Annotated in this window: 47 protein-coding genes, 1 tRNA gene and 1 pseudogene; all 49 read right to left on the reverse strand. The window is 33.2% G+C overall.

Translation table 11 applies throughout. The features are described 5' to 3' along the window. Positions 1 to 1,977 (reverse strand): annotated as a pseudogene (locus LJE08_RS00005) (hypothetical protein); the annotation flags it as partial. A 14-nt stretch (positions 1,978 to 1,991) separates the two neighbouring features. Further along, positions 1,992 to 4,610 carry a hypothetical protein gene (locus LJE08_RS00010; RefSeq protein WP_227401990.1) on the reverse strand — a complete coding sequence of 873 codons (2,619 nt, stop codon included), beginning with the start codon at positions 4,608 to 4,610 and terminating at the stop codon, positions 1,992 to 1,994. Positions 4,611 to 4,612: 2 nt separating this feature from the next. After that, a complete protein-coding gene (locus LJE08_RS00015) occupies positions 4,613 to 5,665 on the reverse strand; it encodes a hypothetical protein (protein WP_227401991.1) in 1,053 nt (350 codons plus the stop codon). Positions 5,666 to 5,678: 13 nt separating this feature from the next. After that, positions 5,679 to 6,770 carry an alanine-zipper protein gene (locus LJE08_RS00020; protein ID WP_227401992.1) on the reverse strand — a complete coding sequence of 364 codons (1,092 nt, stop codon included), beginning with the start codon at positions 6,768 to 6,770 and terminating at the stop codon, positions 5,679 to 5,681. A gap of 4 nt (positions 6,771 to 6,774) precedes the next feature. Further along, positions 6,775 to 9,162, reverse strand: a complete 2,388-nt coding sequence (locus tag LJE08_RS00025) for a hypothetical protein (RefSeq protein WP_227401993.1) — start codon at positions 9,160 to 9,162, stop codon at positions 6,775 to 6,777. Further along, the gene (locus LJE08_RS00030) at positions 9,159 to 10,127 is read right to left on the reverse strand and encodes a DUF559 domain-containing protein (RefSeq protein WP_227401994.1); all 969 of its coding nucleotides are present in this window, start codon (positions 10,125 to 10,127) and stop codon (positions 9,159 to 9,161) included. The genes LJE08_RS00025 and LJE08_RS00030 overlap by 4 nt, the downstream gene beginning before the upstream one ends. Next, positions 10,124 to 12,664, reverse strand: a complete 2,541-nt coding sequence (locus tag LJE08_RS00035; protein ID WP_227401995.1) for an anaerobic ribonucleoside-triphosphate reductase — start codon at positions 12,662 to 12,664, stop codon at positions 10,124 to 10,126. The genes LJE08_RS00030 and LJE08_RS00035 overlap by 4 nt, the downstream gene beginning before the upstream one ends. Next, positions 12,661 to 13,473 (reverse strand): phage tail domain-containing protein, encoded by an 813-nt coding sequence (locus tag LJE08_RS00040; RefSeq protein ID WP_227401996.1) that lies wholly within the window; start codon positions 13,471 to 13,473, stop codon positions 12,661 to 12,663. Before LJE08_RS00040 ends, LJE08_RS00035 begins: the two co-directional genes overlap by 4 nt. A 63-nt stretch (positions 13,474 to 13,536) precedes the next feature. Beyond that, positions 13,537 to 14,772, reverse strand: a complete 1,236-nt coding sequence (gene iscB, locus LJE08_RS00045) for an RNA-guided endonuclease IscB (protein WP_227401997.1) — start codon at positions 14,770 to 14,772, stop codon at positions 13,537 to 13,539. A gap of 320 nt (positions 14,773 to 15,092) precedes the next feature. Further along, positions 15,093 to 15,371, reverse strand: a complete 279-nt coding sequence (locus LJE08_RS00050; protein WP_227401998.1) for a hypothetical protein — start codon at positions 15,369 to 15,371, stop codon at positions 15,093 to 15,095. Positions 15,372 to 15,416: 45 nt separating this feature from the next. After that, positions 15,417 to 22,790 carry a hypothetical protein gene (locus LJE08_RS00055; RefSeq protein WP_227401999.1) on the reverse strand — a complete coding sequence of 2,458 codons (7,374 nt, stop codon included), beginning with the start codon at positions 22,788 to 22,790 and terminating at the stop codon, positions 15,417 to 15,419. A gap of 252 nt (positions 22,791 to 23,042) precedes the next feature. Beyond that, positions 23,043 to 24,422 (reverse strand): hypothetical protein, encoded by a 1,380-nt coding sequence (locus tag LJE08_RS00060; RefSeq protein ID WP_227402000.1) that lies wholly within the window; start codon positions 24,420 to 24,422, stop codon positions 23,043 to 23,045. Positions 24,423 to 24,898: 476 nt separating this feature from the next. Next, entirely contained in the window at positions 24,899 to 25,120 is a 222-nt protein-coding gene (locus LJE08_RS00065; RefSeq protein WP_227402001.1) for a phage tail tape measure protein, read from the reverse strand. 380 nt (positions 25,121 to 25,500) lie between these two features. Next, a complete protein-coding gene (locus tag LJE08_RS00070) occupies positions 25,501 to 25,701 on the reverse strand; it encodes a hypothetical protein (protein ID WP_227402002.1) in 201 nt (66 codons plus the stop codon). Between the two features lie 398 nt (positions 25,702 to 26,099). After that, positions 26,100 to 28,676, reverse strand: a complete 2,577-nt coding sequence (locus LJE08_RS00075; RefSeq protein ID WP_227402003.1) for a hypothetical protein — start codon at positions 28,674 to 28,676, stop codon at positions 26,100 to 26,102. Positions 28,677 to 28,693: 17 nt separating this feature from the next. Then, a complete protein-coding gene (locus LJE08_RS00080; protein WP_227402004.1) occupies positions 28,694 to 29,224 on the reverse strand; it encodes a hypothetical protein in 531 nt (176 codons plus the stop codon). Positions 29,225 to 29,231: 7 nt separating this feature from the next. Further along, the gene (locus LJE08_RS00085) at positions 29,232 to 29,585 is read right to left on the reverse strand and encodes a hypothetical protein (protein ID WP_227402005.1); all 354 of its coding nucleotides are present in this window, start codon (positions 29,583 to 29,585) and stop codon (positions 29,232 to 29,234) included. A 1-nt stretch (position 29,586) separates the two neighbouring features. Next, on the reverse strand, positions 29,587 to 30,147 hold the full coding sequence (locus LJE08_RS00090) for a hypothetical protein (protein WP_227402006.1): 561 nt from the start codon (positions 30,145 to 30,147) through the stop codon (positions 29,587 to 29,589). A 13-nt stretch (positions 30,148 to 30,160) separates the two neighbouring features. After that, positions 30,161 to 30,595, reverse strand: a complete 435-nt coding sequence (locus LJE08_RS00095; RefSeq protein ID WP_227402007.1) for a hypothetical protein — start codon at positions 30,593 to 30,595, stop codon at positions 30,161 to 30,163. Continuing rightward, positions 30,582 to 30,812, reverse strand: a complete 231-nt coding sequence (locus LJE08_RS00100) for a hypothetical protein (protein ID WP_227402008.1) — start codon at positions 30,810 to 30,812, stop codon at positions 30,582 to 30,584. The genes LJE08_RS00095 and LJE08_RS00100 overlap by 14 nt, the downstream gene beginning before the upstream one ends. Positions 30,813 to 30,876: 64 nt before the next feature. Then, positions 30,877 to 31,248 (reverse strand): hypothetical protein, encoded by a 372-nt coding sequence (locus LJE08_RS00105; protein ID WP_227402009.1) that lies wholly within the window; start codon positions 31,246 to 31,248, stop codon positions 30,877 to 30,879. Between the two features lie 94 nt (positions 31,249 to 31,342). Then, positions 31,343 to 32,131 (reverse strand): hypothetical protein, encoded by a 789-nt coding sequence (locus tag LJE08_RS00110; protein WP_227402010.1) that lies wholly within the window; start codon positions 32,129 to 32,131, stop codon positions 31,343 to 31,345. Positions 32,132 to 32,180: 49 nt separating this feature from the next. Continuing rightward, entirely contained in the window at positions 32,181 to 33,002 is an 822-nt protein-coding gene (locus LJE08_RS00115; protein ID WP_227402011.1) for a hypothetical protein, read from the reverse strand. After that, on the reverse strand, positions 33,002 to 33,580 hold the full coding sequence (locus tag LJE08_RS00120; RefSeq protein ID WP_227402012.1) for a hypothetical protein: 579 nt from the start codon (positions 33,578 to 33,580) through the stop codon (positions 33,002 to 33,004). The genes LJE08_RS00115 and LJE08_RS00120 overlap by 1 nt, the downstream gene beginning before the upstream one ends. Then, positions 33,580 to 34,707 (reverse strand): hypothetical protein, encoded by a 1,128-nt coding sequence (locus LJE08_RS00125; RefSeq protein ID WP_227402013.1) that lies wholly within the window; start codon positions 34,705 to 34,707, stop codon positions 33,580 to 33,582. The genes LJE08_RS00120 and LJE08_RS00125 overlap by 1 nt, the downstream gene beginning before the upstream one ends. Positions 34,708 to 34,735: 28 nt before the next feature. After that, a complete protein-coding gene (locus LJE08_RS00130) occupies positions 34,736 to 35,059 on the reverse strand; it encodes a hypothetical protein (protein ID WP_227402014.1) in 324 nt (107 codons plus the stop codon). Next, the gene (locus LJE08_RS00135; protein ID WP_227402015.1) at positions 35,059 to 35,499 is read right to left on the reverse strand and encodes a hypothetical protein; all 441 of its coding nucleotides are present in this window, start codon (positions 35,497 to 35,499) and stop codon (positions 35,059 to 35,061) included. The genes LJE08_RS00130 and LJE08_RS00135 overlap by 1 nt, the downstream gene beginning before the upstream one ends. Before the next feature lie 11 nt (positions 35,500 to 35,510). Further along, positions 35,511 to 36,131 (reverse strand): hypothetical protein, encoded by a 621-nt coding sequence (locus LJE08_RS00140; RefSeq protein WP_227402016.1) that lies wholly within the window; start codon positions 36,129 to 36,131, stop codon positions 35,511 to 35,513. Positions 36,132 to 36,354: 223 nt separating this feature from the next. Further along, the gene (locus LJE08_RS00145; protein ID WP_227402017.1) at positions 36,355 to 36,558 is read right to left on the reverse strand and encodes a hypothetical protein; all 204 of its coding nucleotides are present in this window, start codon (positions 36,556 to 36,558) and stop codon (positions 36,355 to 36,357) included. 58 nt (positions 36,559 to 36,616) lie between these two features. Next, the gene (locus LJE08_RS00150) at positions 36,617 to 37,321 is read right to left on the reverse strand and encodes a GIY-YIG nuclease family protein (RefSeq protein WP_227402018.1); all 705 of its coding nucleotides are present in this window, start codon (positions 37,319 to 37,321) and stop codon (positions 36,617 to 36,619) included. 386 nt (positions 37,322 to 37,707) lie between these two features. Next, the gene (locus LJE08_RS00155) at positions 37,708 to 38,556 is read right to left on the reverse strand and encodes a hypothetical protein (protein ID WP_227402019.1); all 849 of its coding nucleotides are present in this window, start codon (positions 38,554 to 38,556) and stop codon (positions 37,708 to 37,710) included. 19 nt (positions 38,557 to 38,575) lie between these two features. After that, positions 38,576 to 39,040 carry a hypothetical protein gene (locus LJE08_RS00160; RefSeq protein ID WP_227402020.1) on the reverse strand — a complete coding sequence of 155 codons (465 nt, stop codon included), beginning with the start codon at positions 39,038 to 39,040 and terminating at the stop codon, positions 38,576 to 38,578. Positions 39,041 to 39,061: 21 nt separating this feature from the next. Continuing rightward, complete coding sequence (locus tag LJE08_RS00165; RefSeq protein ID WP_227402021.1) at positions 39,062 to 40,747, reverse strand: hypothetical protein; 1,686 nt, start codon at positions 40,745 to 40,747, stop codon at positions 39,062 to 39,064. 55 nt (positions 40,748 to 40,802) lie between these two features. Beyond that, positions 40,803 to 40,988, reverse strand: coding sequence for a hypothetical protein (locus tag LJE08_RS00170; RefSeq protein ID WP_227402022.1), 186 nt, complete (start codon positions 40,986 to 40,988; stop codon positions 40,803 to 40,805). Between the two features lie 6 nt (positions 40,989 to 40,994). Further along, complete coding sequence (locus LJE08_RS00175) at positions 40,995 to 42,566, reverse strand: hypothetical protein (RefSeq protein ID WP_227402023.1); 1,572 nt, start codon at positions 42,564 to 42,566, stop codon at positions 40,995 to 40,997. Between the two features lie 172 nt (positions 42,567 to 42,738). Beyond that, positions 42,739 to 43,917, reverse strand: coding sequence for a transposase (locus LJE08_RS00180; RefSeq protein ID WP_227402024.1), 1,179 nt, complete (start codon positions 43,915 to 43,917; stop codon positions 42,739 to 42,741). Next, the gene (locus LJE08_RS00185; RefSeq protein ID WP_227402025.1) at positions 43,880 to 44,533 is read right to left on the reverse strand and encodes an IS607 family transposase; all 654 of its coding nucleotides are present in this window, start codon (positions 44,531 to 44,533) and stop codon (positions 43,880 to 43,882) included. The genes LJE08_RS00180 and LJE08_RS00185 overlap by 38 nt, the downstream gene beginning before the upstream one ends. 110 nt (positions 44,534 to 44,643) lie before the next feature. Further along, positions 44,644 to 46,407, reverse strand: coding sequence for a terminase large subunit domain-containing protein (locus LJE08_RS00190; protein WP_227402026.1), 1,764 nt, complete (start codon positions 46,405 to 46,407; stop codon positions 44,644 to 44,646). Then, the gene (locus LJE08_RS00195) at positions 46,400 to 47,443 is read right to left on the reverse strand and encodes a hypothetical protein (RefSeq protein ID WP_227402027.1); all 1,044 of its coding nucleotides are present in this window, start codon (positions 47,441 to 47,443) and stop codon (positions 46,400 to 46,402) included. The genes LJE08_RS00190 and LJE08_RS00195 overlap by 8 nt, the downstream gene beginning before the upstream one ends. Positions 47,444 to 47,464: 21 nt before the next feature. Further along, complete coding sequence (locus LJE08_RS00200; RefSeq protein WP_227402028.1) at positions 47,465 to 47,707, reverse strand: hypothetical protein; 243 nt, start codon at positions 47,705 to 47,707, stop codon at positions 47,465 to 47,467. 9 nt (positions 47,708 to 47,716) lie between these two features. Further along, a complete protein-coding gene (locus tag LJE08_RS00205; protein WP_227402029.1) occupies positions 47,717 to 48,919 on the reverse strand; it encodes a hypothetical protein in 1,203 nt (400 codons plus the stop codon). A 7-nt stretch (positions 48,920 to 48,926) separates the two neighbouring features. Continuing rightward, on the reverse strand, positions 48,927 to 49,133 hold the full coding sequence (locus LJE08_RS00210) for a hypothetical protein (protein ID WP_227402030.1): 207 nt from the start codon (positions 49,131 to 49,133) through the stop codon (positions 48,927 to 48,929). A gap of 40 nt (positions 49,134 to 49,173) precedes the next feature. Next, on the reverse strand, positions 49,174 to 50,271 hold the full coding sequence (locus LJE08_RS00215; protein ID WP_227402031.1) for a cysteine desulfurase family protein: 1,098 nt from the start codon (positions 50,269 to 50,271) through the stop codon (positions 49,174 to 49,176). Continuing rightward, positions 50,261 to 51,805, reverse strand: coding sequence for a DUF2828 family protein (locus tag LJE08_RS00220; protein WP_227402032.1), 1,545 nt, complete (start codon positions 51,803 to 51,805; stop codon positions 50,261 to 50,263). The genes LJE08_RS00215 and LJE08_RS00220 overlap by 11 nt, the downstream gene beginning before the upstream one ends. 281 nt (positions 51,806 to 52,086) lie before the next feature. Further along, positions 52,087 to 52,157: transfer RNA gene (locus LJE08_RS00225), tRNA-OTHER, on the reverse strand. A 728-nt stretch (positions 52,158 to 52,885) separates the two neighbouring features. Then, the gene (locus LJE08_RS00230) at positions 52,886 to 53,191 is read right to left on the reverse strand and encodes an HU family DNA-binding protein (RefSeq protein ID WP_227402033.1); all 306 of its coding nucleotides are present in this window, start codon (positions 53,189 to 53,191) and stop codon (positions 52,886 to 52,888) included. 87 nt (positions 53,192 to 53,278) lie between these two features. Next, positions 53,279 to 53,941: a hypothetical protein gene (locus LJE08_RS00235; protein WP_227402034.1), complete on the reverse strand. Its 663-nt coding sequence runs from the start codon at positions 53,939 to 53,941 to the stop codon at positions 53,279 to 53,281. 262 nt (positions 53,942 to 54,203) lie between these two features. Continuing rightward, on the reverse strand, positions 54,204 to 56,180 hold the full coding sequence (locus LJE08_RS00240; RefSeq protein ID WP_227402035.1) for a hypothetical protein: 1,977 nt from the start codon (positions 56,178 to 56,180) through the stop codon (positions 54,204 to 54,206). 121 nt (positions 56,181 to 56,301) lie between these two features. After that, positions 56,302 to 57,183 (reverse strand): hypothetical protein, encoded by an 882-nt coding sequence (locus LJE08_RS00245; RefSeq protein WP_227402036.1) that lies wholly within the window; start codon positions 57,181 to 57,183, stop codon positions 56,302 to 56,304. Positions 57,184 to 57,671: the final 488 nt, after the last annotated feature.

Below are 57,671 nucleotides of genomic sequence, written 5' to 3' on the forward strand. Positions count from 1 at the left end.
TGTAAGTTTATGATAGTAGTTACCGCCAATCAATCCAGCAGTAAAGGACATACTTGTACTACCATCATTGCCAGTGCCTTCACCGACCAAAGTTCTACCTTGTCCAAAACGTTCCCAAGTACCACCTAAGAAATTTCCGGGATTGTTGTTATTGTAAGTAATATAAACAGCACCAATAGGGAATAATTTATCCAAAAGACTTTTCCCCGCAAGTTTAATGATACCGTCAACACTCAAATCTTTTGTGATGTGTCCGTTACCACTAACATCTAATGCATACTCAGCTTGAGGTACACAATTCAATCCAACACCATGTTTACGTATTGCTACGTTTGTTTTTATAGTTGGCACTATATAAGATTCAGTAGTATATGTTCCAGTTTGAAGTTTATCCGCTATTCTTAAATAAATAGTATAAACAGATTCAGTCGATAGACCAGTAACGGTTATTCCATTACTAGAATTATTCCAAGTTGAATTATTTGTACTATACTGCTGTGAATTAATATTGTTTAACTGTGTTCCTTTAGCATCAACACCTTTATCGTATGCATATATTTCTGAATAAGCCAAAGTATATGTTAACTTCGCACTCGTTTGAGGATTATCTAAACGTAATGCACTATAGTTACGAATGGTTGGCACATTGTAAGGCTGTATTCGTATTTGTTTTTCAACGCTAGTACTTAGCCCTCTGGAGTCGGTTGCAGTCACCGTTATAGTCTTAAGTCCTGTACTTAAATTAGAAAAGCTTGCACTACTTGAGTTCTGTGTATTAACTCCAGTGCAAGCTATTTTATAACTAATTGATGTACCACTTGGTGCTCTACGAAGCCCTGCACTTGCACTAGCAACTTTTACAGTGCTAATGCCTGATGCAAAACATGTAGAAGGGTATCCAAACGCACCTCCACTAATGGTAGGCGCTCCTAAAGTAGGAGTTGCACCTCCATCAGTATTTATGTTTACAGTTGATTCTTTTATAACATATCCACTACGTGAACCATTTGAATTTTCTATCCATGCTATAGCATATATTTTTGCGGAATATCTGCCTGTTCCTAAAGCATTGATGACATCAGTCTGAGAAACACCAACGGTAACACTAGTGTTACCATAAGATGGTTTACTGCAATACCATTTGACTTGATTTCCGGCAGTATTATACATATAAATATCAGCCTTACGCATAAAAGACCCACCATTAGCTTGTGAGCCACCCGATAGCCCAACTGTAAACGAAGTACTAGAGTATGGATTAAATGGATTTGGCATAGAGTCAATAGATGGTGGATTTAAATAATTTAATGTTACGATAGCTGAATATACATGGCCAGACCAACCAATATTATTGCCACAACATACTCTAAATTGATATGTCGTTCCTTGACTTCGATTGGGAAGGGAATATGTATAACTTCTTCTATCCCAACCTAAATCACCAGAAACCCATTCCCAACTTCCTCCGTTTATACTAACATCAACACGGTAAGTACCTGAATTGTTATAACTACTTCCTGCGTTCCACGAAACGGATAATGATGTTGTAGTTTCAGAAGCAACATAATTGCTCGTTGGAGAAGTAATACTTCCCATAGATGGTGCAGTTCCTACGTTATCAAGTTGAACGTTTCCACTAATTGTTTGATTACTTAAGTTAATAATTCCATTAAAATTTGCATAACCACTAATATTAATTGTTTTATCACCAGTATATGCAACCCAAACAGAATGAGAAATTAAACCAACAGCACCGTTAACAGATCCACTTAATTGAGCGCCACTGCCAGTCTTTTGATTTCCGTTAATTGTAACTCCGTAACCACCATAAACATAAGCTGAAAAATACCAATTATTTTGGTTTTGTGCAATTAAAGTAGCATTAACGGTAGAACCACTGTTACCTTTAGAACTACTCCAATTTATACCTAGTCTACAGTTTTGACCAGAACCATTACCAAAGCTTCCACTTGCCATAAAATTCCTCCTTTCTAAATAAAGTCAATGTTGATACCATTAGCGTTTTTGGTGAACTTTAAAACATTACCGAAATATAATGTGTTATCAACCGTTATGTTATCCGTTAACGTATTTCCATGAACTATTAAGTTAGCCGATTGATTTGCAGTACCAACATTTAATTCATTGCTAAATAAAAAACCACTTCCATTGGAAGTAGTCGTTAATGTTTTATTGTTTATGATTAAACTTGTTGAGTTTAATGTTGTCTTATCGGCTATGTTTATGCCTTTAGAATAATAAGCAGAGCCATCTTGTTTTAATGAAATCATCGGTGAATACGTATTATTTGTAATAATAACATCCTGGGCAAAAGAGCTTGAAGTATTATCCGTCAACTGAACTCGTTTAACTCCATTTGCACCATTTTGAATCGTTAATAACGCATCATTTCCTGATGACGCACTAGGATCGACAATCGAAATGTTACCAATCTTAATATCACCAGTCCAAAGGCCACTATATTCACCTTGAGTTGCTTTGATTGAACCATCTGAATATACGATAAATGGAGCGGACTCACGTTCTTCAAATGAAGTGCCTGCCCAGAAACGAACTTGCTTTAGTTTATCTTCGGGAGCAGGAGACCAATCTGTTGCAACATCGCCTTCTTCAAGTTTAAAGTTTGACAGCGTAATATTTGGAGCAGTTGAGTACGGATTTGAGTTATCGTCTACAATTATTTCAGCATCAGCCCCAACATCTGAATCCAACACACCAGTACCATAGCAACGTCCATTTTTATTAATAATAAGAACAAATGACGATCCCTGAACTCTTACACCAAAAGCCCAATCAGGTGCATTAGATGGAACGTTAGAAGCATCACAAGATATCGTGTATGTTTTACCCTTTATTAATTTAACCCAAGGTTTTAAATAAAAACATGTATCGCCAATTGAGCCGACACCAACGGTTATTGATGAATCATCTATTTTGGTAGCTAGCCTCCCAGCTCTTATATACCGCTTGAGTAGATTCCTACCACTACCACCACTAGAAACGATTCCTCCATCATTTGTAATAACCGAACCTCTTGCAATAATGTCGTTAAACTCAGCAGTTCCATCATTATTGATAGACCAACCAGTTTTACCAATATTGTAATTAGAAGAAGATACGGAACCTTTGATGGTAACCTCACCATTGTTTGTAATATTGAACGTTTGTTGGTTATTATCTTTATTTAAGACAGATAGGCCATAAGCATTAATACGTTCGGCAGATAATTGACCAGATGTAATACGGTTTGCGTTGATTTCTTGAGCATTGATGACGTTCATAGCTGCCGATCCAGTAGCAAAAATATCATCGACAGCTAACTGGTCAGTCTTAATGGTGTTAGTTTTGATATAACCACCATTGATTGTGGTTTCACCATTAACTGTTGCGTCTTTTGCCCAGTTATCGATAATAGATTGATTTGCTTTATCTTCTGGAGCTGGAGTCCAGTCTGTGGCTTTATTGCCTTTTTCCAATTTAAGCAGAGCAACATCAACTGTTGCATCAGCATCTCTTAAAAGGAAATGCACACGTTCTTTACCATTTGGTAAGTTCCATGTAAAGGTATAAGATAGTCTTTGAAATTTATCAGTGCATAATGTTTCAATTACTCCTGCAGTATTTGATATATGATCCAATTTAATATGAAGACGGAATTTCTTCAACTGAGAGTTTTTATTTACTCTTGCTAAACAGCTCATAGTATATGTTTGACCCTCTTCTAGTTCAACATATTGCCCTAGAAACCATTGAGTGCCTGTCATTGTTGCATAATTAATACCATTTTCAGTTGATATATGATCCTTAAAGTCTTTATACCAATTTCGTGTTTCGTTACATATTTTTAGATCACTATCCAAGAATAAATTACGCCCACCAATCTGTAGATTATCAATCTTATTACTAGTTTCAGTAATTTTATTCTGTGTACTACTATCCAACCCTTTAAAAGTAACCAAACCATTCAAGTTAATGTTGTTAGCAACCAACTGAGCCGTTCTGTCTGTTAAAGTGAAGTCTGTAGCACTACTACCAGACTTGACTATCCATTGGAATTTAGAAGCAGTTTGACTAGCTATAGTTTGAGCGTTATTTGCAGTACTATTTGCATTATTCAAACCAGTAGCTAGAGTAGGAGTTGTATATGTTGTTGAACCATCGTTCCAAGCAATAGCATCTCTAGTCCAATAATATTTGCCATTAGACCAAGTATCTTGTGTTGTTTTCCAAGACCCACCAGATTGAGCGGTATTAGAAGTAGATAAATAATATTGAGGCGTTACTGAGCTAATACCTTTACCAGTAGCTCCTTTACCACCAGTATCACCATAGACACCAATGATAGCAGGTGTAGTATTGGTCGGACTGCCGGTTGTATAATTAATAGTCTGATAGTACCATAAATATTTATTAGTTGTAGTAACACTACTAGGAGATGTTTTCCACCCAGTAGTGTTTGTTGTAACACCAGTAGTTACGTTAGTAACTAGATAATGATGCACAATGCTTGAAATACCTTTTCCATCAGAACCATTAGCTCCATCGCTAACCATCATCAAGGTAACAGAAGAGCTTGCTTTAATTGCCATAATTATCCCTCCAATTGAGCACTAAATGTAGCTTTGTTTGAAACGTCTCCTGCACTAATAGTATATGTCGTACCTGTCGCCACTGAAGTAGTTCCTCCATCTTTATACCATTTGATAGTTCCCAAACTAGATAAAGCAGAACCAGTCACTTCAACTCCGCCTTTATAAACGTGAGCAGTTAAAGTTGTAGCAATTGCGGTATTCTTGAAGATAATACCTCCGCTAGATGTGATTGCCATTGTGATAGCATCCTTACCATTTGTTCCATTGATTCCATTTGTGCCCTTGTAAGATACAGAAAATGATTCAGTAGACTTTCCGTCTGAATATGTTACTACTGTCTTTGTCCATAAATACTGGCCGTTCGCAACATTAGGAACTGTTGTGCTCCATGTTCCTGTTGGAGCAGTAGTACCACTTGTGCCTGCTTGATATGTAACTGATGTTGATTTTACAGTAACGCTTGTACCGTTTGAACCGTTCGTACCATTTGTACCTTTATAAGAAACTGAGTAGGCCTCTGTCGATTTGCCATCAGAGTATCTTACTACAGTTTTTGTCCATAAGAACTGTCCGCTTGGCACATTAGGTACTTCAGCTTTCCATTCTCCAGTTGGCTTAGTAGTACCGCTTGTACCGACCTGATATGTTACAGAAGTTGAACTTACAGTTACACTTGTACCATTCTGCCCTGCCTGACCCTTGAATGCGATTGAGTAACTGAATGTCTTGTTAATAGTGATATCACCATTGACAACGATAGGGATAGTGATAGTACCACTCTTCGTCAATGCAGATGTCGCAGTGATAGTGATTGTTGGCATTGGTGTCTTACCATCAGAAACTGCAGAAATTCCCGTAGGACATGTAATAGATCCTACCGTGCATGGAACCTGTTCGCTACCACATAATGCCATCACCTGTGTAGTAGTTGTCTGTGTACCATTTACGGCACTAGTAGTGCCTAAGAATGTATAGTTGTCATTTGTTAATACGACGGAATAACCATCGGTTAAGTCGATTACATCAATTTGATTTACAGCCTTAATTGTCATATTTTATTTCCTCCTAAATATGTAATTCACAGTTAAATACTGCTTTGAATTTTACATCTTTCGCTGAAAGTGTAAATATAAATCCATTGTCGTTCAATCTAGAATCATCTAATGGAATATTCGTAAATTCTTCTTCGCCATGTCTTTTAATCAGCCATTGCAAATATGCACCATCACCATACATTTGCTTTAGCTTTGTTGAATTGTCTATTATTGTGCCGCCAACATAAATGGTTACTGTAAATATAGTTGCGACACTACTGTTTTTAAAAGTCGTTCCATTGCTGGAATCAATATAGAGCATAATGGCGTCTTGTCCGTCTAACTCACCACTTTCAACTTTATTAATTACATCTTGAGCTTTGTTTAATGCGTTTTCTGCATCTTTTTTAGCTTGTGTTGAGTTGTTCAATGCGTTTGAAGCATCCGAACTTGCTTGATCCCATTTGTCTTTGTTCGCAGTGACCGTTGTAGTAATACCATCTGCGGTTTCTTTGATTTCTGTAATAGAACTTTCCATCTTTGTTACTTTGCCTGTAACATCATCTACAGATGTTTTTATGTTAGCGATTGTTGTTTTATTGCCTTCAACAGTCTGTACAGTTTGATTGTAGGCGTCTTTTAAAGATGTTGTAGTTCCATCTCCATTATCAATAGTTGTTTCTTTGATTAAGGATTCAATTTTACCTTGCTGCACAGTAAAGTTTGTTTGTAATGTAGTAACAACATTCTCTATATCTTTTTCGCTTGGTTTAAAATCTGAAGCAATATTACCAAGTTCTAACATGCCTTCATAAGCATACAATGTATTATTGGCAGGAATTGTAAAGAACACTTTCTTTGATGTTGCAGTATTTGCAGAAGCAGTAAAAGATACTTTCTGCCATTCAGAAGTGACAGGAAAATATCGACTTCTTTCATTAGAAATTTGAATACTAATTTGGATCTCTGAATCTGCTCTAAACCAACATGAGAATGTATATTCTCGATCAAGTTCTAATATATCACCAAAATTATAGACAACTTCAGTGCTTTGTTCATTCGTAATCTTTAGACAGTCGTCTAACTGCCCGTAAGGGGATTGTAATTTTGTTTCATTTACCATGCCATCACTTCCTTTCTATTTTTAATACACTACTAGTTTGAGTAGCTTCATTACCAAAGTTCAATACGCTATTTGCAACAGTAGGTATATTTGAATAAATATGTAAAATACCATCTTTGGTTTGATATAAATCCGCAGTTGTTAATGTTGTCAATCCATAGTCTTGAAAAATCATCGTCTTAGCATTTCTAAGCAGATTGACCGTTCCTAACTTTAAATTATTAACCTTAGATTTAACCTCTTTGAAAGATGCGCCAAGACTTTGATTTTCTTCGTCAATCCAAATCTTATTAGACTTAATAGATTGTGTGCCATCATCATTCAGACGCTCTACAACAGAGTTAATGTCTAACTTAGATCCTGCAATATTTGCATTATCAGAAACCATCTTATCTATAATTAAGCCATCTGGTACACCGGAGGCTTTAATACCATCTTGGTCATAAAGTGTTGTTTTACCGTCGGCGCTTCTAACAATAAAGTTGAAGTTGCCTTTAGCATCTTTACCAATCTGAACTCTTACGTTGCCATCTTGGTCTAAGAATTGTTGGGTAGAGCCTTTAATTACAACCCCACCATCATTAGATTTAATAGTGAATTTATCCGTACTAATATTGCCAGCTTTTAAATCACTGACATTAATCTTGGCAGCGATTAAATCTCTAACAACAGCTTCATCAATCACAACATTTTCGGCAGTTAAATGTACAGTCTGTAAAGTACCAGTTCCAATATTGCCCGCTAAAATACTATTGATATTTGCTAATTGAGCGTCTAACTGTCCAATCGTAGCTTTAGCAGCATTCAATTCTTCGATAGTGGCTTTGTTAGCAATTAGATTATCTAATTCTGCTCTTTGAGCTTTTAATTGTTCAATAGTAGCGTATTTAGTATCCAATTGATCAATAACACCATGAATAGCTTGTAAATCATCTGTAATAACTTTATTGGCCTTAACAATTTCTGCTTTAACATAATCAGCATCGACTTTAGCAGCAACCAATTCTTTAACATTCGCTAAATCAACATTTAACGTTTGAATTGTAGCGTTGACAGCCTCAAGATCTTCAATGCTTGCTTTTTTAGCAATTAGCTTATTAATCTCTGCAGTCGCAGCATTTAATTTTTCAGTAGTAATATACTTTGCATCAAGATCGGTAATCTTAGCATATGTTGCTTCAATATCTTTTGCCTTGATATAATCTGCCTCTAATTGTTTGATAGTTGCATAACTAGCTAGTAATTTTTCAATTGTTGCCTTATATGCTTCTAAATCAGAAACTTCAATTTTAGTTGCCTTAATGTTTTCGATTTCTGCATTCTGAGATTTTAACAAACCTGCAATTGTAACATTGCCTGCTTCTAATTCCTTAATTTGTGCTTCATCAGCAACAAGTTTTTTAAATTCTGCTTTGAATGCTTCTAGATTTTCTATTTTTGCATATTTCGTTAACAACGTTTCTAATGTTGCGTTTTTTACATACAAATTTTCAATATCTGCATAATCAGTAACAACACGATCAAGCTTGTTGCCAATTTGGATAATTTGGTCGGTGGCCAAGACGATATTTCCATCACTATCACAATAAAGTTGAGACTTACCGTCCTTCTGGATATCAAAAATACGCCTATACGTATTATCATCACCTTTTTTAGCGTTGATAACCAGACCGTGATTATCGAAATTTAACTGCATTTTCGAATCTTCTGAGTAAATACCTAATGAATTACCAAGAATCATTTGCCCTACTAAATTTTTCGCTAATACATAATGAACATTTGTTTTAGACACGTACTTTTTATTTACATAATCATCTATTGTAAATCTATCTATCATTTTTGGACTCTTAGTTCCATAAATATCCATATAATATAAAAGCATATCACCACCCACAATCTCGTTATTGATACTTTGATATGCTTTTCTATATAAATTCTTTATGTCAGAATCAAAATTTCTTGAAACACATTCGTTTAATTCATCGTTATTGCTTCCAGACACAAGAACACCGACACCATCCTTAGAACCTTCATATACCATAACATCAAAATCTTCATAAGAAGAAATCTGATAGATACGTACTTTATTCTCAAAAATAGTACCAATCATAACCTCTAAATCATATTGAGCAACATCTAGAAGTTGTTGTTGTAAATAAGAAGATAGAAGGTAAGGGGAATTATGAGCATCCTTATATGTCTCTAAATAATCAAATACTAAACGACATAATTCTAGATTACCTGCTGTAAAAACAATAGTATTGCCAATCACTTTAATTTTTTCTGCATTATTAGCAATTCGACTATATCCGTTTTCGTCTTTTAAACACGCAGCAGTATCTGCTGACATATATAATTTGTCGTTTTGATATAATATTAAACAACTACTCATGCCTTTTCTACCTCCTTCCAATCATCCAATACAATTTGGGTATAAGAATAGCCACCGACTAATTTGTCGATGGCTTCAATTAATTGTTCTTCTGTCGGCAGTTTGTGACCGCCTTTGATTCTTAAAATTTTCCAACCATAAGACTTAGAAACTTCATCTCTGCGTCTATCCTTTTGAGCATCTTGATGCCAATGGCATCCATCATATTCAACATCTATTTTAATATCATCTCCTATAAAAACAGCCGTATCAAATACAAAGTTTTTAAAAGGATAATTTAATTGCACACTACTTTCATCTATATACTCTTTGAGCATTTCATAAATTGCCAATTGTTGCGAAGATGTTTTAATTGTATCGTTAAACGCCCTAGATTGTCTAATTTTTTCTTGTACTTCAGGAGATGCGATTGGATATAAACAACCATATTTTTCCATACTTGTTTGTTGTCTTTTTTGCTTTGCTTCATCGCTCTGTGTAAAAGAAAAATCCCCGTAACGTTCAATTACTGTATTAATGCGCTTATCATTGAATTCCTTAACAGAACATGCGTTCTCTGTTCCGTATCTTTCAAGCATAACCTTTCTCATAGTTTGCACCCCTTGGATTTGATAGTCTTCGCCATAACGCTCAATCTTTGTTCGTGCAATTTTTTCTTGAATATTCGGCAATGCTAAAACCGATTCTACACCAAATTTTGCTAACATTGTTGCTTTTGGATTACATTGCTTACAATAGTTTTTATTTTCCAACTGATTGCACTTAACTACATGAGCATAAGATGTAGTATATTCTTTACCGCACATATCACATACAACTTTTACCCGACCTATAGAGCTTTCTTTTAAATGTTCCATAGGTACATGGATTATATCGTTTTTCTTTATATCGTATCCTAGCGCTTTGAAGTGCTTATAATTACCCGGAGATACTCGAATTTCTATTAATTGATTGCGATCTATCATAAAACCACCTCTTTAATACATGATGATTGAACTTTAGAACTTAATGCACCATATCCAATTTCTTGTTTTCCAGTCTCTGGATTAATATGAATATATTCACCGATGCACGCCTCAGTTGATCTCCAATTGTCTTTAGTTAGATACAATCCGTTGTTAATCGCTTTTAATTGGTATCCAGAATATTGAGTAGAAAAGTCTTCTTGTCTTCTCATTAATAATCCTGAATCACTCATAACCATGTTTTGATTAGAAGCCGAATTAATAATTTTCATTGTTGTAGCATCTAAACCATGATTAACAAAGTTACGAATCAACGAATCAGATTCACTTGTCTTTTTCATTGTAGTCTTAACAGAATCATAAGTACTTCCAATAGACTGCGCTTGTTTAATAATAGAAGACAAATCACTTGTTCCAGTTCGAATCTTCGTTACATCAGAGAATTCTACTTCTAAAGATTTAATATCTTCTCCAAAACTAATCTGATAAGACAATAGTCTAAGCTTATAAACTTGATTGTCATATTTAACACGAATAAAATTACCAAGTTTGAAATTATTCCTCAAAGGCTCAAACTCTGGAATGGCAAGAAGATTTGCCATTGAAGTTGCAATTCTATGTTGCTTTTCACCAGACTTATACAACTCATCTTTAGCAGTATCAATAAAGTCCTGAGCACGCTTGAAGATTTCATTGTTTTCTAAACCATCAGAAATATAATTGTCATTTGAATATTCATCTTCACGTCTGAATAGAACAAATTCATTGTATAAATCAGAGCCTAAATACTTTTCAAAATTCAATGTCTTTTGAATTTCTCTTTGGCGCTTTTCTGCAACGTCTAATTTTGCTTCATATTCTTTAATCGTCTTTGTGCGCAAATCAATTTCATTATTTGTTGCTACTAATTTTTCATAGTAGGGAACATATAGCTCTTCATATAACTCTGCATTCTTATTGGCTTGGTCTGATTCAATCATGATGTCAATTGCACCTTGGAATGCGTCTGCAAATGATTTCAATCTATTTAAGCAATACAATTTAATAGCTTCTTTATAATCTGCTAATTCTTTAATAGAAAGCACATCATAAATACTGCCATCTTTTTTTGTATCTTCGTCTTTTAATTTCTTGTCGATCTTTTGTTGTAAAAAGTCATAATATCTGTTTGTTACTTTAACTGTCACCATAGGTGTCGTATAAGTATCTTCTTCATCTGAGTAATTCGTTACAACGAATTGTCCAGTCCAAGTTCCATAAAGGCTGTTAGCGTCTCCGTCATTACCATTCATATAGAATGTTGCATTCTTAATATCTGCTTTGAAATATCCTGCTTTAATAAATACCTTTGCATATTGTTTCATTGCAGTATTAATTGTTTCAACAGACGTGCTTGCTTTTAGTTCAGGCATGCCTAATGGAGAAAGATTTTCTGCATTTAACTTAGCTCCTTCTTTTTTAGCATCTGTTGGATCGTTTTCTCTTTTTGGCATCATACTAGATGTGTAATAAATAGCCTTATCAATGTACTCATACATATTCTGCATTAACTCAGAATATTCTTGTGTATATGATTGAACTAAATTGTCATAAGACTCAATCTTAGCAACAAGCTCTTCACTCATGTCTTTTTTGCATTCATCAGAAAAATAATATAAATAGTCAGTTCCGTTAGGGTTACAGTTGATAACTGCGGCCGTCATGTTGTCATCGCCAGCTCGCAACTTAAAACAGTTCTTATATTGGTCTGTATCTACAGAATGCGTAATGTTGTCGGCAAGATTCTCACTGTCGACGTAAACGGTCGTATCTTCGCCATAAAATTTTAAATTTGTAGAACCACACTTAGGACACGTATCTGTATATTCACCACGATAGCCACAGTCCAAGCATACGTTCTTCAAATCATATGCATTGATTTTTCTATTAACAGAATCAAAAGTAAAAAGACAGCCAACTTCTTCAGCGACTGTCTGTGTTAAAAACTCATATACATCGGTGTTATCAACGCTAAAAGTACGCTGAATCTTCATTAACGACTTATCAACGTCGCCAATAGAATATTGAGGTAATTTGTACAGAATACGATTTAATAAGGAATTTTGTGGTTCTAGTTCTGAATAAAAAATAGTAGGGGACTTGTAGTCCTCTCTCTTTATATCAGCTTCTGAATTGATTTCTACATCGAACAATTTACAGTTTGCCAATTCGGCTTCACACGCAGAAGTACCAGTAACTGATTTATACTCAGATTCTTCTTCTGTGCCTTCTACAGTTATTTCATAAAATTCATCTAATTCTTGAACATATACATATTTAAAATCGGTAATATCATCCCAATGAGGCGTAATTTCGCCTTCATTTTTATCCTTGCCATATTTATATACCTTAAAACTTAATTCGTTAGCTGCATTCATAGACACCTTAGAAACAACGCTTTCTTTGTCTACTACAAGATCGCCAATCATATCGTGATTACGTTTTGCAAGTATAATATGATAATCTTCTACATAGCCATTTGCGTCAATTTTTATCATATAACAAGTCCTACTTTTCTAATCGGGTTGTATTCCATTTTAATTTCACAAGGCAAGTTTGCCGTAAATATGTTTGTTCTAGAAGAGAAAGTATTTACCAATCTAATATAATTAAAATTAAAATCATTTGGTAATTTCTTGTGTGAGTCCATAGATGTTGTGATAATTTTGGTATCTCCGCTCATTGTGATAATTTCATTTGCTTTGCAATTTTTGATGATTACTGCGTTATATTTATCTGCGCTGTTTTGAATGGTTAGATTACCTGCCGACTTAACAGTGATTGTAGTTTTGCAATATAAGTGTCCAATTTCATCTGAAACATCCTCAATGGTTAATGGAGAACTGCCTAACGTACCGTTAAACACTTTGGTTTCTTGATATCCAAATGGAGCATTGCAATTTAGTGTTAATCTTAAACCTACAATATCTCCTCCAGCCTTTAATAAACTCATATTGAAATAAGCCATATAATATACGTCTGCAAAACTGCCATCGTTATAAATTGGCTTGAATTTACAATAACTTTTACGGTTTAACCAACGTATTAATGTGTTTAATTCCGCATCCGAAATTACAAAATCATCATAATTATCACAATTATATTTTGTTGTATAGAACTCTAACTGATATGGTTCTGTATAAGAATATCCTGCACTAAAATAACTGTCTGCAAACTGTCCTTTAACATTTACAAGCTCTAAGTTGTTACCAAGTTCTTGTTCATCATCAGGATCAGAAAACGATGAAATACTCATCTTTAAACTAGATAATTTAATACCATCATATTCAAAATCAATCATATTCATACAGAATTCCTCCTTTCTAAAATATGTTTATTTATAAATAAATGTGTAATATTATACACATTGTTATAACCAATAAATTTTATTAAATTTCCAAAGTAATCTACATTTTCGTGCATTTACTTTTTTACAATGTTTAGTTTTTGACTGAAAGTTTAAAGCCAATTGTTCTGGATATAAAGCAGTAACATATCCTGTATGAGTTTCTCCGTTTTTATATGTATAAGAAACTAAATCTCTATGCTTAATTCCTAACACATTATCGGTTTTTGCCCTTGATTTTCTTCTCATTGGTTTAATAATCCACTCTTTAATATCACAAGTATCTGGAATACCATCTGCAATACATATTGCATCATTACTATGAGTCTTTGCTATGTTCCACTCAATACGTTTATTAGCAGTTTCTCCACCATTTGTAAGATGTAATATTCCTAATCCAGAAATCTTTTCCCTCAAATAAGCTTTCCCCTGCATTACATGCATTGCATAATCAAATCTTTTTGGCTTAGATTTAATCATATTGAAATATCTTTCTTCAAAATCCTTTTCTCTACCTTTTGTCTTATCATGACACTTTTCGCATAAAGTGATTAAATTTCCAATGGTATCAGCGCCACCATATCTTCTTGCTCTTATGTGATGCACTTCCAACATACAGTTAGATTTTCCACATTCTTGACATCTACATCCATCTCTCAGGATAGTTGCTTTTCTAAGGTTTTCATCCAAACGATTAGATTTCTGATACTGCCTTCTATAAGGTTTATAATCATCTGTCATTGCACGAATATCTATACAAACATCTTCAAGGTAATATTCTTGAATGTCTATCCATCTGTTTAGTTGATATAACACTCTTAAAACAGCGTCTTTCTTTTGTTTGATGCTTGGTGCTAATCTACCAGTTCTTTTAGAAGATGAACGGTTATTAAATTTTGCTTGTCTGTATCTTTTATGGTAACGATGATAACGTCTATATCCACGTCTGACATCCATTAAATGCTTTACATCTTGACGTTGCTCAATCGTTCCTTTGAAAACTACTTTGTTTTTTGTAAGACATTTCTGAACGATAGCTAAACCAACATGTACAGAACCATCATCTATACCACAAACCATATGACTTTCATCATCTTCATCGGATTCAACTTCTTTTTCTAATTGTATTACCATAGGATATTTGCTTTTTAATTTAGCTCTACCTTTTCTAATCAAATACCAACCTTTGTTAACTTTTGTCGGTGCTAATGGCCTGTTGTTTTTATCAACAACAAAACAATATTCAATTCTATTTTCCATCTCTGGATACCTTCCTTTCAGAGTAATTTTCGTCTTGCCAATGTCGGAGAGGGTATATGTGTTTCTCTGTTATCTATGCAGGACATTAGCATAGTTTCTTGATTGGCACTCACAGAGCTTCAGACTGACAAACACATCTGAAGGTGCGTCTTTAACCTTTTCTCTAACGTAGTTCATCATGCAGAATCACTTTCGTAAAACAGCACTCACTTAGGCTCGAAACCTCTCGTTAAGCAAATGCAAATAAGAAATATAATATACATTTGTCCACTTATTTGCATTTTTGTCTATAAAATAGACTGCTTAACAATTAGTCCTTTCTATTTTGTACATTGTTTTACTAATTGTTCGATTTTTGCTTTGTATTCTGCTTTCAATAAGGTAATATCATGTACCTCTTTCTTATATTGTTCTTTAAGTTCTTTCAGTTCGTTCATTGCTTGTTTAAACTGAATGGATTGTATAGTCACATCATCTACATCTTTAAAGTCTTTTACGACTTCAGACAGTGATGTATTTTGCTTCTTTAAATTTTCGTTTTCTATTTTTAATTGCTCGATGTATCTGAGCAGATTTTCTGTTTTTTGTTTATCTTCCATTTACTCCTCCATAAAAAAAAGAGGAGGGAAGTTAATCCCTCCTAGCTAGTATTTAAATTTGTTTAATGTATTTTTACCCATAGCTTCATCTATGGTAATTGCTTTAATAACTTGTTGTAATGTTCTATTCGTTTGAATAGCCTTAACAAAGTCATTTGCATTTGATACATTTGGCAAGCTTAAGTTTAGATTAATATCATTACTGATATTGTTATTCATTGACTTGTTCGTCACACCATCTAAGCTAAATGCTCTTAATTTTTCAAGCTCTTTGCTAACGTCAGGTAAGAAATCATTTACTAATGTTTCAAACGCTTTGGTTTGCGTTGCATTTAATACACGTTCTTTAGCGTGAAGCATAGCAAAACCTTCATTATTGCCAGTATATCCACCAGTCTTGAAAGCAGAGTAGTGGAATCGACTTGCGTTGCCACCAAGATTATTAATCCAATATCTATACAAATCACCATTATATCCATGTGCATTAATATAATCTTGGACTTTACGTGCGTTTTCTGCACCAATCTTTTGAGTTAACTTACCACTACGGAATGGATCATTACCCCAACCAGAGTTGCCCTCACACCAAATAGCAGCCGCAATGCCTGCAATCGTATCTTGGCTGATATTATTTTTCTGACTTTGTTGTTGAGCTTGTTGTTGCTTTTTAGCTTCTTCCTGTTGTCTACGCAATTCTTCTTGACGTTTCTTTTCGGCTTCCGCTTTAAGTCTATCTTGTTCTGCCTCTTCCTTAGTTCTACCACCCATCTTATGGAAGATGTATAGTAAGTATTCAGTAATAGTAGACATAGATGATAAGAAGTTCGTAGAGTACTCAGAAAGAATGCGTCCAACACCATTATCAGTAGAATTCCAAATTCTATTAAAGCCTTCGCTTACATCATAGCCGACTTTTTCAGAAGCTTCTGTAATTGTTTGTCTGACATTTTCTGAATTTTCATTTCCATGATTAATGACATCTGTTAATAAGCCATCGATGTTGTCAAGGCGATTATTTAGGACTTCTTCGTATTGTGTATACAAATTGTCTAACAATTTTTCTTGGTCGGTAATATACTGATCGTATTCTGACCCTTCTAAGTCTGATTCAGCTTTCTTCAACTGGTCTTTTAAACTTTGAACCTTAGATTGAGTTTCTTCAGAATCATCACCACCAAGAGCATTCAATTGTTTCTTCAAATCAGTAATTGATTTAACTTGTTCTTCAATATCTTTAGAATATTGATATAAATCCTTTTCATTTTGCAAGAAATCTTTGCGCTTATCAATAAGTTTTTGAAGGATATCGAGCATTTTGTTATAGGATTCTTCTGTCAAATCACGGATAGATTTCTTTTCACTATTAGCATTCTGAATCATTTCACGTTGTTGTTTGATATACTCATTGCGTTTATCAATCAACTTAGTGTTAGAAGGGTCTTTTTCAATTTCAGCATTTAATTCGGCTATTTTTTCTTTGTACTTATCGGCTTCTGCCATATAAGCACCATAGTTCATAGCATGAAGGGAATTAATAGCATTTCCTTTATCATTAAAACGACCAGTTTCTTTAACAAAAATATCGTTATCTCCAACACGTAAAATATTTTGCAAGAATTCCGATTCGTCTGTGATATCTGAAAAATACTCCATGCCTTTTTCAAAAATAGACCAATCCATTTCATAGGCTTCGTTTTTATAATCAACTAACTGCTTTTTAGCTTCATACCATGCTTCAGAAACACCGTTGATTTCTTTTACCATTTCATAGTAGGCAGAGCTTCCTTCTTGGACTTTACCTGAATCAAGAGCATCGTACATTGCTTCTGAAAGACTCATATATTGATCATGTAATTTCTCAACATATGCTTCTTGTTTTTTCATCATTGATGTGAAATAATTTTGACCTGCAAACATGCCTTTTCCCTCAATAATACCTAATTGAGTTTCCAATAATTTATTTTCATGTTCAATGATTTCTAATTGAGAAGAGAATTCATCATTTATATTGTCAAATTTTGTCTTAACAATATCACCAAGCTTATCTTCTAAATCTTGAAGAGCATACTCACAGTCCTTGCATTTGTCGAACCATTCCTGAAACTCGCTAATCTTATCTTTTAACGTTTCGTCAGTAATATCTTCAATAGACAACATACCATTACGAACTTTGTTTTTATAATCTTCAGATAATTCAATAGAATTTGCTTTTTGCAAATAAGCATTATAAGCATCTTGTTGTAGTTGAATTTCTTCAGTTACTTTTGTAAATTCATCGCCTAATGTTTTATTACGGTCACTGAATTTACGGTATGCACTTGAAGCCTTTGCATCTAAATCGCTAATTACATCCTCTAAACGTTTAATTTTGATTTCAATCCAATCCATTGTTTCAAGGAATTTATCTGCGTCTGATGCTGCAGCAGCAGCTGTCTGTTTGGCAGCTTGTTTTGCTTGCTGTACGTTACTAGCAGTCGAAATAATTGGCTTTCTATTTGAAGCTCCAGTATAGATGTTCCATCTACCGCCACCCCAAGTTCCGTTTACATAAGCTTGATCGCTCGTTTTGAATAGGGAAGCAGCTCTGCTAATTGTCCCATTTAAGAAAGCTTTGCCTCTACCATTAACATATCCATGCTCGAACAAATCCTTTGTTTGTCTAGCATTAAATATGATATCGCCTTTGTTAATTTTTCTAAACTCAGCACCGTTTTGACCTAATAGCTCCCAACGGCCTGTACGTGAATCAACACGAAGCTCAGGATCTTCTTCACCTACAAGGGCAGTTTCAGTTTGTTTTGCACCCCAATTGCCAGTAGTTCCATTAGCATATGCAGTACCATTAACGTGTGCAGTACCATTTAATTGACCTCCACCAAATATTTTTCCTATCGCATCTCCGATAGTACGTATTGTATACGTAACCGTTCGAACTATATCAGGTGGATTATATGTATCTACAGCAGTACTGTTTTTGTCATATGTAACGATTGCATCTTTTCCACCCGGTTGATAATTATCTGGTTGATCACTATTTAATAAATATCTTGCTAAAGCTTGTTTTTCTGCTGGTGTCCAAGCATCTACGCTTTCGTGATGAGCAATAAAGTTTGCAACTGCTTCCTTTTGAGCAGGAATCCAACTGTCGACATCAGTATGGCCAGCTAGATACTCAGCAATAGCTTGCTTTTCTTCTGGCGTATATCTATCAATGTCACTATGGTCGGCAATGTATTTAACCACTACGTTTTGTTGTTTTTCAGATAATTTTAAATCATCAAAATCATTATAAGCAGAAACGACCTTTTCAGCTTTTTTAGTTCTTGTTTGCGTTTCTGTTTTTGTTTGCGTTTCCTTTTTTGGTGGCTTTTTAGTTTCTGTTTTTGTTGAATCCTTATCTCTTGAATCTTTTACATTAAGGTTAACATCGGTATTTTTAATACTATTGATTTCTTTTTTTAACTTATCAACTTTATCTTTACCTTTAACCTTAACTTCTTGAGTTAAAACAGTAGTATTTTTATCTTTCTTTTTGCTTTTCTTAGTATCCTGCCAAGCACTCTTTTTGATTTCCATCTTAGACAGATAATCACCAGCAGAGCCTGAAGTAACATTCTTAGCATATTTGTTAATCTCTTTTTGAAGAGCCTGTTTTTGTTGCTTGCTAAGTTTTTTATTGCCTAGATCGCCGTTGATTTTGCTAAGATTTAATTGTCCTGCAGCTTTAGGCTGTTTAGCTACAAAAGTATTGATTTCTTTTTGCAAATTTGTTTGAGCTTCTTCAATTGCTTTCTTGCTGACAGGTAAGCCACGCTTTTTGTTATTTTGTAAATTCTGTAAATTATTTGCAGCTTCTTGAATGTTTCCAAAACCTTCCACAATCTTTTGTTGGTTTGTATTCAGTTGGCTAGTGTCCACATGTACTTTTACATTGCTATCACTTAGCTCCCATTCTTTTTGTTGGATTTCATTCAGTAATGCTAAAGCTTGTTCTCCGCCTTCGTCAGATAACTTAATTTTGATATTTCCTTTTTTATCACTAATTGCGTCTAGCAGTTTATCTGCTTGAGATTGGAAATAAGAAGCATCTGCAGAATCCCAATCAACATCCATTTGGGTTCTGTCTTTCTTTTTAATTCCTTTCTTTTTCTGCTTTCTGTTAAGCTCTTTGTTAATTGCGTTTTGAGCATCAACTCTTGTATCTTGTTTTAGTTGTTCAGCTTCTGATCCTCGTTTTGCTTCAAGATAATCAAGCTGTGCATCAAATGCCTTCACTTGGTCAGAACCTTCTTGATAAGCTTCAACAAGAGCCTTTCTTAACTTACGAGCTGATTCAATTTGGTCATCTAATGAATCTCCTGTAGCATTCAAATCAAATTTAAAATCTTTTTGTTCCTGAGAAAGCTTGTCGCTATTCATTAATTTTTTATCTGGATCAAGTTGATCCAAAGAACTAAATGCTTGACCTGCGCTAACTGCTGCATCTCTCATTTCACGAAGATTATCTGCCTCTTCAGAAAAATCTAAGTCTGCTCCTGCACGGTTCATCTCTTTAAACATTGCGTCTACTAAACTCTTATCAAGATCCATAGCTTTTGCTAGTGTTTTAACTGAAGGCATCTTAGTCCAGTCAACATTACCAGCTTCGTCAATCAATCCCTTTGCTTCAGGAACAGTTTTTGCTATGTCTTGAATAAAGTTATTAACACCTTGTCTGCCTTCCGCAAAATAGCGTTGCATTCGACCTTCATTTTGCGCAAACACTTGTTCATACACGTCCGAAGTAGAACCAGACAAATCTTTGTTAGTGAATAACTGTGCATAAGCTTGGAATTTTTCATCACCAATCCAACCCTCATCAAACAATTTCTTAGCATCCTCATATCCTGAACCAATATCTTGTGTTAAAGAATATGATTGAGCATTCTGCCACTTAGTGACTGAATTTGTCATACCTTCAAATACTGATTGGTATTCTTTAGCTTGGTTGATTTGTTCAGAAATATCATCTCTTTGTTTAATTAAACTATACTTTTCAGATGCATCTGAAGTTCTAGAAATTGCAGCACAAAGCCCTTGGTACTGTTTTTGAAGATTAGTAACCTTGTCAGTATATTTCCCATATTCTGTTTTCTCGTATTGACTTTGTAATTTAGATAATTCTTGTGCATTCAAATGCATTCCAGAATATGTCTGCTCAAATAACTTGCTATAATCATATCCTTCAAGAGAAGAGTAGGCATCCTTGACTTTTTGAATATCATCAAGCGTCATACCACTCGAACTATTTGAATCAGTTTTAGCTTGATTAATGGCATCAATTTCTTCTTTAACAGTAGTTAGATTAGCCTTTAAGTCATCAAGACTTGTCATATCAACTTCAACTTTGTATTTTTGAGTTTCATATTGTCTAAAAGCTTCATCTAATGATTGTGCATTTTGAACACACTGATTTAACAACTCTAATTGATCAGCCGTATGTAAAGCATTGTCTTTAATATATTTGCCCAATCTTTTCTTTGCAGTTAACTCTTTTTTAGAAGATTTTTCAGATTTTTTCTGAGTCTTTTCAAACTTTTTAGCGTTATCATAGACATTTTCTACAGCTTTAACCGCATCATTTGCACCTTTTAAATCTAATTGTATTTCAAGCTTGTCTTTATCAACTCCAAGAGTATTCGACAACGTATCTAAATCATTTTCTAAAATTGATTGGATTTTTTTAATGTCTGTTTCGTCTCCAATACCTAATAAATTAGACAATGCATCTTGTGCTTTTTTCGATTTTCCAATTTTATTAAAATATTTAAGAGCATAGTTTTGTAATCCATTATCTTCAGAAGCTAATTTATTAATTGTTTTAGCATTTGTTTTTGTTAACAGAGTAGCAATGTTGTTTGATACGTCATCACTTAGCTTACTAAATTCTCCATCACCTTTAGTTAAAGTCGTTATATAATCATTCAGTAATTGTTTATTTGTAGCAGCAGTTGCTTTTATGGCTTGTTGTTGTTTAGCCATTCCTGTCTGCAAATCGCCAGATTTTAAAACCTTTTGCCAATCTTCGTATGATTGAATATTTCCAAACATACCTTGTAGATATTTCTTAGAATCATAGGCTTCAGTAAAATTACCATCAACACCATTCTCAAATAATTTTTTAACTTTATCAAAATCATCTTTTGTAGTGTATGTTGATAGTTCTTTTAAGAGGTTATAAGCTTTCTGATTACCATAGATTTCATCATAATAATAACCACTGCCCTTTTTAATTCCGTCCCATCCTTTAGATAAATAAGTTGCAAACTCATTCCACCATCCAGACGTACCATTTACATGTTGCGAATTTTTTTGATATGCTTCAGCATTTTTTTGGATTCTAGATAATGCCTGAGATGATTCTTGTTTGTCTAAAGCTTCATTTAAAGCTTCAACATTACCTTTAAGATTTAATATTGCATTTCCTTGAGCGTCATAACCACTAATTGTCTCAGGTATAATACTAGCAATTTGCTTATTTAAGTCTAAATATCTTTCGTATTCGGAAGATGTCAATGATATATTTTCATTGGTATTTGTATTAACACCCTTAGATAAATTCGACCATTCATCCTGAATTGAAACAACCGCATCTTTATTCTTTTTTAAAGCCGATGTTTGATTTTTATAAGTTGTGCTTGCTTTGCCAACCGCTTCTTCTGCTTCTTTAGCAGACGTAGTCATTAAATCAAACGCTTTTGAGCCAAGTTCCCAAACCAACATTGCAGCTCCGATGCCAGTAAGAACTTTACTAAATCCAGTCATAGATTTCCAAGTGGCACTAACAGCACTTTTTGTTGCATTCCAATTATTGTTTAAACTACTCAAACTATTTCCTAATTGATTATTTGCTTGAACCACTTCACTGGCATTGGCTTTATAATCTTTAAATGCGTTTTTAAAAATACCAAAAAGACCATTTTCACGACCTTCTGCATTCTCTTTCGTCCCTAATGTTTTGAAATCAGCCTTGAATGTACTACCGGCTTTTTTAAAAACATCAAAAATGCCGTATTTTCCTTTTAAATCATTATCTTGTTTTAATTCGTTGTTAGCTTTAGTTAAGCTATTTAACAAACCACTGCTCGCAATTCCTATAAATCCCGTCATTACTTTTGCAGTTGTATTACCAATACCTGGTAATTTCTGCGCTGTTTTAATCATAGCGTTAAGAGCACCAGTAATGCCATTAAAGCCAGTTACGACAGTGCCAATATTACCAGCACTAATAATTGTATTGAAGAAATCTTGAATGTTAGCTTTTGCATGATTCAATTTTCCTTCAACAGAATCCATGTATTTGTCTTGTACTTCATCTATGAAGTTTGTGTCATCCAATGCGCTTTGAGCTAATTCTTTGGATTCGCCCCAAGTACTCATCAATGCTTTGAATGTGTTGATGTTTCTAACCTTTCTGTTACTTTACCTTGTTAGTAGGTAATTAACTATGTAATAACATAGCGGTTAGGACGTTAATCCTAACTCTCACGTTTCATTTTTAAGTTATATCGTGAGTTCAGACCATACCTTCACCCTCAAAAGAGTAGGGGAGTAGCATATCCTATATAATTACTTATATAAGTGTGGTCGTTGCGGGATTTTGATTAATTAATAAAAATAGAAACAAATGTGCTAATGCACACCTGTTTCTTGGATTACATTATATTTAACAAGTTGATCAAAGAGATAATATTGTAAATCATCATACTCCCAATATGGAATTTCTATCAATGGGATGTTTTTGGACTCGCAGTATTGCCTTTTAATTTCATCATGTTTTTTTGTATATTCATATTTATCTTGTGCTTCTTGAAAATTTTGCGTCCCAAATTTTACTGGCTTATAATGTTGTTCTCCTTGGTATTCAATTAAAATATTGTTGTCAGTTAGATAGTAATCAAAAGGTAATGCATTAACATCTTTGCACTCTTGGAAAGATTTTTGCGGTATATATTTTATACCCCAAGAATCTAACATATCGCCGACTTCTTTTTCTTTGATAAATCTTTGACTCTTTGGACAACAGGAAGAGCGGTTTAAAATATCACAAGGAGCACTTTCAAAATCATAATTATGTATAGTACAATGGAATTTCATTTTTGTACTACGATTAATGTACGGACTTTTTATTTCTAATTCAGGATGAATTATTGCTAGTTCTTTAGCAAAATCTTCATCGCCTTTTCCCATACGATTTCTAATATCCTCCTTATAACATTCGTCACATCCAGATTTTCCATGAATCAATCGATACGCAGATTTTTCAAATTCTTTTTGATGTAATGTGCAAAAACACTTCATATTACTTTGTATCCCATCATATCTACTCAATAATTGAATATGAGGATTCAAATCGTGTACTTGTTTTTCAAAAATTTCATGACTTTTTGTGTTAGCAGTATGTAAATGTTCTTTTCTACATTGTTGACACCCATTATAACCCCTAACTAAATTAGATGGGGAAACATAATTTTTTTCGTGATGAATATTGCAAATACACGCAACCTTTTCTGTTTGTCGTACATATTGACTCACAACAGTTACAGTATCTTTAAATACATCATAAACTTTTTGAACAAACGTCTTTTGTTTTAATTGTTCCATAATTGGCATTTGACCAGCACAATACCTACAACCTTTATTTCTTCGCAAGTTTTGAGTTTGTACAAATTGAACACCCATATCTCTATGCTTAGGACAAATGATTTTTACATATTTAACACCATCAACGACTTCAACTCCAATAAATTCAAAACCTTTTTGTTCTGCTATTTCTTGATAATAAAAATCAGGCTTCAACGAAGCCTGACGAGTTCTTTCTCTGCCGCATAACATACATCCTTTACCTTCACGCAAATGATAATAACTAATTTGCTGTTTGCCATGTATAGGACAAATATAATCTAGTTTTTGAGTACTATTTTTATATTCTTCCTTTGGTGTTAATAATGTGTATCCTCTTTTTTCAAAATCTTCTTTTGCTTGTTCATATGTATATTTTTTTACACTCATGTTTTCTCCTTTTTAATCATTTAATTAATCAAATCTTACCCACAGAGTTGTCCACTTCTGGAGTTTCTCTGTTTTGAGCTACTTTTTCTTATCGTATATTACTATACGAAGCGAGCATTAGATTCATACCCGCTGCTTGTTCTGAAATATAGTTCACTATGTATACTATTTTCATAATATCGCAGACTATATCTTCATCCCATAGGGATGCTTGGCACTTCAAATGGTATCCATATCCACCTTACTAATTAGTCGTTGCACTTTGCTATATAAATAGCCTTAGCACAGGATTGCCATATCTTTTCAGACTGTAGGTTTCCCTGTTAGCACATATATTAATTATCATTTCCTATAATTACTTAATCGTTATATGTACACCCACTGGATAAACGTGGTTCACCAAGTTGCACTATATTGTTACCAATATAGGACGCTCATTAATATATCCATATCTATTGACTTAGGGCATATTAAAACTAACGTTGTGCGTCAGAAAGATTTTTCCACTTACCTGATAACTCATCCAAGATTTCTTCTAAATCTTTGAAATTACCTTTATTATCGTAAGTACTAATATTAACTGACGCTAAAGCTTTTGCGGCATTTGAACGATCTGCGTCAGATACATCACTATCTGCCGATTTACTACGGCTAATTCTAGCCATAATTGTTTTATAGGCATTACCTATAGTTGACATTGTATTTACAAGAATCGTTACTTCTTGCGAATTAAATTCCTCATACTCTCATATGAGATTAGACCATTTCTTCATCCTACCTAAATAGGGTAGGAGTGTACCATTTCCATTTAAATGTTTTCACATACTTACTTAAGCCGTACTCCTATTGCTATAGATATTTATTCTCTAGTCTATAGCCCGACATGGGGATGGTCGTTGAACTTTATCCATATAAGTTATACTTACTTAGGATCTTAGCTGCAGATTCGCCATTGTTACATCTCTACGTTTTCAAACATTCACAATCTAGTTTCCTGATTGTTGTAGTGCAGAGCTTTAGGCATTTCCTGCAATTAGATACATTCTAAATACATATTGCTATGTATTAAGGCTCAAACTTAACCTTCTAATCTGGTCATTTCGGAAATTTTACCGACTGACGCAGCATATTTTTCGAAGCTTAATCCAGCTTCGTTAGCAACACTACCCGCAGTTTGGGTCGCATCACTCATAATATTAATTCCTTTGGCAAAGTCTATGCCAAGACCAGCAGATATTTTTTCTAATGAATTGACAATTCTGGTCTCTTGACCTTCCATTCCATCAAACTGATTGATACATTATATTGATTTGGTTCGTTACACCAAATATAGCTTACGCTTTCACATAAGATTAGACCATTTCTTCACCCTCTCTAATAGAGTAGGGGTATACCTTTTCCATTTAAGGGATTTTCACCCACTCACTTGAGCCGTACTCCTGTTGTTATAAAAAAAATAACCCTATAAAGGGGATGGTCGTTGAACGTCTTCCATAATATATAAAATATATTTTAGGAATTTCGCTGCAGATCTGGGATTGTTATAATACTTAGGTTTTTGACCATATATCATCTCTACGTTTTTTCTGCTTTCGCACCTTCATAGTCTAGTTTCCTGACTATTGTGGGGTAGAGCTTTACCCTTTACCTGCAATTAGATATATTCTTGTATGCACATTACTGTACATATGAGCTATCGTTAACTCCTTGCACCTGATCGGCGACCGTACTAATATCCTGACCAGAAGCATTCTTTAATTTGATGGTTGCTTGTGATTTTTGTAATACAGACTCTGTAGTCTCGTTAGCATTGGCATAAATCTTTGCAGCATCAATTACATCAGTAGCCGAAGTTCCTAGTTCTTGTCCTGTACTGATTGCTTCTTTGCCTAAGTTTTGCAACTGACCTTGTGTTGCCTGCATTGTCATGCCAATATTTGTTAAAGCAGAATCATATTCCTTAACAAAGTTAATGCCTTGTTTTACTTGCGCTAAGATTTGGTTCTGAATTTCAGCACCTGCAATATATTGCGCTAGGTTTTGAAATTTTGTTTTAAATCCAGATAACCATTTTTCACCAGCAGTTTGATATTGTTCAACTTTTCGTGTTGCAACACGAACACCTGCTTTTGTTGAAGACGGAGAAACGCTATCTAAATATGCACGTTGAGTAACCTCTTTGTCGCCAACCCGTGTTGTGTAGTCGTACATATCTTTTTGACTGTTCACCTTTTTTAAATTCTTGGCTTCAATTCCTTCGGCATTTAAAGCTTTCGTAATAGCATTAATTTTGTCAACATCACTTGCATTGCCAAATCCTTCTTTAAATTTAGCTTGAGTTTGAAGTAGCTCGCCATTAGAGTTTAAAATTAGATTTTCAGCTTTTTTATATTTTTGAATCGTATTCAAGCTTCTATCTAAATCTAACAATTGCATACGCTCATCATTGGTTAATGAATCGCCAAGTTGTTTATCTTTAAATGTATTTACGATTTTTTCTGCCTTCGTTTGACATTCATCAAGTTCTGTCTTGACATCACTAATTACGTTGTAACCATTTGCTTTGTAATTTTTCAAAATTTCTTTAGCGTTATCAAGCTTTTTAAAATTAGCTTCACTCCATTTTTTAGATGAACCTTCTTCTCCAGAACCTTCTTTAAGAGTTGTAAGCTCCTCTTTATGTTTGGACTTTAAATCCGTTACATCTTGTTTTAATTTAGTGTTCTTAGCTTCGAGTTTTTCATTTCGCTTCTCAATTTTCTTAGCATCGCTGAGATGCTGTTTAGCCTCTTCCAATATTTCGTTTGCAGCGTTTTTTGCTTCGGTAACAGCCTGTTTCTTATATGATTCAAGTTGTTTGTTCATTGTTTTAGAATCAGAAAATTTCTTAACACCAACTTCATTTAAATTCTTTTTTAAACGTAGAACTTCATTATTCATATCTTTAAGAATCTTCATCGGTGCATTAGCAGCTTGATTAACATTCTTAAATGCATAATTAAAGGACTGACCAATAGATTTAAGGTTTTGAATTGTACCTTGTAAATCATAATCGTTCAGTCCTTGTGTTAATTGTTTAAGATTTTTTAATGAATCGCCAGTTTTAATGTTGATGCTAACTGTCTTACTTTTAGGTATAGACTTAATGCTTTTTTTAACCGAATCAACAGATGGCGTAACAGATAATTTAATCTGCATACCTGTATTAGTTAGATTGTCATTGTCCTGATTCTTTTTGGTAATTGTCTTCTCAGAAGAATTAACAAATGTCGAGCCAATTTGAGTTCGTATCCTTGCAATATCATCATCACAGTTTAAGTTCACCTGAATAGTAGCTAGGGAAGACTTAATTCGAGCTATTTCATCATCAACCTTCAAAGTGACAGGAATATCCATTAAAGCAGTAGTTAATTCTTGTCGAATCTGTTCGACACTAATTTGTGGTTTGACTTCATTTTGCTTTGCTGTTAACTGTTGTTTAATAGCCTTAGTATAAAATTCATTTAATGAATTATAATCAAACTTAGGCATTTGCAACAATTCTTCCATACTCTCAGGAGATAAATCCTTTAAAGATTGTTTGCGTAATTGTTTTATTTTTTGAATCACATTGTTATATGTCGACTCAAGCTTGCTCATAATTTCTGAGTATTGTCCGATATCATATCCTTGATACGCTTTACTGTTTTGTAAATCATTAACAATACTCTTAGCAGATTTGTTTCGACCACCTTGAGATGTAAAAGTTGCATCCATATCGCCATTTAAATCCTGATAGCGTTGCATATATGCTTTTAATTTAGTCAACCAAGTTGTTTCATAATCTCCATTAGCAAATTTTTTAGGATTGGCATAAAGTTTTTGAATTTTTTTAGTTATACTGTCCAATTCTTTAGAATTTTCGCCACTAATTAAATCATCAAAAACACCACGAGTACGATTTTTTAAACTTGCCGTCAATCTTGATATATCTTTTTCAACAGACTTATATAAATTTGGATGCTGTACAAGATCGTTTAAACCGCTTTTTAAATCTTTTAAATTATCAGCATCTAAACCAACTTTGATTTTTTTATCTTTAACTAAACTATCAAGTTGACTTAAATTTGATTTATCTACTTCAGCAGTTAAATGTATTTTTCCGTTTTTCTCAATTCGCTTCACACTATCTGCAAGACTAGTTACTTTTGCTTCTGCTTGAGATGTGTTGCAATCTACATTGATTGTAATGGTTTTCGAACCATAATTTGCCATAATATCAACTCCTTTCCTTAATTAATATCATTGGAAATCATTTGTTTTAATTGTTCCTCTACAATGTCCCAGTCAGTTGTTGTTTGCATATATTGATCTAAAGGTTCATCCATTCTATGAAAACAAGGATTGACCCAATCTGAAACTGTACTATCTGCCGGCAAACCAATAATTCCTTCTTCCCAAATTAATTTAGAAACATATTCTTCACTTGGTTCGTTTTTTTCGAGGGCAATACCATCCTTGGCCTTTCTGGCTTTCCACGCTTCAGCTCTTTCAAAATCTCCAACACCTTCCGTGAATGTATATGAATGAAAAGTAATGGTTGCATTAATCCCAGAAGCGCTAAAACGAGTGTCGACATGTTGCTGCTTATCAACACTCCATCGAGTTCCGTCACCAATAACAAACCACTTTAAAATCATTAACCCACGTTGTCTTTTAATATAATCTTCATATTTTTCTTGATTACGCTTGATTGTGTCCGAAATACGTCTCCTTACTTCTTTTTGTACTATGTCTATAATCCACAAAAGAGAACTATCCATAGAAATATCATTCCTTTCCCAAATTCAAATTGCACACTTTAAGTAACAAATTGTAATCTGCGTCTATATACCCTAATACAAGAGGAAGAATATCTGATTCCATTAATTCATCAAAACACGAATAACTCATTTCGATATCAATGTTTGTATAATATTTGATAACTAACAAATGAAAATATACGAAACCAATAAATGGAATTGCACCGTTAAAATCATCTTTATGCTGTTGAATAACATTTTTATATTCTTCAGCTAATTTAAATTTGTCACTAGTCTTTAAATAACGTTTCACAGAGCATAACTGATCAATAGTTCTTTTCCCTTGCTGTGCTCTGTCTTTAATCTGATTAATTTGAACCATATTACATCAACTCTTTCTTGACTTTATTCATATCAAATTTTTCCATTTTGCTAAAATCAGGCATCTTTTTGGCAAACATAGTTACTCCCTTAGACAAATATTTAGTTAATAGATTAGGGTCAACTCTATCTAAAATCATATTGATATGGTCACCAAAATCTTGCAATAATTCAAATGAATCCTTCATTCGTTCAGCAGCAATAGATGGTAATGAATATTCTTTTTCTTTATTTACACAAGCAGCATTAACAATACGCACAAAATCTTTATAATCTTGACTAACTTCTTCAATTTGATTAAATACACCATATTGATTTAATTTGTCATAGACATCTAAAGCAACGTCTTCTAATTCAATATTTGTATACAAAACAACGCCATATAATCTAGTATTTAATTCCTTCATAACTTCATCAATTACACCAACGCCATTATCCATTTCGTCACAAACGTCTTCTGCAATTAATTTTGCATATGCAATTTTTCTATCAACCGGTACAACTTGCTGTACAACTTCGTATTCTCCATTTTGTTCAACTTGTTCTAATTTGATTTTTTCCATTTTCCGTTTCCTCCTATAAAATTATTACTTTAATTTCTGTGCGTGGATTATCTTTGTCGTATCCACACATCAATGTTAATTTTTTTAAATGTAAACTATCATCGTCCACAATAAAACCACTCTCGGTAAAAGAATCCAAAATGAATTTGGGCACACAATTATCTGCATCAACACGCCTTTTTGTCGGCATATAATTTGTAAATTCCATTTCAAATTCTTCTAAATGTTTATCTTGCAACCCTAGTTTATTGATGTACCATATTCCAAAATCTTTATATTTTTGCTTTAATGCATTCATTTGCACCCTTGGTAAAATAATCCAAGTATTTAAAGAGGGAATAGTGGGTCTTTCAATCGGTTTCTTTTTTGCTCTAGGGTGTTGCCTAAAATAAAATTCGGCATATTCATCAATTACCGAATTATCTATTACAATATTAATTTCCTTCACGATTACTTAACCATTCCTCATAAGCTTCATGACTATCCGTCTTATCTACAATGAAAACCAAAAGAGGTTCACCAGTTTTAAAATCATTGCTAGGATAGAAGTCTAAAATTTCTACTTCCTTTGACATATAGAATGCCACTTGTTTACAATTCACCAAACGAGCCGTTTTATTCGGATCGTAAATCTTTCCGGTTGTATAACTTTTCTGCATTAACATTTTCCATTTCCTCCATACAAAAAAAGGGCTATAATCTAGTGATTATAACCCATAAATTTAATCACTATCTTCGTTTCATCTTCTTGATAGATTTATTTTTAGGAGTTACGATCACATCTTGTGCTTCGATTTCTTTATCCATTTGCATAGTTACGACCTTTTCCTCCTTCTTGTCTAACGACAAAATATCTTTAATAATGCGTTTTGTCGCATTACTAAAGTTTTCGATTTTACTAATATCTAATTGTTTTACTTCGTCTAAAGCACGCTCACCATCAATTGTTTTTGCATTATAACAAGACGCTACGTTATAAATACGTCTACAGTTGTCTGAACAAAAACTCATCATCCAAGACGGCTTATGACTATCGCATGAATTACAGTAATGATATTCCTTGCCGCAAATCACGCATTTAACGTTATTCTTTTCTTTCATTGCTTAACCTCCATAATTGCACTAAACAAAAGCGAGACGAATTCTCGCCTCTCTTTACTACAATAAGGCGCAGAATATCTACGCCTTAATTACATTATTCATCGTCTTCTAAGAAATAAATTGAATACAATTCTTTATTAGCTGAGCAGTAATCAGCCTGAATGTCACCCTTGAAATCCAAAGTAGAATCTGATTGGAAATCCATAGTTGTTTCTGGGCTTAATTTAGCACTCTTAATTTCGATAATACCTACTTTACCTTCAACAGCATCACATGCTTCATAGATTACAGCACGAGCTACTAATTTAATAGTTGAAGGGAATTCTTTAGCGTTGTTAGTAAAGCCAACAACATTTTCTAAATCTGCATCATAAGTGATTAAGTAAGAAGTAACTCCTGTTTGTGCACCGGTAGGTAATGTTAACTTGCTTCCCTCAGTAACGAATGAAGCTTTTTCAGCAGTTGCAGCAGTATCTACTGTATAAGTTTTAACAATTGCAGCACTTCCACTAATACCTGCTACAGTAATAGTTCCTTCTTTAGCTCCAGTTAATACAACCTCAGTTGTACCAAAAGGAACTTCTTTTGTCATTGTTACAGAAAGCTTAGCATCTGATCTTCCTTCTTTTAAACTTCCGCCACTAATCAATGCCTGAGCACCTGCGTGCAACAATGCATTCTTGAATGTAAATGTACCAGTTTTACCAGTATAGATTTTCTGAATCAAGTTTCCTTGAGCATCTTTAACTTCTTTGCTTTCAGCAGAGATTTCAATACTTCCTTCAGATACGTTTTTCAAAACTGCCTTTAAGGCATTTGTTTTTGGATCCAATGCTGCAACAGTTAAGAAACGGTCTACATAATATTCACCCAATTTAATCATATTAATTATCCTCCTATTTTTAAGTGTCTATAAATTAAAAAGAGACAAGCTACTTGTCTTTTGGTTTGTCATCTTCTTTAATAGAAGCTGGTATAACCTCGTACAAATCTCTTGTCCAATCTAATTCCTTATCTAAATTTTTCATTTTGCTAGTATCTAGCATTCCTGAGTATATGCCACCCAGTAAAGCATTTGATGTATCAATTACTCGAATACGTTTAACAGCATCCATGAATTGAAAAAATGTCAATTCTTGTACTTCTTGCAAATTGTATTGAAAGCCTGCATGATTTGTAACAGCAGAAAGTAAAGGGAACAGAGTTGAGTTTTTCCACAAAGTATTTCCTTCTAATTGTGCCTTTGCTTCCATATCTGCTTTCTCGCCATCAATAACTAATTGCTTAGAAAACTTTCCTTTGATCTTTTCAACTTTTGGATTTGAGTTAAACACCATTCGTAAGTAACTAACTAATTTTTCATATATTTTTCTATCTATTTGAATTAACGGATTCACTCTATTAATTAAAATGTAATCTTCATTTTCATCTTCTAAAACATCAAACTGACTAAAATCTAAATCACCAAATAATATAGAAGTCTTTTCTGGCTTCATATTTGAAACAAGCGAAATAAAAAGAACAAAATCATCCATTTTGTTCCAATCTTGTCCTGCATCCCACAAAGCAACTCGCATTGATGTAGGATTGCATGTAAATAGAAATATAGTATGCCAGAAATTTGACTCGCCAAAATCTATAATTTCTTGAATAGTAGGTTGATGAATAACAATATCATCAGACACTACAAAATCGTCACCTTTATAGATTTGAGCAACATCAAAATCTGTATATGAATAAGCTTGATAATTCATTATCTACCATTCATCTTCTTGTGTAAATTATTTGGTGGAGAAGTTGTATACACAAGCTCACGATAGTAATAATCATCAGCAGTAACAGCTCCAGTATCTCTAGTCTTCAATAAAGTAAGACCAAAATCGCCATTCCAATCAAAAATATCTTTCACAATTAGAGCCATTAAATCTTGACGAGAAATACCCCAGTCAGTAGTGGTTTCGCCCTTATAAGACACAACTCTAAATGTAATAGTTCGTGTTACACGACTATCGTATGTACTAATAGAATCATTTACTTCAAAACAAACATAGTTTTTAACTTCATGCTTTAAGTCAGGAAGCCTTAAATAATCAAATATATATTTATCTCGATATAAATCACCGTTATCTAAATCTGAAGATCCAATATCCGTTGCACGAATACAAGATAACAAATCTTGATTACTAGTTAACAACTCCATAATTTTGTGCTTAGTTCTATAGATTTCATCTTCATGAACCGCTAACTCTGCACCCAAACTACGTTTTAAAACATCTCTAATATGAGTAGACAACTTTGGTTCTTTTACGTCATCTTTTGGTTTAAATGCCATTATCTAACGACCTCCATTTCTACAAAACTGTAATATGTTTTATCTGCATCGTAAACTGCAATCTTAACAATATATTTAGCTAAATCTAAATTTATACATTTGATATTTAATTTGTCTTTATCTGATTCAATTATAAAATCATCTTTTAATTCATCTATTTGATATTCTTCACTGTCTATGAAGATATGCCAATCTGGTACTGCATCAGGATCTTCACATAACGCAAGAACCGTAGCAAACTGCCCATTAATATAAAGTTTAGTAGCTTCGCATTTTAGTAAGAATTCTTTCGGTTCAGGCTGGACTTCTTCTTCTACCCGTGCGTTTAAACAACTACAAATATAATGATATTGTCCTCCAAACCCATCAGGTAAGTCTTCTGGTTTATCATCAAATTTAAAACTAGACAAATCATCAGGCAAAATGCCACAATAATCTGTATGAGCATTAAATAAAACCTGCTCTAAATATAAAGCAGTAATACCCAAAGGCACTGTATCTTTTATCTTAATAACCTCAAACACTTGAGGATTTTTTAAATCATCAGAAACCATTAGTCTTGATCCTAAATGAATAGTTTGGCTTAATTTACTAGACGGTAACAATATATTCATCTCACCATAAATATATCGACCACCTAAATCATTATTTTTTGGCTTTGTGGAATTTTCGGTTATACTAGAGGAATCTCTCATTACGCATACAGCCCTATGATATTCATTGTTATCCATCCATTCCAAACACCAGTTGCATTTAAGCGCATTGTATCTGTCCATTGCTGATCGATCATCTTTACCAACGATTAACCATTTTTCAAATAAATTTTTCGATATATCTTTTACATCAATATAGAAGCCCAATCTTTCTCGTCCATCGTTTTTGTAAAATTTATCCTTAAACTTAAATTCTGGATTATAATTCGGCATGAAATGAATCATATATTCAACATCACGCCCTTGGGCACTATAAGTTTTATTTTTTTCAAATTTAAAATCCACTTCTTCAAGTGGGTTCATATCCCAATCATAAAGCATACCGTGTCGATAGTTTTGGTCATGGGAAAAGTTTTTAGCCTCTATAATATTAGTGCGCTCCGTAATAGCTGCGCCTAAATTACCTTGAGGCATAATTATCTGCATCCTTTTATTAAAGATATTACTCATCAGAATCACCAATCTTATCTACCAAAGCATGAATGTCCAAGATGATTTTTCGATATCTTTTATGATTATGATTTTCTTTGTCTTGATATTCAATACGTGCAGATTCAACTAGATTCATCATTTCAACAATTTGAGAAGGGAAGTTTAACAAAGAATTTAAACCAGCCAACTTTTCTTGTACAATCTGAAAATATGAATCTAAAATGGGATTTTTTTCATCTTCGTACACAAGCAACCAATGAATTTGCCCATGAAGTCTTTTCTTAAACTCTTCAAACTGCTCATTAGTAAACTTGCCATATTTATTTTCAACCATTATTTATCACCACCTAAATAGTTATTATTTCTATAGTGATAACCTCTGGCTAATTTCCTAGCTTCTTTATAAGCTTTGGTTTGTCTGGTCTTCATAGACTCAGCCAAATCTTTTTGACTCGTCCATTTTTCACCACTTACACCAATCATCATAACTGTAGTTTCAATAGAATTGATTTTTTGCTCATACCACGAAACAACCATGACTTTAGATAAAAGTTCTACCTCTAAATTATTTAAATCATCAGTAAACTCCATTAAATCATCATCTTTATTGTTTAAATCATGCTCTATCATTAAATCATCGGCCGTCATCATAGCAATTGCATCATTTAAATAACCAATTAGAATTTCATTTTGTTCTGATTCTTCAAATTTAGGTAAAATTTCATCTTCAATTCTTTTTAAGAAGCTATTAAAAATAGTTTCGTAAGGTGTCATTTAAGCACCTCCTATTGATATAGACTTAATTGTTCTGATAGTGCAGTATGATATAAATCATCTAATAAGCGAATTTTTCGAACATCATATAACGCTCCGTCTTGCATTAAAGTTGAAGCAACGCTCTTAACTGTTTCCTTCAATCCAGAAGGCAGCGTGATCAAAATGCTACGCAGTTCTTCAACAGAATCATTTAATAATGAATCTTCGATCTCTTCTACGTCAATCATAGCGTCATACAAATCCTTAAGTTTTGGGTTTTTATTAATAACGTCTTCATCTTCAATTAATAGCAGTGGTTCATAAATATATTTAGAATATCTATTAGTGATTTCAGCCAATAAGTCTTGATATTCAACATATTGAATTTCACCTAATGTCTCCCAAACATATACATTTCCACTTCTACGTCCAACTAAAGTACATGATCCGGCAAATACGCTTTTCACTTCAATTAAATCATCTTTTTGAAATTCACGAGGTTGTTCAGTTGGAACAACTTTTTCTTCGACAACTTCTTCTACTTCTTTTGCCACTTCTGCAGCGACTTTGTCTTTTTTTGAAGCTGTCTTTTTTGCAGGAGTCTTTTTAACAGAACTTCTGCGTGCTGATTTCTTTTTTGTTTCTTCCATAATTTTCTCTTTTTCTCCTTAATTTAAAAAATGCAAGACACGCACGTAGCGTACCCGTTGCTCCTTGTACCTACTAATTACGTGTCAAGTAACTCCTTGTACACTGGTACACGAGCTAATGCAAATGACATATTAATTACGCCATAAGATACTCCTTCTACTCTAGTAGACGAGCTAAAAAACTGCTACACAAATGCATAGCAGTTGAATTTATAATTACAAACTAACCTGTAATTTTGATTGCACCGAAGTATTTACCTACTACAGTAGCAACACCGAATGACTGTTGATATTCGAAAGTCATCATATCATCTTGGCGAGCACCTTTTTCAGTAACTTCGATAATTTCTGCATCACCTGCATTAACGAACTTAACAAATTTGTCCATTCCGACTGGCATTACAAATAATTTATCAGATGCAATCATTCTTTCTAAACCAGAACCTTTACGAGCTAATCGTTGAGGTACCTCTACTCCATTGTGTTTAACATTTATTTTCCAATTTTACCCATGTTAATTGTTCTCCGGTGATTGGGTGTACACCGCAATGTTTTCTTTTTCCATTAATACAATTTGAAATATGATTTTTATTAAAACCGTATTTATCTTGAACTTCTTTTGCTCCCCAAAAAGATTCATCTAATTCTGGACTATATACAGGTGTTGCACGTGGATTCTTAGCTCCAGTACGTGATTTACTCATATTTAACCGTGCTTCATCTGATGCTTTTACACCAAGCCTAGCCTGTCTAACCCTCTCACCGTATTCTGGTGGCATTTTTTTACCATAATTCCACGCCCTTTTATTTGGGTCAGGTTTATAATTTATATGGCTTTTCTTGCCAGCCTCAATGAGTTTAGCACGAGTACTTTCAGCAATTATTCTATTTACACCTCCACCACATTGAAGGTTATACCCTATATTTTCATCCATTGTATTCATTTTTAAAATATAACTAGTTTCTTTTTCGTCTAATTCATCAATATTACATAATTCCAAAATCGAAAAATCAAAACTATCTTCTCCGTATTTATTCCAGGCAAATTGCAAATGTTCATTTACGTGTTTACCTTTATTTAAATAACTTTTATGGACTTTCCATCTTTTGTGTATATTTTTAGATTGTCCAATATATTTTTTATTATTTACCGTATTTGTTATACAGTATATTCCACACAATTCTTTCATTTTATCAATCCCTGTTCTTCTTTTATTTGGAAAATAAAAATGGGTCGCTAACCCTGTTGTTCTTTTAGAACCTCTAGCTTTCGCTAAGAGTGCAGACTATATCTTCATCATCAATAAATGACGCACACCACTTCGGCTTGCCAATCGCTTGCAAACCTACTCCCTTACGGGATAGTCGTTGAACCTTGCTCTGTTCGAGCCTTGGCTGCTGATTGCCCATTAAAAAAGAGCAGGGGATTTAACCTCGCTCTCATATAAATATTTCTTTTTACTTTCGTAGCATTCACGCTTAGGTATATTTCATCCTTACGTTGTAGCATATTTATCTTTAGGGTTTTCCAGCAATTCAATGTGTATTTTTACATACAAATTTCTTTATACGGCGTCTATAATAGTTTAAACGCAGTTCCCTGATATAAACCTAAACGGCCTGTTTCATATTTTTCATTCTTAGCGTTAGCTGAAATCCAGTTAACATCTACTAAGTTTTCTAATTTTGCTAAAGCACTTGAAGTACCCATAATAACTACCTCAGAGTTGTCATTAGCAGCAGAAACATTTTCAATTAATTCATCTAATTGTCCTTTAGTTTCTTTTGAAATTGCCATTGCTTTGTTAAACATTGAAGAAACTGGTAATTTATCTCCTACGTTCATCACTTCTGCGTAAACAGTATCTTTAACTTTCTTGTCAAATGCTTTATATACAGCATTTACTAATTCTGCCCAGTCTTTACGTCCAGTTAAGAATAAACGAATGTCTGTACCTACAGCAGCTGCATAAGTTGAAGTAGTTACTGTATAATTCTGGTTACCACCTAATCTTTGGAGCATAATATCGTGGTGATCTCCACTTACTAGTGCAGTTGTTAACATAACTTCTTCTTGTGTAACAAAAGTAGCACTGTCTCCGTCTGCAATGTTGTGCATATCAACAAATTGCATGAAGAATGGGTCGTTGCTCCATCCAGTCACTAACATGTCATCCACAATATCTTCGATAACTTCGAAAAATTCATCTTTGTGATGTTTCAATGCACGTTTTACTAATTTCTTGTTATTTAAATCTTCTGGAGCTAATTCAAACAATTTTAACATTGCTGTACGAATTGTTTCATTAGCTTGTTCTTTTGTCACACCATCTTGGTATGAATTATAAGCAGCATCTTTTAATAATGCTTTAATGTTATCTTCTGTAACATTTTCTACGTTAAAATATTGTACTAAATTCTTCATGTTCGTCTAAACTCCTTCCTTAGTCTCCAACAGTCCATTTTCCAGATGCATAAGTTAATGTGTTTTTAGCTGCTGGTGTCTTGTCGAATAAATTTGCTGACAATTCCCAAATGTCACCTTCGTGTGCTCTATATCCACGAGCAATTTCACCCTGTGCGTTATAGAAGTTTGCTTCGCTTTCAAATTCTTTTGTAAATTGTTCTGCAATCATTGGAACTGAACGAATAATTACAGCATCACCAGCTGCAGTAATACGCACATACCAATTTCCATTAGCTGCTTGTTCTAAAACTACTGCTGCTAATCCAGTAGGTTCTTTGACTGAGAAATATTGCATTCCTTGCCATTCGTTTAACGCTACAACTTCACCATTTGCACGGTCTTTATCCATCAATAAGTCGTACATGTGTTCGCCACCTTTTCCGGCTAACACGTTAGTAGGGAAAGCATAGCCATGTTTTGTAATTTGATATTTAATTGCCATTTTAATTTCCTCCTAAATTTTTTATTTTTTAAATAAGTCCCCATATGGACTGTCAATTTTGTTTTCAAAGCTAAACACTTGATGTCTAGGCATAGAAAAAGACGCATTTTTAGGTGCGCCCAAACGTTTAATAACTTTTCCATAAGCAGAATCTGCTTTTTCTTTAAATTCATCTAAAGAATATTTATCCATACTAGCTTTTAATTCTTTAAATTCTTCTTCATCTAAATATTGAGAGAATGTCTCATCTTTGATTAACACATCTTCTTTTGATTGACGTGCTTCATTTAATTTGTAAGTTTCTAACTCACTAACCATTGCAGAATAGTTGCTACGCATTTCATTCAATGCCGCATATTCATCATTAGTTAAGAATTCTGCATGCACTTGATATGGCTCATCAATAAGAACTAGATTATCATTTGCATCGAATTCGTATCTTTGACCAAACAATTCATCATCGTTTCTGGTATAAATTCTTGCAATAAAATAATTGTCATACACAGTAAGTAAATCAAGCCAACCAGTAAAGTCTGGATCGTTTTCTATTTTGCTTAACGCTTTATAAATCTTTCCACGTTTAGCATCATGACTTAATTCAAAAGAAACTTGTAAATCACCATTCTCCAATTCATTAACAGACAGAACGGATTTTTTCTTTTCAGACTTTTTGCCTTCTTCATCATCTACAACAACTTCCTCAGCAGGTTCTAGCTCCTCTGTACTTACTGTTGTTTCTGTTGTAGATTCTTGAGTTCCTTCAGCAGGCTCTTCTGTACTTTCAACTGTATCTTCAGCACCTTCTTCAGCTCCGGCATCTTCAAACAATTCTGCAAATTTATTTTCTAATTCTTCATCAGACATATCAACATAATCAAAATCAATATCTTCTGCTGTCTTGTTATATTTAGCTAATAATTCTTCAAATTTGTTCATATCCTCATTACCTCCTTTCTGTTCGTTATTTTCAAAACATCCATCACTAGATGTATTTGACATAAAATCTTCCAATGTTACTTTTGCTCCTTCCATCCCGGGCAACACTTTTTCGACCTTACCAGTCTTAACGTTCACCTTAGAACCAAGCAACGTAACACCTTTAATAAAGAACGATTCAATATTTAAGGTCTTGCTCTTAGCATCGAAAGAGAAATCTTGAATTTCTAGTTCGACTGAACAATCACTACCATTCTTGTTTTTTAAAATTTCACAAGCTTTTGTATATTCTTCATAAACAACTGCCTTGCCAAGAACGTAATATCTATCCTTCTTCTTTTTATCTTCTTCTAACCACGGTTCATCATTTGTAAAATGTCCAATAGGACTTTCAAGATATTCAATCTCTTCTTCTCCGTCTGCATTCACAACTGTTCGTCTGTCGTGTTGTTTGAAATCATAAGATCCATCAGGCAACTGATGAATATATGCTAATAACGGTCTGTTTTTAATAGAACTCATATATTTTTCAGTATTTTCTTTAGAGATAAATGACTTGTTTCGATTTTTTCCAGTATGGAAAATCTTAACTTTTAATCCCATTAAACCTTCAGTTTCTTGAATTTCATCATCTTCTTCAGCTTCAAAGTAGCCTTGAGTTGAAACTACTAGACGTTTATTAGAATCTTCAGCAGAGAAGTGAAATATATCGTTTTCTACACAACATTTATACAAATCATCAACGGTTAAAATACGTTGTTTTTTATCCATTTGAGCCTTCACCACCTTTCTCAAAAATAAAAAAAGAGTCCAGTAAAGGACTCATCTAAAAATACAAAGTATTCGTAAATTCTATATTTAATTTTTCAAAATTTGCTTGTAATTTCTTAGGTTCATTCACAAAAACATACATACCGTCATTATTGTGAATTTCTAGTAAATTCCAAGACATAAGCGTTTTACGCACGTCTTTATCATCCGTAACAATAAAGTTTGAGTTTTTCTCATTCATATCCTTTTATCCTTTTGCTTTGTCTCTCTTATCTATGGACTTTTCGCCATCAGTCGTAAGTGTTTGACTATCCCCATTAATCTGACTTGTATCTTGAGTGTTTGAACTCTGTAATGGAATAAATTTCTGTGGCAATTGCAGAATATCATTTTCTAAATATGCCATAGACAATGTGTCTAATTCACTAAATCCATTTAACGTACCAATCAACAATTTATTTGGCACACCGTAAGTACAAGCCTTGATTACACTATCTCTAAATGCATCTACTGTATATGTAGTAACACCAATGAATTTAATCTTTGATGGATTGGATAATTGAGTTGATACCAATCTATTTACAATAGTTTGAATTTGAGGTAATAGGGAAGAAAGAGCCATATCTTCGTCTGAACGAATAGCTCCATTCCATGCCGTAGTTCCAGCTATTGAGCTACTATTCAATACCTGTGCACCACCAGAAATATTCAAAACAGATTTAGTTGCGTTCTCAACTTTATTCACATCACTAGTTTGATCCCCGTTAAATTGAATATCTTTGATAGGAATAGGTGACAATAATGCAGTCGTATAATTCGGCAATGCATCTTTAATTAAATTAAAATATATTGCTGCCGTTTTAAGATCAACTGCAAAATCATCTACATCATCACTACCACTAATTAATGGAACTGTAGCAACCAACATTTTATAAATCTGTTGTTCATCCACAATAGCAGTAATGTTCTTTAAATCTTCTAAATTGATCAACGAATCAAATAGACCAATAAATGGTGGAATAGGATTCTGCCAATCTGTCATGTCCACTTTTAAACAAACGCAATGTTCTTCAGGCATTGGTTGATACCTATTATTCATTGTGTCTTTTTGATACTCTTTCCACATTGTCTGGAATGGTTCTCCCCAGTATTCTAGATAGTCTGCATTTTTTTGAAAATAAGTCATATCCATCCAGAATGCCAATGAACCATCTCCATAGACTCCTGCAATCTTGCAATAGTCTGGATCAATTGGCAAAATAAAAAAGCCTGTATCATCTAAATAAGCACATCCAAAGAAAACATCTTCTCTGAATGCTGTGATACAAGCAGGCTTAAACGCCAGATTTAAATTCATTTTTTCCAACAAACTCAAAGTATCTGCATATGACTGCAATACTGTTTGTGGATCATTATCTTCTGTTATCTGAAATGGTGGAATAACAGAGCGATATTGCAGGTTAATCATATTTGCATTATATTGAATCAGACGTCTATATACCTGACTTCTATAATACAAATACTTACTCAAATTACGTAAGTTCTTTGAGTTGGAAAAGGGGTTCTCTAAGTAAGTCCTTAGATTTTCCTTTGTAAAAGTAGAAAACGCTTTTGTAGCACTCTTCGTTGGATTCTGTACTTGCAATAAATCCAACGCATCTTGTGCTTTTTTAAATGTTTCAATAGTGTTTTTATTTTTCTCATACCATTCTTGCATTTCTTTAGCACTTCTTTTATTCGTTCTACTTAATGCAGGATTTGGCTTTTGAGCCACTTTACTGGAAGGCTTTGCCTTTCGTTTTGTTACAGTTTTCGCCACAGCCTCCGTTACTGAAAACTTATAAAAAGTTATAAACTTTTATGTTTCATTCCTATTTCATCGAGTATGCTTTTGTGTTAATAAATCAATCACTACTCACAAGTTCTTGTACTCTCCATAGGCGTAAATTCCCGATTAACGCTCGGTACATATCTGCAATAACTTGAAAGTGTTATGCTACAGATTGTGTTTTCAAAACATTTTCTCCATACATTTTTAGATTCAGACTTGCCTGATAATCTCGATCTATGATGTTTCCACATTCACATTTATAAATTCTATCAGACAGTTTCAAATCTTTCTTAATATTTCCACAACAACTGCATAATTTTGAACTCGGAAAGAATCTATCAGCTATAATTACTGGAATGTTATTCCATTCAGACTTATATTCAATTTGTCTCCTAAATTCATAAAATCCTTGTTGTTGTACTGCTTTGGACAAATGTCTATTCTTCATCATTCCACTTACATTCAAATCTTCTATACAGATAAAACTTGGTTCTCGTTTCACTATCTCAGATGTTATTTGATGTAAATAATTATGACGAATATTCGTTAATCGTTTTGTTACTTTTAAAAGTTCTTTTTCCCTCTTTATAATGTTACTTGTTTTACAGTAACTTCCTCCTTTCTTATTTTTTTCATATCTTCTTGATATGGAACGTTGCAACCTACGTTTTCTTTTCTCTATTTTCTTTACTTTTTGAGTTTTATTAATATTCTTATAAATATTTCCGTCAGAAGAAATTGCTAAATCTTTGATGCCTAAATCTATTCCAACTCCATCGTTTAAAGGAAGAAAGGTATTGTCATTTACCTCAATTCCAACTGACACATACCAATATAATCCGTCACAAGTAAAACGTGGATTCATATATTTACAGTCAGTTGGTATTCTTCCTTTTTCACAAAGTCTAATCCAATTCAGTTTTTGTTTATTCTTCTTTTTACTCATTGTAAAGCCTTCGACTTTCACATGAGTATTTGTAAACCGAATCTTAATATTATCTTGATAAAAAGATGGAGTAGAGTGTTTCTTACTCTTAAATTTAGGGTATTTGCATTGTCCTTTGAAGAATCTCTGATAGGCATTACAAGCATCTTTAATGGCTTGTTTTGTAACATTATTACTTACCTCATTCAGCCATTGATATTCTGGTAATTTCTTTAACTGTGTAAATTCTTTTCGTAATTCACTATTCGATAAGAATTTATTTCCTTGTTTATAATTCTCTTGTTCTTTAACTAAAGCCCAATTATAAGCGAATCTTGCACATCCAGCATATTGGAACAACTTAGTAAATTGTTTATTATTTGGATTCAATCTCACTTTTATTGACTTTATCATTCGATGCACTTCCTTCCTCAATTAATTCTTTTACAAATTTTCTAGCTTTATTAGCACGTTTACCTTGTAATTTACAACTAAAAACTGTAATGATTTGAACTAAATCTTCTACAAGTTCTTGTTGTTCTGGTTTTTCCGTATTATCAATTATTTCTATGTCACAGTTATATAAACTTGCAATATATTCAATCATCTCAAATCCGAACCTTAATAATCTATCTTTATAAAGAACTACAACTTTTTCTACTTTATTTTGAGAAATTCGTTTAATTAGTTCTTTTAGTCCTTTTTTCTTATAATTGATCCCAGAACCTATATCAGAAATAATTTCATAAGGTTTACCTTGTGCGTTGAGATACAACTTCACATTCTCTATTTGTCTTTCCAAATCATCTTTTTGTTTGTTACTTGAAACTCTACAATATCCAATAACAATTCTATCTAAGTTAGGTTTTATATTCATAACTTGATTTAACTGTTCGTGAGAATAATATCTGTATCCATTGCTAGAAGTGTGGTGAGGATGAAGTTTTCCATTTGCGTCCCAATTTCTCAGTGTTTGAGCCGACACTCCTAAAATTTTTGAAAATTCATTGATAGAATAATATTTACTCATAATTACAATCTCCTTATAAAGTTTATACATTATTCTATCATTAAAGTTATAAAAGTCAACACATGTTTATAACAATTTATAAGATATACAAAACATGTGCCTCCTCCTTTCTAACGTAATAGTCCATAATCTGCTTTCTTAGAAGTAGAAGCTAAGAATTCAGCTATGTTACTTTCTTGACGCTTTGGTTTTTTCTTTCTAATAATTTGTTGTAAAGTCCAGTAATTATAGGCAAGGGAAGAGTATCTATCCTTACGCATACCAGACTTTTCCATAATTTTAATATTTCCGTTCTTGATTTCATGCTCTAGATTAACTAATTCATTAATTAAAGCAGAAGTTTGAACATATGGAATTTTTAATTGAGTTTGTTGTTTAGTTGGTAATTTATTAAAACTTTTAAACTTAGTGCGAAGGATTTCTTCTCCCTCAATCTCATGTTTTAACAAATTAATCTTATTGTTCTGAAAACCTGTTCTCAGTAAAATACAAATTTCATTATTAAATTGTGCAGTCGCTTTAACAGACCACAAACATTTATTTGCATCAGAAACTTTACATCTTGATGCCATTTCGTCATCATTTACACAAGTAAATGCTTTGTATGTTTCTCCAGTTTGTGGATCATACTGATCTTTAATAATAAAATCAAACAGTCCTAGACCAATTCCATTGGTATCGACAACTAATTGAGTACATTTATATTTATAAAAAGTTCTCATAACAACTAAACCTAATTCATCCGTTGTCAATCCTTCTTCATTTTGCATATATACAATATTACTAATGTAGTTTGTTTCTGAAGTAGGAATTGCACTATTTATAAGTAATGACGAAGCATCATTTGCGTTCTTCTTGGAACTCATTAACGCAACGTCCACTGAAAGTATTCTTTCTTCTCCTGCTACAAGTTTTGGAATTGTAATATCTTTTTGTTGATAAACATCTAAAGGATAGAAACAATTCTTTAAAGTTCTACGGTTATTAAGCTCGTCAAACTTAAAAAAACTTCCGTCTGTATCGCCGTAAAACAAAGCTTCCATTTCCATAGAATAAATCGTTGGATCGAAATCATCTTCTGACATTTCATCCTCTACTTGTTCTCTCTGAAGCAATCCTTCTTTAATTGCAATTTGATAAGGAAGTGAAACTACAAAATAATTTCTACCTAACATCATATTTTTCCAAAAAGCCTTTACTTTTTGAAAACTCCAATGACTTGAATACCAAGCAGATGTTGCATAAAGCTCTTTATTTCGTTCTTGTAAATTTGAATATTCTGGCTTATCTAAATAACCAGGATGTCTAGGATCGCTTAAGAACTTTCTTAAAACAGTATCAATAACATGTTTAGATACCATTCTAAATTCATCTACTACTATGACATTTGCTCGTTTTGAACGTGCATTGTCATTTGCTGTAACAATCTTAATCCATGATCCATTTTTAAATTCGCAACTTGAATCATTTAAACCCACTTTAATATCGCTAATCTCATTCCAAAGATTTGCAGAACCCCACTGGTGCTGTTTAAGAAAATCATCTTTAATTTTTCCAATAACTTCTGAAGCTTGTGATTTTACACCTGCAGATATAATGACTTTTGTACCGGGATATAATATACATCTAATAACGCAAAATAGGCTTATTAGGTAAGTCTTACCCTGACCCCTTGACGCAATGTATATAAAATAATTAGTACACATCATCATATATATCAGTATCTTCTGAAATAGTTTTAATCTAATATGTAAAAAATCTTTAGCAAATCTCTGAGGGTTTGCTCTATAAAATGAACACCATGCAGCTACCCCATCCATTATTTTGTTTGCTTTATCTTGGACAACTTGTTGAGCACTTTTTTGTTTAGCCATTATCTGATACCTCTCCAAATATCTTGTCGAATAACTCTTCTGAATCATCGTCTTCTTGGTATTCAGGGCGAGTAACAGTAAATTTTTTCATAAATGACTCGTATATTTTCTGTAAAGGGTTCTGCAGATTTAACATCTTAGCCATATGACCTTTAAAAAACACATCTATATATTGTCCAATTTTGTCAACATCTTTTAACTCTGGGTCACATTCAGGAATAGGTCTTTCAGTCTCCCATTTCTGAATTAATTGACCAAATGTCTGTCCTTCTGATAAAGTATCTAATGAATTTTGTCTTGGTGTAATATTCCCTGTAGACATCAATTGTTGATAGCTACTGTCTAAATCTTTTGTCGGTTTGCCTTGCAAAGTTGCTTTGCGAATTTCTAGTTTTTTAAAGCATAGCCTAACAAAAATTTCTTCCTGTGCTTTAGTAGAACATTCATAGCGTGTTACCCAATCATCATATTCATCTTGTAAAAACAAATAATCGTCATTGGTAAATCCATTGCCAAATCTTTTAATAGTTTGTTTCTTAACATTTCCTCGCATTCCATTATTTTCATAATCAGAAGGCAATTCACTGTCTTTAAATGTTTGATTAATATATTGAGGCAAACTCAATAAACTAGTCAGCATTTGTTTAAAAGGAGAACTTTTAACTTTTTCTCCTGTTTCGTTATAGATCGTATGAGCACATGATTCATATAGCGAATCAACGTATGGAATATCCATCTCACGACACATATTGATAACCGACTCTTTTGTTTCATTCGGTTTATCATCTTTGTCTTTAATTTGCTCAACTTTACTAATAACGCATTTTTTACAAATAGGGTAATAACCTAATCCGTATTTACTTGATTTGTAAAAATTAGAACGAGCCAACCATTCGCCACAATGTGGACATTTGATCAGCTCGTCATTTAATATCTTCTTATATTGATCAGCTAATGCAGCATACTCTTTTCGTAGAGTAGGAGCAGTAGCCTTCTTGATTTCAGCAGGAGTTTTAGGGGTTTTCATATACGCCATACAACCATCTCCTCTTATTTATTAAGCTTGACAGTTAGAACATTCTCCGCAACATGCGTTTTCGTCTGAACCATCTTCTAACAATTCAAAGAAATTATGCACAAAACTAGTCATGACAGATTTAGCAATTGCCGTTTCTGTGTAAGAGCATCCTTCATCTACCATATCTGCAAAAGTAAGTTCGATAGCGCCATCTAACGCAACAATAAAATCGTCAATGGCTTCATCTGCAATTTCTTCTCGAATTTCATCTAACTTATTCATATTTTCTCCTTAATCCAATTGAATATTGTAAATACATTCAATACCATTTTTATCACACACCAATGTTGTCTGAGATGGTTTCCCATTCAAACGTTTTTCGATGGTATATGAATCACCACAACCTGCTACGCTTCCACTCTGAATTACTTGAACCCCGTTTAATTCGCTCATAGCAGGATAATGCATATGTCCTCTTAAAATAGCAGTAGGGAACACTCCTAACATAAAAGATAGATTAGCAACACCTTGTTTAGACATTGGGTCAAAATCTCCATGACATGCTAGATACGTTCTTCCTAAAACATTAATATCAGCAATACCATTATCTAAATTTCTATGGTTTAGATAATGAAAGTTATCTACATTTGCAAGCATAATATCTACCGCCCAGTTAATTAAATCGCCATATCTCTCATCATGTAATGCATCTTCTTTTTTGTCGAGTCTATCGTGGTTTCCATTAATAGCAAAGTATTTGACACTATTAAATTCATTTGTTAATTCATAACAGAAACTTGCAATTAACTCTGAAGCAATTTTAATTTGCTCAATCACGTTCTCTTTGTTTGTAATTTGCAAAGTCTTATGGATACTTCCACTGATGGTATCCCCTAAATTCACAACGTTAACACTCCCAATATCATGTGTTCTACCAATCTGAATAATCTTATTTAAATATTGGTTTAATCTTTGCTTAGCAATGTCCGTATTATATTTGCCAAAATAAGAATCAAATGTTTGTCCGATATGTAAATCTGATAAACAGATTATTAATTCTTTTTCGCCATGAGAATCTGGAATTTCATGAACTTTAAATTCAACATTACCAATCTGTTTTAGATTATCTTCTAATAAATGTAATGTTTCTTCTAAACGTGCATTAGCATAATTTTGCTTATTCCATGCATTTCGTTCATCACGAAATTTAATCTTTTCACGTTCTAATTCACGTTTCTTATCTTCTAACTTTTGAATATATTCGTTATCTGAATATTCCTCTTTGGCATTTTTTTCTTCATAGTACTGTTTAACAAAAACAGAACCAAAAATTCCTGTACAATTCTTTCTTAATGTGTCTCTATTAATATCTAAACCATGTCGATCAATAATATCCTGCCAGTCATCTTCATTTAATCCAGACATTTTAGCTTCACATTCTGAAAGAATCTTCTCGAATTCTTCTGCATTAATTTCTTTTCCTTTACTTACCATCCGACAACTATTCCTCATCTACAAAATCCTTGGCATTATCAATCATCTGTTTAGAACGACTTGCCGCCGTTAAAGTAAATTCTTTATCGCCAAATACAGCTTTCAAATCTTCCATCAATTTAACAATTTCTGCCTCTGAATCAATTAAATTGCCATTTCCGGCAAAAGATACATTGTCTAATTTATAAGTTAATTTCATTTCCTTTGTAATCATTTTTGTTCCTCCGTTTATAAATAAAAAAAACTGCCCATTTCTAGGCAGTTAAATTCATTTCTATAATATTTTCTAACGCATCGGCAAAATCTATTAAATTTTGAACAGACGTTTCTTTGCCGATAGTAATGCGAATGCTATGTAAAGCATCTTCATCAGATAATCCAATAGCTTTCAATACATGACTTGGTTTTGCACTACTAGAATGACAAGCAGATCCTGAACTAACTTCAAATCCTGCATCATCTAATAGTTGCACAATCTGCATTCCACTAATTGAAATATCTTTAATTCTAATATTAATATTAGATTCGGCTCTCATATCTAAAGAACCATTTAATCTAATATGTTCATTCTTCATTAAACGATTTAATAAGAATGTTCTTTTTGACTTTATGCCAATTAAATCATCATAATTTACGTCATTTAACGCATTAGATAAAGATTTAATAGCAAAATCATTATAAGTTGAACCTCTTAAACCATTTTCTTGTTCTCCATATATAATAGGAGCTAATTTGATACCTTTTTTAACATATAAAGCTCCAACTCCTCTAAGAGAACCTACTTTATGACCAGAAATAGACATCATATCTACATCTAGATATTTGACATCAATCTCTGTCTTTCCAAATGCTTGAACTGCATCCGTATGAACAATGCATCCATTTTTATGAGCGATTTCAACAATGTCTTTAATCGGTTGATATGTTCCAATTTCGTTGTTGACCATCATAACAGATACTAACTTATGTTCATGATTTTCTAAAAGAGCAGGGGATACAAATCCTTTTTCATCTACTCTTAAAGCATGTAATGCATTTGGATTGTTATATATGGAAGCGTGCTCAATATTTGAGCAAATTGCCTCGTAATCTTTATTTGCTTTCAAAAACCCATCAATAGCTAAAGCATTTGCTTCTGAACCACTAGAAGTAAAAATAATCTCTTCTGGTTCGGCATTAATCATATTTGCTATTTTTTCACGAGTCTTTTCAATAACATGTTTATTGTAGTGGCCTGAGCCATACAAAGAGCTTGGATTTGACCAATCAATAGCCAAAATATCCAACTTTCCAAGAAAACTCTGAGAAAGAGGGGAAGTAGAAGCATAGTCTAAATACACTTTATTTTTCATCAGACAACGCCTCTTCAACCATGTTATATCTTTCACTATTTAATCTTTCCATTAAGCATTCATATGGATCAAGTTTAGTACTGAATGCCATGTCTACAATAGCCTGACTAAATCCACTCAACAAATGAATACCTAATTCATTCTCTTGTAATGGAACAGTATTTGTTCGTCCGCAAATATTCCAGAATGTTAAGGTTGGCATTTTATATCCATGTTCAGCATATTCATCTTTAATAACCTCAAAGTCTGCTTTGGAATATCTTGCGTTTGGCTCCCAAAAATATCCTTGAGCCTCATCAAATTCCATGTCACTACAAATAATAATGTTTTGAGGCAAATCTTCTTGTGAATAATGATTATTAACAGCAACTCTTAAAATCAAGTCAAAAACTGCTTTAATATTTGTATTAGACATTAAAGCCTCAGAATTATAATACTTTAATTTCTCATGCAAACTTTTAAAATTTGACATATTCAACAACTGTGGCTTACTACTAAATGTAATAAAACAATCCTTAAATTCACCAGTTAATCTTTCACTCATATAAATAGCTAACGCTTCAGAAACTTCATAAGCAGTTAAATTTGTATTTCCAACTTTAGTTAGCATACTTCCAGATGAGTCAGAAACAACAATAGCAGATGCACCATCTGGCATATAATTAGGAAGATTCTTCCATAGTTGCTCTAAAGATTCATCATAAGACTGAACTTGAATGTGCCATCCTGATGGGTCACAATAACTATGAACAATATCAGAAGCAGATAAGACTTTTGCATTGATTTTAGCTTTATCTTTCTTCAAGGATTCTAAATATTCGACACGTCTAGCTTCATCATTCCTCAAAAATGCATTTCTATAGATTAAATTAGCACGAGAAGGAACTGTTTCATAATTAATTTTTGACCATTCTTTTCCAGACATTTTGACCTCAACAACATCTAAATACTTACGTAGTGAAGTACAAATATTTCTATATTCTTCTTTACTTAAGAACAAAGCTTTACGAATTTTAGCAGCCCAACATCTATTTTCTTGTTTTTTACTAGATAAAGAAGGTAACCATTTGCCTAAAAGACTAATAGGTTTGTTTGATTTCATGTTTTGAATGTCAGCCGAAAGTTGATCACCGACAACAGTAATTAACTCCTGAAATACATACGTATATCTAGTGTCCAATAAACACCACAAATCATCCCATCTACCATAATATGGAACTAATGGAATTAACTTCATAACAAGATTGGGGCTATCTTCACATAAATCCTTTAACATAATTCTAAAAGATTTACGTTCGCCCATACCTTGTTCTCGATCCCTTAAAAAGAACAACCATTTAATTGTCATTTTTGGATCTTCTGCCATTGCTACATTAAATAATGCAAGAATATCACTGTTAGTCATATTTCGCATAGAACTTGTTTTAAAGTTCATATCTAATAAAGCTTTTCCAGACGTCGCATAACCCAACGCACCATTTTCTGTGCATTGAAGTTCAGAATTCAATTCATTTTTAATGTCTTCAATTTTCATCTCTTTTTCTCCTTAAACGCCCAATATACGAGCACCGTTTCAAAATAATACATGGCGTTTGAATTTATAATTTGCTGCAAGTGCTCGCTTATAATTAACAAAGTTTAACGACTCTGAAAATGAAATGCGTCTAAATGACACACAATTAAACTTTCTTGAAATTAACGTTTGATATAGTTTGGTCTTTAATTTGCTGTCTGAGTCGTTTTAGCGATATTCAAAACTCATTTCAAAGATTAACAGTCTTCTGCAAAAAGTTGCTGTATGAGTTTTCTTTTGGTAATCAAGAGTAGGATTCGAACCTACGGTCTTTAGAGTTCTATCTAACGAGTTGCCACTACTCTATCTTGATATGCGCAGACTTATTAACACAAAGATATCCTCCAACCGAATTATTGATATATATGTAAAAGGAGTAATGAAAACATGCTTGGAAATTCACCGTAAAATGAGAAAACAGTTTAATTTATTACAGTTGGAAAACATCTTTGTGCCAATAAGCCATTTGTGGGAAAATATTTTACCCATTTTACTGGATAACCATTAACCAGAACGGTTGTCATGCACATGATAGCTATTCATGCCACAACAATCTTTTCAACAATTCCACACTATACGTATTGTTGAAGGTTTTAATAGTAAGAACGCTTTAAAGTGATAATTTTATAAACCATTGTTTTTTACTGTTATTTGTTCTTGATACTTTTTTAGATTGCTGTATGCGTTCTTTTTGTTTTGATTGGTGCAAATCATTGGCTTTAGTCCAACGATTTACATGTGTAAATACATATTAACCTTCAACCTATTTGTGATAAGTACGTTGGAAAGAAGGGGTTAATCACCTACCTTCTATAAAGACAAATAAATATCAAGTTAATATGTATGCTGAAACAGGTTCAGCTCCTGTGTTGTAACGGAAGAGGTTTTCGAACCTCCTCTCTGAATTTTTTTATGGTCGAGTATAGTTGGATTTTCACCAACATTCATAAACTCTACGATGGTCTGCAAGCCTTGGTTGGAGTGGTCTATGAATGTATTACTCGATATGGAGGGAAGTGCAAGACCTCCCAAAGTTGTTGTTTATTTTTCTGCAATCAAATCTTTAAAAGACTGACTAGGTTTGAACTTAACTACTCTATGAGCAGGACATTCAACCTTTTCTCCAGTAGTAGGATTAACTCTAGTACGTTCTTTTGCAATTTGAGTTACAAATTTACCAAAGTTTGGATAATTGATATCTTCTCCCTTGATTAATAATTCTTTGATTGTTTCTACAGATACTTCAACAATTTCAGTTGTATCCTTAATTGTGAAGTCTAAGTTTTGAGCTAATGCTCTGATTAATTCGTTTTTAGTCATTTTAAATCCTCCGTATCTAGGCAACATACACTGCCTCTCATGTGCTAGATTAAGTCACCCTTAAAAAGTTGCGTACTGTAGGGAGAAAACTCGCCCTGATTTTTATTCGGTATATCAAATAATTCCTTTACTGAAGCACTTTAATAGCGCTTCGGGGTTTATTGTGTATAAAACCTTTAATAATATGGGACGATTGCGCCACATATTAGAATTGCAACTTTCTTTGTTTGACTGCATCTGCGGAGTAATTTTAAACGCACGATCAATCAGCCATGACATTAAACCAACATATTTATTAGAAATATGAATGGATTTTATTCTTTCTATTAATTCTTCAAAGTCTTCCTCTAGAAGAAAAGTGTTATTGTTCTCATCAGTGTCCATAAAATACTGCGATAGCTCTATTGAGTACTTTTGTATTAACGATTCAATCTGTTTAGATTTTCTATGACTTGTATCTAATGGATGCTTAACAAAGAACTCTGACATTGGAATTTCTTCGTAGTTTGGTTTGACTCTTTCGAATTTATAGTCAAATAAATAATTCATTGGACATTGTAAATCTGGATTTGTTTTCTGCTCGATTTTTAATTTCTTTTTCTGTCTTGATTCTTCATTGAACATCACAGATTTTGCAAATTTATTTTTGCGTTGAAGAATAAACCAAAAAGCAGGAAACTTATTTGTATCAATATCCATATCTTGTTTAATACGTGCTATTTCTGCGTTCAGATCGACAGAATACGTTCTCTTGGCATTGTCGATAGCTGCCTGCAAATTCTTATATCCAAGGCTCTTTATCCTCGGCTTCTCATATTACTATGAGTGTGAGACTATATCTTTACCATATCTTAAGACGACTTAGGTATTCGATTTCGTGGGAGAAATTATTGATTGCCTACTCATTCTCCTAGTCGTTGAACCTTCTTGATACTTCTATGGCATTCACAAGAGTGGCTACTGATTGTCGTTTTACAACGAGTTCCAGTAATTAACCGAATGTTTTTTGAACTAGGTTTCCCTAGAACCGACCCAATAATTAAGCCAATACGCTCAATATACACGTATAATTTAGATATTTTGCGTTATCCTCTAAAGAATAACTATAAGACAAACACAACTGAGCAAGATTACTAGATTCTCCAATAGCCATATTTCCTGCGGCTATTTTGTTATCTACTAATGCTTTATCTTCTGTAGTATTTGAATAATGATTCTTTTCTTTTGGAATGTTATTAACAATTGTAGGATAGTTTTGCATACAATATCTTGCATGTTCTACTATCTGTTTTTGATTGGTAACAAATAGTTGGTCTGAGTCCTGATCGCTCCCATTATTTTTATCTTGAAATGACGTACCAATCATATTAACTGCAATAATTTGTTTCCCAAAAGGGAAGTATCTTTTAAATTTGTCATGATAATGGTTGTGTAAATAACCCAAGTTATTACAAGAATTGAATGGCGATCTAAACTCCGCCAAATACTCACCATCATCAAAACGTTCTGTGTAACATTGCATAGCACAATCTTCTTGTTCAAAAGTGTCGTCCTTATTAACGTCCTCACCAACAGAATGTAATAACATTGCATAAGGAGAACCAACTATAACTAAGTTGTCACCATTCTGTATGACTTTTCCGTTTCTAAACTTCATGACATAATTTGAAATAATTGCGCCACGCCTTTCTTTAAAGTAAGTGCTATGTACAAAATCAGGATTTTGATCTACAAGAGCCAACAACACTTCGAAATCATTAGAGAAATTTTGATTATCTCTCAAGTAATCTAAGAATGTGTTATCATTTCTCTTCAATTTTTTTATATATTCAACACTTGTTTGAACTACATCAGGCATGGTATCCATATCCAACGCATTAATCATTTGATATGACATACGTTGAACTTTTCCTAATTTGCTAGGATGTGCAGTTTTTACAATACCGAACATACTGCCATTTTTACGAACCCAGTCAGACCAGTATTCGTAAGTTACGTTAAACTTTGACCATTTTATGGCATTGTCCGTTGTAATCAACTTAATGTCCTTAGCTAAATGCTTGTTTCCAAACATATCCACAACTTCTGCTGTTTCATATTGATCGCCAAAATAATCCTTAAAGAACAACTGAATATTTGACACAAATGCAGCAGCTTTGAAAAAGTGTTGTCTCAACAAGATGTAGCCGTCTGCCCATAAGGGGAATAGGCTAGAATCGATTAAAGCTTGACCGTCAAATAACGTATTCTTCAATTTATAATCAGATATATGTTTTGCAAGACAGTGATTTTGTTCGTCAATTTCAACACTAACAACATCTGTGTTGAAATAAGAATCAACATCTTTAAGAATCAATATGTTCTCTGGTTCAATTTTGACTTTGCCTACAATGGTACTTGTAACCAAAGAAGAATAAGCTCCAATCTCAACAATAGGGGAATTGTGAGTTGGCAATTGAATACCCATTTTCAAGAAATGATCCGCATCATCAAACAGCTCATCTCTGATAAACATACATGATCCCAACTTTGCCTTGCCTGGCGTTCTATACAACATTTTGTAGTGTATAGTTTCGCTATCTCGTATGTCTCCGTTTTTATACCTAGAAACATAGGTGACCGACACGCCATCCCTGTAGAACATAGTACGAAGTTCTTGAGCACTCCTCTTGTCATACTTGTCTTTATTAAGTTTGGCCTTGTCCAATGCTTGCTTAAGTTTTTCTATCTTACTATCATACACAAAAATAGTTGAAGGATTCATACGTTTGATTGTTCGCTCAAGTTTTTTTACCTGCTCTTTATAAGATGACGATCCAAACCCAAATTGCACACAGATAATATCTCTAGTAGATTTATCATTATAGGTTTGCATTCCATTTTCTAAGAGAAAGTCGTAAAACAGAGACTTAGTAAGCATTGCATCTGTTGTTTCCATGTAGTCACGAACACCAAGATTGCATTCATAGAGAATACCTGCCTCTATGTTTTTTATCTTTAATCCGTATTTTCCCACATTACACCAACTTTCTTGGCAAGTATATTACACTACATACTAGCCACAAAATTTATCAGGTCTTGTATGACCTACTTGTATTATACCATAAATACGGAGAAAAACAATATTATACTACATACTAATTACAATTTTTTAACGCTTTTTGCTGCGCCTCGTATACTATATTAATGTCATAACCAACAGCCGTTTCTGAATCATTGATATACATGATTAACTCGTCATATACACTTTCAGAATAATCAATTTTACCTTTACAAATTTGATTATATATTTGTTTCATCTTACGTCTGAAGTTTGTATCATATGTAAACTCATTGCTAGACATGAAATTGATTTGTTTTGCATATTTACCACATAACTCGTTATCAGCAGCTCGACAATATATATTTGTAACTCTCATTCTTTTATATACATTATACATACCGTTAGAATGCATTACATATAAAATACCAAGTTTCTCTAACTCTTGAACATAGCTTGTAAATGTTCTAGATGACATATCAGCCCGATTAGCTAAGAAGCATATTGGTGTTGTACAAAATTTATATCGAAGTATTTGCTCAATTTTTTTTGAATAATCCATATGTGTTATAACAGTTGTGAATACATTATAAAGTTTAAATTTATCTACAGTTGTATCAGATCGAAAAATATTAATCAAATCCTCTGTATACAAAACCACATAACTTTCGCCAGTGTCTTCATATTTTTTGTTAAAATTACATAAAACAATTTCAAATGTGAAAGAACTTAATTCTTTCATTTGAATCAGTTGTAAATCTCGTAATTGATGTAATCCGTTTAAAATTTTTTTCTTTTGTTGCCTGTCAGGGACAACACCATATAAAGTTGCGCCAATTTGATTAACGTGAACAATTAAACTACCTAAATAATCACTTTCATATTGCATGGACGACAAAAAGGCAGCAACAGCAGTCATTTCGCAATGGTCTTTTGATTTTTCAATAATCGACCGCCATAATAAAAAACTTTTTTTCATATTTAATTATCACCTCAAAAACATCATATCAGAAAAAAAATTAAAAGCAAGAAAAATATTATACTACATACAATACGGTGCAAAAAATGAAGAAATTTTTCAATGGTGTCTCTACAATAAAACGCACAAATGCAAAAAATATTGCAGACATTTAAATACATATAAAAAATGTTCTAGCCATTTAGGGAGAAACATTCGCTCCCATTCACTCGCTCATGTTTCTCTTTCGCTCGCAAGCTTGCTCGCATAGGGGGCACGTCCCCCTTTACCCCCTTAACCAAACAAACAGCAAACAAAAAATCAAAACAAAATGTAACCTAAAAAAATAACATCAAATAGAAAATCAAAATTAACCATCAAATGTAAATTAATTGTCTGTTAAAACCAAATTTAAAATCATGTGTCTTCTAATTGTTAACTGTATGTACACAACCCCTTTCGACAACGCCCCAGTCTTGGGGCTGTCGAGAGAAACAACAGCAAAAAAT

This window comes from Holdemanella sp. DFI.5.55 (genome assembly GCF_020593575.1).
GTDB lineage: Bacteria > Bacillota_I > Bacilli_A > Erysipelotrichales > Erysipelotrichaceae > Holdemanella > Holdemanella hominis.

What these genes read in the sequence shown, in the direction of transcription:
- LJE08_RS00245 (WP_227402036.1), bottom strand. Translation starts at nt 57,183, where the DNA reads ATGAAAAAAAGTTTTTTATTATGGCGGTCGATTATTGAAAAATCAAAA.
- LJE08_RS00140 (WP_227402016.1), bottom strand. Translation starts at nt 36,131, where the DNA reads ATGGAAGAAACAAAAAAGAAATCAGCACGCAGAAGTTCTGTTAAAAAG.
- LJE08_RS00070 (WP_227402002.1), bottom strand. Translation starts at nt 25,701, where the DNA reads ATGGAAGGTCAAGAGACCAGAATTGTCAATTCATTAGAAAAAATATCT.
- LJE08_RS00130 (WP_227402014.1), bottom strand. Translation starts at nt 35,059, where the DNA reads ATGGTTGAAAATAAATATGGCAAGTTTACTAATGAGCAGTTTGAAGAG.
- LJE08_RS00075 (WP_227402003.1), bottom strand. Translation starts at nt 28,676, where the DNA reads ATGGCAAATTATGGTTCGAAAACCATTACAATCAATGTAGATTGCAAC.
- LJE08_RS00135 (WP_227402015.1), bottom strand. Translation starts at nt 35,499, where the DNA reads ATGACACCTTACGAAACTATTTTTAATAGCTTCTTAAAAAGAATTGAA.
- LJE08_RS00125 (WP_227402013.1), bottom strand. Translation starts at nt 34,707, where the DNA reads ATGCCTCAAGGTAATTTAGGCGCAGCTATTACGGAGCGCACTAATATT.
- LJE08_RS00195 (WP_227402027.1), bottom strand. Translation starts at nt 47,443, where the DNA reads ATGGCGTATATGAAAACCCCTAAAACTCCTGCTGAAATCAAGAAGGCT.
- LJE08_RS00020 (WP_227401992.1), bottom strand. Translation starts at nt 6,770, where the DNA reads ATGGTAAATGAAACAAAATTACAATCCCCTTACGGGCAGTTAGACGAC.
- LJE08_RS00025 (WP_227401993.1), bottom strand. Translation starts at nt 9,162, where the DNA reads ATGAGTAGTTGTTTAATATTATATCAAAACGACAAATTATATATGTCA.
- LJE08_RS00080 (WP_227402004.1), bottom strand. Translation starts at nt 29,224, where the DNA reads ATGGATAGTTCTCTTTTGTGGATTATAGACATAGTACAAAAAGAAGTA.
- LJE08_RS00110 (WP_227402010.1), bottom strand. Translation starts at nt 32,131, where the DNA reads ATGATTAAATTGGGTGAATATTATGTAGACCGTTTCTTAACTGTTGCA.
- LJE08_RS00205 (WP_227402029.1), bottom strand. Translation starts at nt 48,919, where the DNA reads ATGGTAAGTAAAGGAAAAGAAATTAATGCAGAAGAATTCGAGAAGATT.
- LJE08_RS00040 (WP_227401996.1), bottom strand. Translation starts at nt 13,473, where the DNA reads ATGAATATGATTGATTTTGAATATGATGGTATTAAATTATCTAGTTTA.
- LJE08_RS00215 (WP_227402031.1), bottom strand. Translation starts at nt 50,271, where the DNA reads ATGAAAAATAAAGTGTATTTAGACTATGCTTCTACTTCCCCTCTTTCT.
- LJE08_RS00170 (WP_227402022.1), bottom strand. Translation starts at nt 40,988, where the DNA reads ATGAATGAGAAAAACTCAAACTTTATTGTTACGGATGATAAAGACGTG.
- LJE08_RS00210 (WP_227402030.1), bottom strand. Translation starts at nt 49,133, where the DNA reads ATGATTACAAAGGAAATGAAATTAACTTATAAATTAGACAATGTATCT.
- LJE08_RS00165 (WP_227402021.1), bottom strand. Translation starts at nt 40,747, where the DNA reads ATGGATAAAAAACAACGTATTTTAACCGTTGATGATTTGTATAAATGT.
- LJE08_RS00050 (WP_227401998.1), bottom strand. Translation starts at nt 15,371, where the DNA reads ATGGAAGATAAACAAAAAACAGAAAATCTGCTCAGATACATCGAGCAA.
- iscB (WP_227401997.1), bottom strand. Translation starts at nt 14,772, where the DNA reads ATGGAAAATAGAATTGAATATTGTTTTGTTGTTGATAAAAACAACAGG.
- LJE08_RS00220 (WP_227402032.1), bottom strand. Translation starts at nt 51,805, where the DNA reads ATGAAAATTGAAGACATTAAAAATGAATTGAATTCTGAACTTCAATGC.
- LJE08_RS00150 (WP_227402018.1), bottom strand. Translation starts at nt 37,321, where the DNA reads ATGAAAGAATTGTGTGGAATATACTGTATAACAAATACGGTAAATAAT.
- LJE08_RS00190 (WP_227402026.1), bottom strand. Translation starts at nt 46,407, where the DNA reads ATGGCTAAACAAAAAAGTGCTCAACAAGTTGTCCAAGATAAAGCAAAC.
- LJE08_RS00015 (WP_227401991.1), bottom strand. Translation starts at nt 5,665, where the DNA reads ATGACAATTAAGGCTGTAAATCAAATTGATGTAATCGACTTAACCGAT.
- LJE08_RS00090 (WP_227402006.1), bottom strand. Translation starts at nt 30,147, where the DNA reads ATGGAAAAAATCAAATTAGAACAAGTTGAACAAAATGGAGAATACGAA.
- LJE08_RS00120 (WP_227402012.1), bottom strand. Translation starts at nt 33,580, where the DNA reads ATGGCATTTAAACCAAAAGATGACGTAAAAGAACCAAAGTTGTCTACT.
- LJE08_RS00105 (WP_227402009.1), bottom strand. Translation starts at nt 31,248, where the DNA reads ATGAAAGAAAAGAATAACGTTAAATGCGTGATTTGCGGCAAGGAATAT.
- LJE08_RS00010 (WP_227401990.1), bottom strand. Translation starts at nt 4,610, where the DNA reads ATGGCAATTAAAGCAAGCTCTTCTGTTACCTTGATGATGGTTAGCGAT.
- LJE08_RS00155 (WP_227402019.1), bottom strand. Translation starts at nt 38,556, where the DNA reads ATGAAGAATTTAGTACAATATTTTAACGTAGAAAATGTTACAGAAGAT.
- LJE08_RS00030 (WP_227401994.1), bottom strand. Translation starts at nt 10,127, where the DNA reads ATGATAGATCGCAATCAATTAATAGAAATTCGAGTATCTCCGGGTAAT.
- LJE08_RS00230 (WP_227402033.1), bottom strand. Translation starts at nt 53,191, where the DNA reads ATGTTGCCTAGATACGGAGGATTTAAAATGACTAAAAACGAATTAATC.
- LJE08_RS00200 (WP_227402028.1), bottom strand. Translation starts at nt 47,707, where the DNA reads ATGAATAAGTTAGATGAAATTCGAGAAGAAATTGCAGATGAAGCCATT.
- LJE08_RS00145 (WP_227402017.1), bottom strand. Translation starts at nt 36,558, where the DNA reads ATGATTGCATCTGATAAATTATTTGTAATGCCAGTCGGAATGGACAAA.
- LJE08_RS00185 (WP_227402025.1), bottom strand. Translation starts at nt 44,533, where the DNA reads ATGAGTAAATATTATTCTATCAATGAATTTTCAAAAATTTTAGGAGTG.
- LJE08_RS00035 (WP_227401995.1), bottom strand. Translation starts at nt 12,664, where the DNA reads ATGATAAAAATTGACGCAAATGGCTATGTAGAAGATTATCATATTATA.
- LJE08_RS00115 (WP_227402011.1), bottom strand. Translation starts at nt 33,002, where the DNA reads ATGAATTATCAAGCTTATTCATATACAGATTTTGATGTTGCTCAAATC.
- LJE08_RS00060 (WP_227402000.1), bottom strand. Translation starts at nt 24,422, where the DNA reads ATGAGTGTAAAAAAATATACATATGAACAAGCAAAAGAAGATTTTGAA.
- LJE08_RS00065 (WP_227402001.1), bottom strand. Translation starts at nt 25,120, where the DNA reads ATGTCAACTATAGGTAATGCCTATAAAACAATTATGGCTAGAATTAGC.
- LJE08_RS00085 (WP_227402005.1), bottom strand. Translation starts at nt 29,585, where the DNA reads ATGGTTCAAATTAATCAGATTAAAGACAGAGCACAGCAAGGGAAAAGA.
- LJE08_RS00180 (WP_227402024.1), bottom strand. Translation starts at nt 43,917, where the DNA reads ATGATAAAGTCAATAAAAGTGAGATTGAATCCAAATAATAAACAATTT.
- LJE08_RS00160 (WP_227402020.1), bottom strand. Translation starts at nt 39,040, where the DNA reads ATGGCAATTAAATATCAAATTACAAAACATGGCTATGCTTTCCCTACT.
- LJE08_RS00055 (WP_227401999.1), bottom strand. Translation starts at nt 22,790, where the DNA reads ATGAGTACTTGGGGCGAATCCAAAGAATTAGCTCAAAGCGCATTGGAT.
- LJE08_RS00100 (WP_227402008.1), bottom strand. Translation starts at nt 30,812, where the DNA reads ATGTTAATGCAGAAAAGTTATACAACCGGAAAGATTTACGATCCGAAT.